Source organism: Glaciibacter sp. 2TAF33 (assembly GCF_052114945.1).
Lineage (GTDB): Bacteria > Actinomycetota > Actinomycetes > Actinomycetales > Microbacteriaceae > Cryobacterium.
The window spans coordinates 169465-225559 of the sequence record NZ_JBFRFS010000008.1; the positions used below are offsets into that span (position 1 = coordinate 169465).

Annotated in this window: 55 protein-coding genes and 2 tRNA genes (2 of these 57 running past the window's edge); 26 read left to right on the forward strand and 31 right to left on the reverse strand. The window is 67.7% G+C overall.

Features of this window, described 5'->3' with window-relative positions:
• On the reverse strand, positions 1-2497 hold the 5' portion of the coding sequence (locus tag AB4Y94_RS10060) for an Rne/Rng family ribonuclease (protein WP_441727679.1). Its footprint begins 284 nt before the window's first position; the window shows 2497 of its 2781 coding nt (coding positions 1-2497); it begins with the start codon at positions 2495-2497; the stop codon falls past the left edge of the window.
• Positions 2498-2880: 383 nt separating this feature from the next.
• On the opposite strand from AB4Y94_RS10060, the gene AB4Y94_RS10065 reads away from it, so the two are divergent.
• A complete protein-coding gene (locus AB4Y94_RS10065; protein WP_441727680.1) occupies positions 2881-3480 on the forward strand; it encodes a vitamin K epoxide reductase family protein in 600 nt (199 codons plus the stop codon).
• A 93-nt stretch (positions 3481-3573) separates the two neighbouring features.
• On the opposite strand, the gene ndk is transcribed toward AB4Y94_RS10065, so the two are convergent.
• The 5 genes from ndk to AB4Y94_RS10090 all read right to left on the reverse strand — a co-directional run bounded on the left by ndk (position 3574) and on the right by AB4Y94_RS10090 (position 10145).
• Entirely contained in the window at positions 3574-3996 is a 423-nt protein-coding gene (gene ndk, locus AB4Y94_RS10070; protein WP_441727681.1) for a nucleoside-diphosphate kinase, read from the reverse strand.
• Positions 3993-4370 (reverse strand): DUF4233 domain-containing protein, encoded by a 378-nt coding sequence (locus tag AB4Y94_RS10075; protein ID WP_441727682.1) that lies wholly within the window; start codon positions 4368-4370, stop codon positions 3993-3995. Before AB4Y94_RS10075 ends, ndk begins: the two co-directional genes overlap by 4 nt.
• The gene (locus AB4Y94_RS10080) at positions 4367-5665 is read right to left on the reverse strand and encodes a bifunctional folylpolyglutamate synthase/dihydrofolate synthase (protein WP_441727785.1); all 1299 of its coding nucleotides are present in this window, start codon (positions 5663-5665) and stop codon (positions 4367-4369) included. Before AB4Y94_RS10080 ends, AB4Y94_RS10075 begins: the two co-directional genes overlap by 4 nt.
• 115 nt (positions 5666-5780) lie before the next feature.
• Positions 5781-9251: an isoleucine--tRNA ligase gene (ileS, locus tag AB4Y94_RS10085; RefSeq protein WP_441727683.1), complete on the reverse strand. Its 3471-nt coding sequence runs from the start codon at positions 9249-9251 to the stop codon at positions 5781-5783.
• A 240-nt stretch (positions 9252-9491) separates the two neighbouring features.
• The gene (locus AB4Y94_RS10090) at positions 9492-10145 is read right to left on the reverse strand and encodes a TetR/AcrR family transcriptional regulator (protein ID WP_441727684.1); all 654 of its coding nucleotides are present in this window, start codon (positions 10143-10145) and stop codon (positions 9492-9494) included.
• 103 nt (positions 10146-10248) lie between these two features.
• Between AB4Y94_RS10090 and AB4Y94_RS10095 the strand changes: the two genes are divergently transcribed.
• The 4 genes from AB4Y94_RS10095 to AB4Y94_RS10110 are packed head-to-tail and all read left to right on the forward strand — an operon-like array spanning position 10249 to position 15556.
• Positions 10249-11901, forward strand: a complete 1653-nt coding sequence (locus AB4Y94_RS10095; RefSeq protein WP_441727685.1) for an ABC transporter substrate-binding protein — start codon at positions 10249-10251, stop codon at positions 11899-11901.
• Between the two features lie 40 nt (positions 11902-11941).
• Positions 11942-12880, forward strand: coding sequence for an ABC transporter permease (locus AB4Y94_RS10100; RefSeq protein WP_441727686.1), 939 nt, complete (start codon positions 11942-11944; stop codon positions 12878-12880).
• 28 nt (positions 12881-12908) lie between these two features.
• Positions 12909-13772, forward strand: coding sequence for an ABC transporter permease (locus tag AB4Y94_RS10105; RefSeq protein ID WP_441727687.1), 864 nt, complete (start codon positions 12909-12911; stop codon positions 13770-13772).
• Positions 13769-15556 carry a dipeptide ABC transporter ATP-binding protein gene (locus tag AB4Y94_RS10110; protein ID WP_441727688.1) on the forward strand — a complete coding sequence of 596 codons (1788 nt, stop codon included), beginning with the start codon at positions 13769-13771 and terminating at the stop codon, positions 15554-15556. Before AB4Y94_RS10105 ends, AB4Y94_RS10110 begins: the two co-directional genes overlap by 4 nt.
• Before the next feature lie 25 nt (positions 15557-15581).
• Here the strand turns inward: AB4Y94_RS10110 and AB4Y94_RS10115 are convergent, their stop codons facing one another.
• Positions 15582-17117: an MDR family MFS transporter gene (locus tag AB4Y94_RS10115; protein WP_441727689.1), complete on the reverse strand. Its 1536-nt coding sequence runs from the start codon at positions 17115-17117 to the stop codon at positions 15582-15584.
• A 197-nt stretch (positions 17118-17314) separates the two neighbouring features.
• Between AB4Y94_RS10115 and valS the strand changes: the two genes are divergently transcribed.
• The 3 genes from valS to AB4Y94_RS10130 are packed head-to-tail and all read left to right on the forward strand — an operon-like array spanning position 17315 to position 20629.
• Positions 17315-19900, forward strand: a complete 2586-nt coding sequence (gene valS / locus AB4Y94_RS10120; protein ID WP_441727690.1) for a valine--tRNA ligase — start codon at positions 17315-17317, stop codon at positions 19898-19900.
• A 9-nt stretch (positions 19901-19909) separates the two neighbouring features.
• A complete protein-coding gene (locus tag AB4Y94_RS10125) occupies positions 19910-20356 on the forward strand; it encodes a GNAT family N-acetyltransferase (RefSeq protein ID WP_441727691.1) in 447 nt (148 codons plus the stop codon).
• Positions 20357-20362: 6 nt separating this feature from the next.
• Positions 20363-20629, forward strand: coding sequence for a hypothetical protein (locus AB4Y94_RS10130; RefSeq protein ID WP_441727692.1), 267 nt, complete (start codon positions 20363-20365; stop codon positions 20627-20629).
• Here the strand turns inward: AB4Y94_RS10130 and AB4Y94_RS10135 are convergent.
• From AB4Y94_RS10135 to AB4Y94_RS10150, 4 genes are all read right to left on the reverse strand, one after another.
• Entirely contained in the window at positions 20626-21522 is an 897-nt protein-coding gene (locus AB4Y94_RS10135; protein WP_441727693.1) for a methyltransferase domain-containing protein, read from the reverse strand. The two genes, AB4Y94_RS10130 and AB4Y94_RS10135, sit on opposite strands and share 4 nt — an antisense overlap.
• 94 nt (positions 21523-21616) lie before the next feature.
• Entirely contained in the window at positions 21617-22897 is a 1281-nt protein-coding gene (clpX, locus tag AB4Y94_RS10140) for an ATP-dependent Clp protease ATP-binding subunit ClpX (RefSeq protein WP_441727694.1), read from the reverse strand.
• Positions 22898-23027: 130 nt separating this feature from the next.
• Positions 23028-23699, reverse strand: coding sequence for an ATP-dependent Clp protease proteolytic subunit (locus AB4Y94_RS10145; protein WP_441727695.1), 672 nt, complete (start codon positions 23697-23699; stop codon positions 23028-23030).
• A 16-nt stretch (positions 23700-23715) separates the two neighbouring features.
• Positions 23716-24327, reverse strand: a complete 612-nt coding sequence (locus AB4Y94_RS10150) for an ATP-dependent Clp protease proteolytic subunit (protein ID WP_441727696.1) — start codon at positions 24325-24327, stop codon at positions 23716-23718.
• Positions 24328-24544: 217 nt separating this feature from the next.
• Between AB4Y94_RS10150 and AB4Y94_RS10155 the strand changes: the two genes are divergently transcribed.
• Entirely contained in the window at positions 24545-24907 is a 363-nt protein-coding gene (locus AB4Y94_RS10155) for a hypothetical protein (protein WP_441727697.1), read from the forward strand.
• A 507-nt stretch (positions 24908-25414) separates the two neighbouring features.
• Here AB4Y94_RS10155 and tig read toward each other — a convergent pair.
• Together tig and AB4Y94_RS10165 are read right to left on the reverse strand one after the other, a co-directional pair.
• Positions 25415-26830: a trigger factor gene (gene tig / locus AB4Y94_RS10160; protein ID WP_441727698.1), complete on the reverse strand. Its 1416-nt coding sequence runs from the start codon at positions 26828-26830 to the stop codon at positions 25415-25417.
• Positions 26831-26869: 39 nt separating this feature from the next.
• A tRNA-Pro gene (locus AB4Y94_RS10165) sits at positions 26870-26946 on the reverse strand.
• Between the two features lie 306 nt (positions 26947-27252).
• Here AB4Y94_RS10165 and AB4Y94_RS10170 point away from each other — a divergent pair.
• Positions 27253-27326 (forward strand) — tRNA-Gly (locus AB4Y94_RS10170).
• A 6-nt stretch (positions 27327-27332) separates the two neighbouring features.
• Here the strand turns inward: AB4Y94_RS10170 and AB4Y94_RS10175 are convergent.
• Genes AB4Y94_RS10175 through AB4Y94_RS10185 form a run of 3 tightly spaced genes read right to left on the reverse strand, consistent with a single transcriptional unit; the run spans position 27333 to position 28738 of the window.
• Entirely contained in the window at positions 27333-27947 is a 615-nt protein-coding gene (locus AB4Y94_RS10175) for a YdeI/OmpD-associated family protein (protein WP_441727699.1), read from the reverse strand.
• A 6-nt stretch (positions 27948-27953) separates the two neighbouring features.
• Positions 27954-28394, reverse strand: a complete 441-nt coding sequence (locus AB4Y94_RS10180) for a YdeI/OmpD-associated family protein (protein ID WP_441727700.1) — start codon at positions 28392-28394, stop codon at positions 27954-27956.
• The gene (locus AB4Y94_RS10185; protein ID WP_441727701.1) at positions 28391-28738 is read right to left on the reverse strand and encodes an iron chaperone; all 348 of its coding nucleotides are present in this window, start codon (positions 28736-28738) and stop codon (positions 28391-28393) included. The genes AB4Y94_RS10180 and AB4Y94_RS10185 overlap by 4 nt, the downstream gene beginning before the upstream one ends.
• Before the next feature lie 114 nt (positions 28739-28852).
• On the opposite strand from AB4Y94_RS10185, the gene AB4Y94_RS10190 reads away from it, so the two are divergent.
• Positions 28853-29551 carry a hypothetical protein gene (locus AB4Y94_RS10190; RefSeq protein WP_441727702.1) on the forward strand — a complete coding sequence of 233 codons (699 nt, stop codon included), beginning with the start codon at positions 28853-28855 and terminating at the stop codon, positions 29549-29551.
• 3 nt (positions 29552-29554) lie between these two features.
• Here AB4Y94_RS10190 and AB4Y94_RS10195 read toward each other — a convergent pair whose 3' ends face one another.
• The 8 genes from AB4Y94_RS10195 to AB4Y94_RS10230 all read right to left on the reverse strand — a co-directional run bounded on the left by AB4Y94_RS10195 (position 29555) and on the right by AB4Y94_RS10230 (position 36616).
• The gene (locus tag AB4Y94_RS10195; protein ID WP_441727703.1) at positions 29555-30253 is read right to left on the reverse strand and encodes a response regulator; all 699 of its coding nucleotides are present in this window, start codon (positions 30251-30253) and stop codon (positions 29555-29557) included.
• Positions 30254-30257: 4 nt separating this feature from the next.
• Complete coding sequence (locus AB4Y94_RS10200) at positions 30258-31673, reverse strand: sensor histidine kinase (protein ID WP_441727704.1); 1416 nt, start codon at positions 31671-31673, stop codon at positions 30258-30260.
• 106 nt (positions 31674-31779) lie between these two features.
• Complete coding sequence (locus AB4Y94_RS10205; RefSeq protein WP_441727705.1) at positions 31780-33297, reverse strand: amidohydrolase; 1518 nt, start codon at positions 33295-33297, stop codon at positions 31780-31782.
• A 10-nt stretch (positions 33298-33307) separates the two neighbouring features.
• Positions 33308-33955, reverse strand: coding sequence for an FMN-binding negative transcriptional regulator (locus tag AB4Y94_RS10210; protein ID WP_441727706.1), 648 nt, complete (start codon positions 33953-33955; stop codon positions 33308-33310).
• A gap of 54 nt (positions 33956-34009) precedes the next feature.
• On the reverse strand, positions 34010-35014 hold the full coding sequence (locus AB4Y94_RS10215; protein ID WP_441727707.1) for an Fpg/Nei family DNA glycosylase: 1005 nt from the start codon (positions 35012-35014) through the stop codon (positions 34010-34012).
• A 2-nt stretch (positions 35015-35016) separates the two neighbouring features.
• On the reverse strand, positions 35017-35505 hold the full coding sequence (locus AB4Y94_RS10220) for a ribose-5-phosphate isomerase (protein WP_441727708.1): 489 nt from the start codon (positions 35503-35505) through the stop codon (positions 35017-35019).
• 55 nt (positions 35506-35560) lie between these two features.
• Positions 35561-36163, reverse strand: coding sequence for a mycothiol-dependent nitroreductase Rv2466c family protein (locus tag AB4Y94_RS10225; RefSeq protein ID WP_441727709.1), 603 nt, complete (start codon positions 36161-36163; stop codon positions 35561-35563).
• 9 nt (positions 36164-36172) lie between these two features.
• Positions 36173-36616 (reverse strand): SRPBCC family protein, encoded by a 444-nt coding sequence (locus tag AB4Y94_RS10230; RefSeq protein WP_441727710.1) that lies wholly within the window; start codon positions 36614-36616, stop codon positions 36173-36175.
• Positions 36617-36733: 117 nt separating this feature from the next.
• Here AB4Y94_RS10230 and AB4Y94_RS10235 point away from each other — a divergent pair, with 117 nt between their 5' ends.
• The 4 genes from AB4Y94_RS10235 to AB4Y94_RS10250 all read left to right on the forward strand — a co-directional run bounded on the left by AB4Y94_RS10235 (position 36734) and on the right by AB4Y94_RS10250 (position 40170).
• Positions 36734-38251, forward strand: a complete 1518-nt coding sequence (locus tag AB4Y94_RS10235) for an SDR family NAD(P)-dependent oxidoreductase (RefSeq protein WP_441727711.1) — start codon at positions 36734-36736, stop codon at positions 38249-38251.
• Between the two features lie 144 nt (positions 38252-38395).
• Entirely contained in the window at positions 38396-38623 is a 228-nt protein-coding gene (locus AB4Y94_RS10240) for a hypothetical protein (RefSeq protein ID WP_441727712.1), read from the forward strand.
• An 81-nt stretch (positions 38624-38704) separates the two neighbouring features.
• Positions 38705-39778, forward strand: coding sequence for an alkene reductase (locus AB4Y94_RS10245; protein ID WP_441727713.1), 1074 nt, complete (start codon positions 38705-38707; stop codon positions 39776-39778).
• Between the two features lie 137 nt (positions 39779-39915).
• Entirely contained in the window at positions 39916-40170 is a 255-nt protein-coding gene (locus AB4Y94_RS10250) for a DUF2809 domain-containing protein (RefSeq protein ID WP_441727786.1), read from the forward strand.
• Here the strand turns inward: AB4Y94_RS10250 and AB4Y94_RS10255 are convergent.
• Entirely contained in the window at positions 40064-41773 is a 1710-nt protein-coding gene (locus AB4Y94_RS10255; protein WP_441727714.1) for a DUF222 domain-containing protein, read from the reverse strand. The two genes, AB4Y94_RS10250 and AB4Y94_RS10255, sit on opposite strands and share 107 nt — an antisense overlap.
• A 265-nt stretch (positions 41774-42038) precedes the next feature.
• On the opposite strand from AB4Y94_RS10255, the gene holA reads away from it, so the two are divergent.
• The gene (gene holA, locus AB4Y94_RS10260; RefSeq protein WP_441727715.1) at positions 42039-43076 is read left to right on the forward strand and encodes a DNA polymerase III subunit delta; all 1038 of its coding nucleotides are present in this window, start codon (positions 42039-42041) and stop codon (positions 43074-43076) included.
• Between the two features lie 39 nt (positions 43077-43115).
• On the opposite strand, the gene AB4Y94_RS10265 is transcribed toward holA, so the two are convergent.
• The 3 genes from AB4Y94_RS10265 to AB4Y94_RS10275 all read right to left on the reverse strand — a co-directional run bounded on the left by AB4Y94_RS10265 (position 43116) and on the right by AB4Y94_RS10275 (position 44785).
• Entirely contained in the window at positions 43116-43559 is a 444-nt protein-coding gene (locus tag AB4Y94_RS10265; protein WP_441727716.1) for a hypothetical protein, read from the reverse strand.
• 84 nt (positions 43560-43643) lie between these two features.
• Complete coding sequence (gene rpsT, locus AB4Y94_RS10270; protein ID WP_441727717.1) at positions 43644-43907, reverse strand: 30S ribosomal protein S20; 264 nt, start codon at positions 43905-43907, stop codon at positions 43644-43646.
• A gap of 119 nt (positions 43908-44026) precedes the next feature.
• Positions 44027-44785 (reverse strand): alpha/beta fold hydrolase, encoded by a 759-nt coding sequence (locus AB4Y94_RS10275; RefSeq protein WP_441727718.1) that lies wholly within the window; start codon positions 44783-44785, stop codon positions 44027-44029.
• A gap of 73 nt (positions 44786-44858) precedes the next feature.
• Here AB4Y94_RS10275 and lepA point away from each other — a divergent pair, with 73 nt between their 5' ends.
• From lepA to hemW, 3 genes are read left to right on the forward strand one after another with little or no spacing between them, the layout of a single operon-like run.
• A complete protein-coding gene (gene lepA, locus AB4Y94_RS10280) occupies positions 44859-46709 on the forward strand; it encodes a translation elongation factor 4 (RefSeq protein ID WP_441727719.1) in 1851 nt (616 codons plus the stop codon).
• A 4-nt stretch (positions 46710-46713) separates the two neighbouring features.
• Positions 46714-47361, forward strand: a complete 648-nt coding sequence (locus tag AB4Y94_RS10285; protein WP_441727720.1) for a DUF1990 family protein — start codon at positions 46714-46716, stop codon at positions 47359-47361.
• Positions 47362-47366: 5 nt separating this feature from the next.
• Positions 47367-48593: a radical SAM family heme chaperone HemW gene (gene hemW, locus AB4Y94_RS10290; protein ID WP_441727721.1), complete on the forward strand. Its 1227-nt coding sequence runs from the start codon at positions 47367-47369 to the stop codon at positions 48591-48593.
• Between the two features lie 282 nt (positions 48594-48875).
• On the opposite strand, the gene AB4Y94_RS10295 is transcribed toward hemW, so the two are convergent.
• From AB4Y94_RS10295 to AB4Y94_RS10305, 3 genes are all read right to left on the reverse strand, one after another.
• Positions 48876-49352, reverse strand: coding sequence for a hypothetical protein (locus tag AB4Y94_RS10295; protein ID WP_441727722.1), 477 nt, complete (start codon positions 49350-49352; stop codon positions 48876-48878).
• 542 nt (positions 49353-49894) lie between these two features.
• The gene (locus AB4Y94_RS10300) at positions 49895-50275 is read right to left on the reverse strand and encodes a DUF4870 domain-containing protein (RefSeq protein ID WP_441727723.1); all 381 of its coding nucleotides are present in this window, start codon (positions 50273-50275) and stop codon (positions 49895-49897) included.
• Positions 50276-50350: 75 nt separating this feature from the next.
• Entirely contained in the window at positions 50351-50791 is a 441-nt protein-coding gene (locus AB4Y94_RS10305) for a DUF4870 domain-containing protein (RefSeq protein ID WP_441727724.1), read from the reverse strand.
• Positions 50792-50961: 170 nt separating this feature from the next.
• Between AB4Y94_RS10305 and hrcA the strand changes: the two genes are divergently transcribed.
• The 7 genes from hrcA to AB4Y94_RS10340 all read left to right on the forward strand — a co-directional run.
• Entirely contained in the window at positions 50962-51984 is a 1023-nt protein-coding gene (gene hrcA / locus AB4Y94_RS10310; protein WP_441727725.1) for a heat-inducible transcriptional repressor HrcA, read from the forward strand.
• A 62-nt stretch (positions 51985-52046) separates the two neighbouring features.
• Positions 52047-53153 carry a molecular chaperone DnaJ gene (dnaJ, locus tag AB4Y94_RS10315; RefSeq protein ID WP_441727726.1) on the forward strand — a complete coding sequence of 369 codons (1107 nt, stop codon included), beginning with the start codon at positions 52047-52049 and terminating at the stop codon, positions 53151-53153.
• 3 nt (positions 53154-53156) lie between these two features.
• Positions 53157-53942, forward strand: coding sequence for a 16S rRNA (uracil(1498)-N(3))-methyltransferase (locus AB4Y94_RS10320; protein WP_441727727.1), 786 nt, complete (start codon positions 53157-53159; stop codon positions 53940-53942).
• A 68-nt stretch (positions 53943-54010) separates the two neighbouring features.
• A complete protein-coding gene (locus AB4Y94_RS10325; protein ID WP_441727728.1) occupies positions 54011-54373 on the forward strand; it encodes an HIT domain-containing protein in 363 nt (120 codons plus the stop codon).
• A gap of 64 nt (positions 54374-54437) precedes the next feature.
• Entirely contained in the window at positions 54438-55454 is a 1017-nt protein-coding gene (locus tag AB4Y94_RS10330; RefSeq protein WP_441727787.1) for a PhoH family protein, read from the forward strand.
• Positions 55451-55918, forward strand: coding sequence for an rRNA maturation RNase YbeY (gene ybeY, locus AB4Y94_RS10335; RefSeq protein ID WP_441727729.1), 468 nt, complete (start codon positions 55451-55453; stop codon positions 55916-55918). The genes AB4Y94_RS10330 and ybeY overlap by 4 nt, the downstream gene beginning before the upstream one ends.
• A protein-coding gene (locus AB4Y94_RS10340; RefSeq protein WP_441727730.1) for a hemolysin family protein crosses the window boundary here: on the forward strand, positions 55915-56095 show its 5' portion. The gene runs 1139 nt beyond the window's last position; the window shows 181 of its 1320 coding nt (coding positions 1-181); it begins with the start codon at positions 55915-55917; its stop codon lies off the right edge, out of view. Before ybeY ends, AB4Y94_RS10340 begins: the two co-directional genes overlap by 4 nt.

The window sequence follows — 56095 nt, forward strand, 5'->3', positions numbered from 1 at the left end:
CAGACGGGTTGGCCGCTTCAGCCGTGTCGGCCGCGACGTCGGCGCTCGTCGCGGTGGCGGCGTCCGCTTTGGTCTCACGCTGGGTCGCCCCGCGCTGCGAAGCCTCGCGGCGTGAGGGGTCGCGGCGCGACTGCCCGCGCTCGGCCTGGGCACGACGCCCCTGCCGGCGGCCCGGCTGCTCGCTGTCGGCGGGTGCGGCCTGGGACTGGTCGGCGGCGGCGTCATCCGCCGTTGCGGCCGCGGCACGCGCGCGGTTTCCGTTGTCGGAGCGTCCCCGGCCGGCGCCCGACCGTGCCGCGCTGTTGTCGCCGGCGGCATTTTGCTCCGCAGCGCCCTGGTAGGTACCGTTCTGGTCGGCAGCGTTCGTGGCGGCATCCGCCGTCTCGGCGGGGCTGTTTCCGGCGGTGCTGTTTCCGGCGGCGCTGTCTCCAGCCGGCGTCGCACCGTTCTGGCGGACGACCGCGACCGAGCCGGTCGGCGTGTGCAGCGTGCTGGCCGCGATCAAGGCGAGGGCGTGCTTGGCGTCCTCGGTGATCCCGTGCGTCCCGGTGCCGGACTTGGCGGCATCCGCCGGCCCGGAACTGCCGTTGCCGCCGTTGCCGGACCGGCCGCTGCGCGAGCGACGCTCCGGCGCCGGCTGGGGCGACTGGCGGTGCTTGATCACGGGGTCGTGGTGCACGATGATGCCGCGGCCGGCGCAGACCTCACAGTTCTCGCTGAACGATTCGAGGAGGCCCAGGCCGAGCTTCTTGCGAGTCATCTGCACGAGTCCGAGCGAGGTGACCTCGGCGACCTGGTGCTTGGTGCGGTCCCGGCTGAGGCATTCGATGAGTCGTCGCAACACGAGGTCGCGGTTGGACTCGAGCACCATGTCGATGAAGTCCACCACGATGATGCCGCCGATGTCGCGGAGGCGCAGCTGGCGCACGATCTCTTCGGCGGCCTCGAGGTTGTTCTTGGTGACGGTCTCTTCGAGGTTTCCGCCTGAGCCGACGAACTTGCCGGTGTTGACGTCGACCACGGTCATGGCCTCGGTGCGGTCGATCACCAGCGAGCCGCCGGAAGGCAGCCAGACCTTGCGGTCCAGCGCCTTCTCGATCTGCTCGGAGATGCGGTACTCGTCGAACGCGTCGCGCTCGCCCTCGTACCGTTCGATCCGCTCGACGAGGTCGGGGGCGACCTGGCGCAGGTAGCTCTCGATGATCTCGCGCGAATCCTCGCCGGAGACGACCATCTTCTGGAAGTCCTCGTTGAAGACGTCGCGAACGATTTTGATCAGCAGGTCCGGCTCGCTGTGCAGCAGGGCCGGGGCCTGGACCGACTCAACCTGCTTGGCGATGGAGGCCCACTGTGCGGTCAGGCGGCTGACATCGAGGCCCAGTTGTTCATCCGTCGCGCCTTCAGCGGCTGTACGCACGATCACGCCGGCGTTGTCGGGAAGGACTTCCTTGAGGATCTTCTTCAGGCGTGCCCGCTCGGTGTCTGGCAGCTTGCGGCTGATCCCGTTCATCGAACCGTTCGGCACGTAGACGAGGTAGCGGCCGGGCAGCGACACCTGGCTGGTGAGGCGGGCTCCCTTGTGGCCGACCGGGTCCTTGCTCACCTGGACGAGGACCTTGTCGCCGGGCTTCAGCGCCAGTTCAATGCGGCGGGCCTGGTTGGCGGTCGTGGAATTCTCGGCGGCCGCATCCCAGTCGACCTCGCCGGAGTACAGGACGGCGTTTCGGCCGCGTCCGATGTCGACGAAGGCGGCTTCCATGCTCGGGAGCACGTTCTGCACCCGGCCGAGATAGACGTTGCCGATCAACGACGCATCCTGGTTCTTGGCGACGTAGTGCTCGACGAGCACGCCGTCCTCGAGGACGCCGATCTGGATCTTGTTGTGCTTGGCACGAACCACCATGACCCGGTCAACGGACTCACGACGGGCGAGGAACTCGGCCTCGGTGATGACGGGGCGACGGCGACCGGCGTCGCGGCCGTCACGACGCCGCTGCTTCTTGGCTTCGAGACGGGTCGAACCCTTGATGCGCTGGGGCTCCGTGATGAGTTCAGGCTCGCGGGGCGTGCGCACCTTGACCACGGTGTTGGCCGGGTCGTCGGACCCGCCACGGTTTTCCTCACCCGAGCGGCGGCGCGCGCGGCGACGGATGCTCGACGGCTCGTCGTCATCGTCGTCGTGGCGGTCGTCGCGCTGCGTGCCCTGCCGCGGCGGGAGCGGCAGGATCTCCGGCGCCTGGAAGATCAGCGACGTCGTCGGACGACGGATCGCCTTGACTTCGGGCTGCGGTTCCGCCGCCTGGGTTGCGGTCTCGGTAGCAGCAGGCTCAGCCGTTGCCGTGGATTTCACCGGCTCCGGAGCGGCCTGGGTCCCGGCCGGCTCGACCACCGAAGGTGCATCGACCGGCGCCGCGGCTTTCGGCGCGTCGGCTTTCGGCGCGTCGGCCTTCGGTGCGTCGACCGGCGTCGCGGCGTGCCGCGAAACGGGATGTTCCACGGGCGGGGCAGGCTGTTGGGCCGCCGGCGGCGGCGTCACCTTGCGGACGGTCTTGCGAGTGCCGAAAAGGCCCTTGCGCTTTTTGTTTTCGTTGTCTTCCACCATTACTGGTGCACTCCCTGGCCGGTTTGGGTAGCCGCGCTGCCCATCCGGGTACTCTCTCGTGCGGGGTTACGCCTGCGCGTTACCTCACAAATCCTTCAATGAACGCAACCGGCTCTTGGCTCTGGCTGCTAATACCTTTGGTCGTGGGACCAATGAATCTGGGCGTTGACCGCCCATTAAGCCTTCTGGCGTCGGTCTGGGCGCGGCCCAGACGACTTGTTTGATTATCGCACGCATTGCACAGGAACGTGTGACGGGGCGCGTGTCATAATCCGAGGGTGTCCGAGACCCAGCTTCAGAGACGCCCGACCGGGCTCGCCGTTTTCCTGACCATTGCCGGCGCTATCGGCTTTGCCGCGGCGTTCGCGCTGACGCTGGACAAATTCGCCCTGCTGGAGAACCCCGACGCGCAACTCTCCTGCAATTTCAGCGTGCTCATCGGCTGCAGCACGAACCTGTCGTCCCCGCAGGGGGCCGTCTTCGGGTTCCCGAACCCGCTGATCGGAATCGCCGCCTGGTCGGCGGTGATCACCATCGGGGTCGCGGTCCTGTCCGGCGCACGGTTCGCACGCTGGTTCTGGATCGGCCTGAACGTGGGCGTGACCGGTGCGCTGGCCCTGGTGATCTGGCTCATCGGCCAGAGCATCTTCGTGCTCGACGTCCTCTGCCCCTGGTGCATGGTGACCTGGGCGGTGACGATTCCAAGCTTCCTGGCGGTGACCCTCTACAACCTGAGGGAGGGATATATTCCGTCGTCGGCATCCGTTCGCCGGTTCGCCGCAGGGGCCTATTCGTGGCTCGTGGTGATCACGCTGGCCTGCTATCTGGTGGTCGCCGTGATCGCCCAGCTGCAGATGGACTTCCTCCACCGCCTCTGACACCCTCCCCTCTCACGCGAAAACGCACTTGTTGGGGTTATGAGCGACTCATAACCCCAACAAGTGCAGGTTCGGCGAAGGGGAAGTGCGGGTTTAGTCGAACCAGAGGGCCAGCTCGCGGGCTGCGGACTCGGGCGAGTCCGAGCCGTGCACGAGGTTCTGCTGCACCTTGAGTCCCCAGTCCCGGGCGAAGTCGCCGCGGATGGTGCCCGGCGCGGCGGTGGTCGGGTCGGTGGTGCCGGCGAGCGACCGGAAGCCCTCGATCACCCGGTCGCCGGCAACCCGGAACGCGACGATCGGCCCGCTCTCCATGAACTCGACCAGCGGTTCGTAGAACGGCTTGCCCTGGTGTTCCTCATAGTGCTTGGCCAGCAGCGACCGCTCGGCCTGGATCAGCTTGACGTCGACGAGCGAGTAGCCCTTCGCCTCGATACGGCGCAGGATCTCGCCGGTGAGGTTGCGGGCGACGCCGTCTGGCTTGACGAGGACGAGGGTTTCTTCGATCTGGGTGGTCATGCGATCTCCTTCTGTCGATCTATTCGGGTGCCGCTGATCATGCAGTACGTCCACAGCGCGGCGAAGATGAGGCCAACAACGAACAGGGCCGGGTTGAAGATCCCGGAAAGGATGATGACCGCCTGCACGGCCCAGCCCACCAGATAGGCGAATGGGAAACGCAGCAGGGCGATCGTGGCCACCATCACGAGGCACAGTGCGGCGCCGCCTCCGAGCGCGACAGTCGGCGGCAGCGACCCCAGGCCGAACAGCACCAGCGCGCCGAGGAACACCACCACGAGCTCGAAGCCGAGCACGATCGACGCGAGTGACCGCTTCAGCGAACGGGGCCTGGCGGCAGCGGATGCCCCGGGGTCGACGGCGGGATCGCTCACGAGCTCATCCACTCCCCCGCGTCAGCCAGCGCGATGGCTTCGCCGACCAGGGTGATCGACCCGGTGACGATCACGGCGCGACGCGGCGCTGCTCCGGCCCATTCCCGGGCCGCGTCCAGTGCCGCGGCGAGGTCGCCGAAGCGGCGCGTCTTCGCTTCGCCGGCCCATTCCTCGACCCGGTCGGCGAGGTCGTCGACCGCCAGCGAACGCTCGGAGTGCGACTGGGTGACGTAGAACCGTTCCACCCCGGCGTCGAGCGCCGCGATGATGCCCTGGGCATCCTTGTCGGCCAGGATGCCGACCACCGCGACGATCTCGTCGAAGTCGAAGTAGGTGCCGAGCGCTTCGGCCAGTGCCGCGGCGCCGTGCGGATTGTGGGCGGCGTCGACGAGCACGCTCGGTTCCACCCCGATGAGCTGCAGGCGCCCGGGTGAGGTGGCGGTGCCCAGGCCCTCGGCAAGGAGGTCGCCGACCAGCATCTGGCTGCCGCCGCCGAGGAACGATTCCACGGCGGCGATCGCCAGCGCCGCGTTCTGCGCCTGGTGTGTGCCGTACATCGGCAGGAACAGGTCCTCGTAGGTGCCGGCCAGTCCACGCACCGAGATGAGCTGCCCGCCGACGGCGACGGTACTGCTGATCAGCCCGAACTCCTCCCCTTCGCTGGCGAGCGTCGATTCGGTGAGCTCGGCCGCGCGCTCCAGTTCCGCCTGCGCCTCCCCGGTCTGGGCAGCCGTGACAACGGATGCGGCTGGTTTGATGATCCCGGACTTGGTGCGGGCGATCTCGGCGATGGTTCCGCCGAGGCGCTTCGTGTGGTCCAGGGCGATAGGGGTGAAGACGGCGACCTGGCCGTCCGCCACATTGGTCGAGTCCCACTCGCCGCCCATGCCGACTTCGATGATGGCGACGTCGACCGGGGCGTCGGCGAACGAGGCGAACGCGAGCACTGTCAGCGCCTCGAAGAAGGTGAGCGGCTCATTGCCGCCGGCGAGGAGTTCCGCGTCGACCATCTGCAGGTAGGGCTGGATGTCATCCCAATTGGCGGCGAGTGCCTCGTCGCCGATGGGCTGGCCGTCGATCATGATGCGTTCGTTCAGGCGCACCAGGTGCGGGCTGGTGAGGAGGCCGGTCCGGAGACCGTAGGCGCGGAGGATGCTCTCTGCGATCCGGCTGGTGCTGGTCTTGCCGTTGGTCCCCGTGATGTGGATGATCGGGTACGCGGTTTGCGGGTCGCCGAGCAGGTCCACCGCGCGGCGCGTGGGCTCCAGGCGGGGCTGCGGCGCCATCTCCCCCATCCGGCCGAGCAAAGCCTGGTAGACCGCCTCGCCGGCTTCCCGGAATTCGCTCTCGTCCGGCTGGTTGGGCTGGGACCCACCGTTGTCGGACGGCGGCTGGTCAGACGGCGGTTTGCTAGACATTCACGAGTCCGTTCTCTCTGGCGACGGCGACGAGGAAGGAGCCCTGGTTGGCGTACTGGTTGGCGTCGATGCGCACGTAGTGCTCCACCGGTGAACCGGCGAGGCTTTCCAGCCACTCCGACGGCAGCGTGCCGGTGGCCGGGCGGGCGTGTACGCCGAACCGGGTGGCGAGCGTTTCTGCGGCGATGTCGACCTGTGCGACGGACTTGACAGCCCCGGCATCCGCTTCGTTTTCGAAGACCAGGTCGAGCCTGATCCGGTCGCTCACGGCGAAACCGGCCGATTTGCGGGTGTCCTGCACGGCGCGGATGACGTCGCGGGCGAAGCCCTCCGCGGCCAGGCTCGGCGTTGTCACCGTGTCGAGCAGTACGAAGCCGCCGCCGCCGAGAAGGGCCAGCGCGGTCCCGCCCTCACCCGGCGTGCCGGCTGTGGCGAGTTCGAGTTCGTACTCTCCGGGCACCAGTTCGATGCCGCCGGCGGTGACGACGCCGTCGCTCTCGCTCCAGTCGCCGTTCCGGGCGGCCTTGATCACCTGTTGCACACCCTTGCCCAGCCGGGGTCCGGCCGCGCGTGCGTTCACGGTGAGCCGCGAGGTGATGCCGTAGGCGGCGGCGCTGTCGTCGGCGAGTTCGACCAGGGTGACCTGCTTGAGGTTGAGCTCGTCACGCAGGATGGCGTCGAACGGGGCAAGCGCCGCGGTGTTGCCCGTGACGACGGTGAGCCCGGCCAGCGGCAGGCGCACGCGCAGGCCGGCCTGCTTGCGCAGCGAGAGCACGGTCGACGAGATCTGGCGCACCTGGTCCATCGCCCGCACGAGCTCAGGGTCCGCGGGGAACGCCGTGGCGTCCGGCCAGTCGGTGAGGTGCACGCTGCGGCCGCCGGTCAGGCCCTGCCAGATGCGCTCGGCAACGAGCGGCAGCAGCGGGGCGGCAACCCTGGTCACCGTTTCGAGAACCGTGTAGAGCGTGTCGAAGGCCTCAGTTCCGGTGCGGATGCCCGATCCGTCGTCGCCGACACCGGTCCAGAACCGGTCCCGGGAACGGCGCACGTACCAGTTGGTGAGCACATCGGCGAAGTCGCGGAGCTTCGCTGCGGCGAGGGTGCTGTCGAGCTGCTCCAGGTCCGCGGCCACGTCCTCGACCAGGTCGCGGGTCTTGGCCAGCAGGTAGCGGTCGAGCACGTCGGTGGAGTCGGTGCGCCACTGGGCGTCGTAGCCGGTGCCGCTATCCCCCGCGGCAGACCCCGCTGAGCCTGTCGAAGCGTTGGCGTACAACGAGAAGAAGTACCAGGTACTCCAGAGCGGCAGCATCACCTGGCGCACCCCTTCCCGGATGCCCTCCTCGGTCACGACCAGGTTGCCTCCGCGCAGCACCGGGGAGCTCATCAGGAACCAGCGCATCGCGTCGGAGCCGTCACGGTCGAAGACTTCGTTGACGTCCGGATAGTTGCGCAGCGATTTCGACATCTTCTGGCCATCGCTGCCGAGCACGATGCCGTGGCTGACCACATTCTTGAACGCCGGGCGGTCGAACAGCGCGGTGGAGAGCACGTGCAGGGTGTAGAACCAGCCGCGGGTCTGCCCGATGTACTCGACGATGAAATCCGACGGGTTATGGGTGTCGAACCAGTCCGCGTTCTCGAACGGGTAGTGCACCTGGGCGAACGGCATCGACCCGGAGTCGAACCACACGTCGAGCACATCCTCGATCCTCCGCATGGTGGACTGCCCGGTGGGGTCGTCGGGGTTCGGGCGGGTGAGTTCGTCGATGTACGGCCGGTGCAGGTCGGTCGGGCGCACGCCGAAGTCGGCCTCGAGTTCGTCGAGCGACCCGTAGACGTCGATCCGCGGGTAGTCGGGGTTGTCGCTCTTCCACACCGGGATCGGGGATCCCCAGTACCGGTTGCGGCTGATCGACCAGTCTCGGGCGTTGCCGATCCATTTGCCGAACTGGCCGTCCTTGACGTTGTCCGGCACCCAGTTGATGTCCTGGTTCAGTTCGACCATGCGGTCGCGGAAGTCGGTGACGCGCACGAACCAGCTCGACACCGCCTTGTAGATCAGCGGGTTGCGGCAGCGCCAGCAGTGCGGGTACGAGTGCTCGTAGCTGGCCTGTCGCAGCAGGCGGCCCTCGGACTTCAAGAGAAGGGTGAGCGGCTTGTTGGCGTCAGACCAGAGCAGCCCCTCGGCGTCCGGCACGCTCGCGTTGAATTTGCCGCCGTCATCGAGGGAGATGATCACCGGGATCCCATTGGCCTCGCAGATCCGCTGGTCTTCCTCGCCGTATGCGGGCGCCTGGTGCACGATTCCGGTGCCGTCCTCGGTGGTGACGTAGTCGGCGACGAGGATGGTCCACGCGTTGTGGGTTCCCCAGGCCTCCACGTCGGCGTAGTAGTCGAACAGGCGGTCGTAAGCGACACCCTCGAGCTCGCTGCCGCTGACAGTACGTGTCACTGCCGATTTTGCGTCCTCTGCGCTGTCGTAGCCGAGATCTTTGGCGTAGTTGCCGACCAGGTCGATCGCCAGCAGGTATTCGGCGCCGAGCACCTCGGTGGCCTGGTCTGGACGAGCTCGACCACCGGTGGTCGAGCTCGTCGAGACCTCCTCACGCAGCACCGTGGCATCCGGCGTCCCGTGCGGCCCGGCCGGCACGACCGCGTAGGTGATGTTCGGGCCGACGGCCAGCGCCAGGTTGGTCGGCAGGGTCCACGGGGTCGTGGTCCAGGCCAGCGCGCGCACGGCAGTGAGGCCCAGGCTCTCGGCCTTGGCGCCGACGAGGGGGAACGTCACAGTGACCGTCTGGTCCTGGCGCATCTTGTAGACGTCGTCGTCCATCCGCAGCTCGTGGTTCGACAGCGGCGTCTGGTCGCGCCAGCAGTACGGCAGCACCCGGTAGCCCTCGTAGGCGAGCCCCTTGTCGTGGAGCTGTTTGAAGCCCCAGATCACCGACTCCATGAAGTTGATGTCGAGGGTTTTGTATCCGTGGTCGAAGTCGACCCAGCGGGCCTGGCGGGTGACGTACTCCTGCCATTCGTGGGTGTACCGGAGCACGGCGTCGCGGGCGGCCTTGTTGAAGGCCGCGATCCCCATCTTCTCGATCTCGCTCTTGTCGGTGATGCCCAGCTGGCGCTCGGCCTCGAGCTCGGCCGGCAGCCCGTGGGTGTCCCAGCCGAAACGGCGGTGCACCTGCTTGCCACGCATGGTCTGGAACCGCGGGAACAGGTCCTTGGCGTAGCCGGTGAGGAGGTGGCCGTAGTGCGGCAGGCCGTTCGCGAACGGCGGGCCGTCATAGAAGACCCATTCCGGGGCATCCGCTCGGTTGTCGATCGACGCCTGGAAGGTGTCGTCGTCCTTCCAGAACGCGAGGACCTCGGTTTCGATCGCCGGGAAGTCAGGCGACGGAACCACTCCGGCCTGCTGCGGGGAGTCCGGATTCTGGGGCCTGGTGCCGTGGGGGTAAGTCATGGTTCTCCTGGACGGGTGGGTTGCTGCGACACAGCCCGGTTCCACGAGGACGTACGGATCCCTCCGCCGCGGTACCACCTCGCTTGCTGCCCCTGGTCCGTTCGGAACACGGGCAACCGCTTCTTCCACAGGCTGTGACGGGCCAACCCGTTCGGTTCTACCAGGCACGCACCGAGAGGCGCCCGCCGTTCTTCCGAAGACTCACCGGTGATGGCCGGATCACTGTCGTTGCCCTTGATTCTACACGGCGGGTTCGAACCCGGTGGCGAGCGCGGCCCGGTATCCGTCGCAGAGCGGGGTGATCGCCGCATCCACCCAGGGCGCCAGGTTGCCCCGGTTCACCCCGGCGCCGGCCCAGCTGATGGTGGCGGATGCCGCGGCGGCGAGCACCGCGGTCGCGAAGCTGCGGCAGAGCACACTGTCGGCCTCCGCGCCGATCCGGTCGGCCACGCCGGTGCAGATCAGATGCGCCTGGTCGTTGAAGCGTGACAGGGCGGATGCCGCGAGTTCCCCGGACGTGCCCATCAACTCGTGTTGGGTGAGGGCCCACGGCACCCGGGCCGGCCCGAACTCCGCGGCGATGCTGAGGATCGCCACGCGTACGGCATCCGTGGCTGATCGCTCCGCGTACACCCGGATCCCGCTCTCCAGGGCCTGCGGCAGCCGGCCCAGGCTCTCATCGATCTCCGCCCAGAGGAGGTCGCTCTTGGTCTGGAAGTAGTTGAAAAACGTGTTGCGGCTCACCCCGGCCCGGTGCGCGATCTGCTCGATCGTGGTGCGCGCGTACGTCTGCTCGAGGAAGAGCTCTGAGGCGGCCTCCTGCAGCATCTGCCTCGACGAGCCACGCGGGCGCCCCACCCGGTGCCCCGCGCCGGCGACTCCAGTGCTGCTCACGACACCCCTCCTGAAGCTCTACGATGGAACGGCCCACTCGTTTATGGGCTCAGTCCAAGAATTGCACACCCGGCTTCTGCGTGCCGGATGGGAGAGAGATCTGATGCACACCAGTAGTTCATCCCGGCGGCGCGGTGCAGTGATCCTGGCCGGCCTCGGCACGGCGGCGCTCCTCCTCAGCGGTTGCACACCCAGCAGCCCTTCCAGCACGGGCGACAAGCCGGTCAAAGACGGCACCTTGACCTACGCTTCCGGCGATGCCGAGCCCACCTGCCTCGACCCACACGTCGGCGGCAACTATCCGCAGGCGTTGATCAGCAGCCAGTTCCTGGAGCCGCTGGTCTCCCGCGACAAGGCCGGCGCCATCATTCCCTGGCTCGCGCGCTCGTGGACCCAGTCCGCCGATGGCCTGTCGTGGGACTTCACCCTTCGCGACGACGTGAAGTTCACCGACGGCACCCCGTTCGACGCGGCGGCGGTGCAGGCGAACGTCGCGCACATCCAGGACCCGGCGACCGCGTCGTCGACCGGGTACCTGGCGCTGCGAAAAGTCACCAGCACCGAGGCCGTCGGGTCGCATGAGGTGCGCCTCACCCTGTCGGTTCCCGACAGCGCCCTGCTGGAATCGCTCTCACAGCCCTGGGTGGCGATGGAGTCACCCGCGGCACTCAAACGCAGCCAGGACGAGAATTGCGCCTCCCCTGTCGGCACGGGCCCTTTCACCGTCGCCAGCTGGGTCAAGCAGGACTCGGTCACCCTGAAGAGGAACGACGCGTACACCGCGGGCCCGGCCGACTCGGCCCACACCGGCGCGGCGTACCTGAAGAGCATCATCTGGAAGTTCATCCCGGAGTCAGCCTCCCGATACGCAGCGCTCCAATCCGGCGAGGTCGATGTGATCGACAATGCCCAGCCCGACACCATCGTGCAGGCGGGGAAGAGCGACTCCATCCAGCACCTCGACGCGCCCCGCCCCGGGGCGTCGAACCGCATCGAGCTGAACTCCGGTAAGGCGCCATTCAACGACGAGTTGGTTCGCGAAGCGTTCATCCGCTCCGCAAATGTGGACGACGCGGTGAACAGCCTCTTCTTCGGCACCACCCACCGGTCGTACTCGGCACTCTCCAGTGTCGAATCGCTCGGCGACTCGCGGCCGGACCTGTTCGACTATGACCCGAAGGCCGCCGATGCGCTGCTCGACGAAGCGGGCTGGACCGCGCGCGACGCCGCGGGCTACCGCGTGAGGGACGGCGTGCGCCTGAGCGTCGAGTTCCCCGTGAGCACCAACCAGTCGATCCCCGCCGAACAGTCGCTGTTCGAGCAGATCCAGGCCACCGCGAAGAAAACCGGCTTCGACGTGAAGCTGGCACCCATGGACCTCTCCAGCTGGTACACGGCCCTCGCCAAAAACCAGTACGACGCGGTGAGCGCGCCGTACACCAAGGTCGGCCCCGACGTGCTGCGCATCCTGTACCACTCCGACGGAATCACACCGGCGCCGAGCGGCTACTTCGCGAACCTCGCGCAGGTCCACCTGCCGCAGCTCGACGCACTGCTGACGGAGGCTGCCGAGACGTCGTCGGCCGACCAGCGCGCCGCGCTGTACCGGAAGGCACAGGACACGCTGCTCGAGGGGTTCTACATCCTGCCGCTCTACGACCAGCAGAACCACTACCTGCTGGGCTCGTCGGTGCACGGGTTGCGCGCGCTGCCGACCGTGTCGACGCCCTCGTTCTACGACGCCTGGGTGAGCTGACAGGACCCGGCGGGGTCACCGCGCGAGTGAAGGACAGCTGATGAGGGGACGCGTCGCCAGGATGGTGGCGATCAAGGTGGCGGGCGCTGTCTTCGTGCTCTGGGCGGTTGCAACGCTCACCTTCTTCGCTGTGCGGCTGATACCCGGAGACCCCGCCCAGGCCATTCTCGGCGGGCCCGGGTCCCAGGCCTCGGCCGGGGCCCTGGCCGCGGTGCGAGCGGAGTACGGGCTCGACCAGCCACTGTTCATCCAGTACCTGCAGCAGCTCGGCCGGCTCGCCACCGGTGACCTCGGCCGGTCATACGCCCTCAACATGGACGTCGCACCGCTGGTCCTGGCCCAGCTCGGGGGCACCCTCACCCTGGCCGTCCTCGCGCTTGTGGTGGCGTGGCTGCTTGCGCTGGCACTGGCCACCTGGTCGACCCGCGCCGGTCGCGTCGGCTGGATGATCGGCTCGGGCCTGGAGATCGTCGCGGCGGCGCTGCCGCACTTCTGGCTGGCCACGGCCCTGATCGTGCTGTTCAGCAGCTGGCTCGGCGTCCTGCCCCCGATCAGCACTCCCGGCGTGGCGGGGCTGGTGCTGCCGGTGATCACCCTCGCCATCCCGCTGGCTGGTTTCCTCGGCCAGGTGATGCGCGAGTCGCTTCTTACCGCGCTCGAATCCCCCTTCGTCCTCTCGGCGCGGGCTCGCGGCGAGAGTGAACGCGGGGTGCGGTGGATCCACGTGCTCCGGCACGCGGCTCTCCCGGCGGTCAGCCTCTCCGGGTGGGCATTCGGCTCGCTGATCAGCGGCGCGGTGGTGGTCGAGACCATCTTCGCCCGGCCAGGGCTCGGCCGCACCCTGTTGAACGCGGTCACCGTGCGGGACGTGCCGGTCGTCATCGGTGTGGTGCTGATCGTCGCCGTGGCCTACATCCTGGTGACCCTCGCCACCGACCTCGCCAGCCGCAGCATCGACCCGAGGCTGCGCAGCGCATGAGCGAGGCAGCGCATGAGTGAGGCAGCGCATGAGTGAGCTCGAGGTCCAGGCGGCCTTCGGCCGACGATCCCTGCCCGGGCCGCCCCGCGGCAGGCGACCGGGCGTCGTCGAAGTGCTCGCCGCCGCGGTCGCCGTGTTCCTGGTGGTGTCCGCCCTGATCCCGGGGCTGGTGGCGCCGGCGGACCCGCTCGGCATCGACCCGCTGTCGGCATTCCAGGGTCCGTCGGGTGCGCACTGGTTCGGAACCGACGAATCCGGGCGCGACATCTTCACCCGGGTCATCCACGGCACCGGCTCCTCGCTCCTGATCGGCGTCCTCGCCACCACCATCGGCCTGGGCCTCGGTATTCTGCTCGGCACCATGGCCGGCATGCTCGGCCCGGTCGTCGACTTCGGGGTGAACCGACTACTCGAGGTGCTGTTCGCGTTCCCCGGGCTGCTGCTGGCGCTGGTGTTCATCCTGATCTTCGGCCCTGGAGTCGCGACCGCCACGGTCGCGGTCGGTCTGTCCACGGCGCCCGGCTACGCCCGCATCATCCGCGCCCAACTGGTCTCGGTGCGCCGCTCGGCCTTCGTCGAAGCCGCAACCGTCCTCGGCCGCACCCGCTGGCAGGTCCTCAGCCGGCACATCCTCCCCAACACCCTCGCACCGTTGTTCGTCCTCGGCACGCTCGGCGTCGGCCAGGCCATCGTCTGGGCCGCCGCGCTCAGCTACCTGGGCCTCGGCGCGCAGCCGCCGGCCGCCGAGTGGGGTGCCATGCTCGCGGCCGGGCGCACCTACATCACCACCGGCTGGTGGATGAGCTTCTTCCCCGGCCTCTTCATCGTGCTCACCGCGGTCACCGCCACTGCCCTCGGCCGCAGCATCGAACGACGGAAGAACCACGCATGACCGGGGCAACGGCATCCGCTCTCGGCCCGGACCCTGCGCCGGTCGCGGTGGTGCGGAACCTGCGCGTGGGTTTCGGGCCGCGCCCGGGCGTGGACCCGGTCATCGACGGGGTGTCATTCGAGGTGCGGCCCGGCGAGTGCCTGGCGATCGTCGGTGAGTCAGGCTCGGGCAAGAGCGTGACGGCGCGGAGCCTGCTCGGCCTGGTCGGTGGAAGATCCTGGTTGCAGGCCGATGAACTCGCCATCAACGGTGCATCCATGCTCGATTCGTCGGGACGAGGGCTCGCCGACCCGGCCTGGCGCCCCCGCCGCGGCCGCGACGTGGGGCTGGTCCTGCAGGACGCCCTCGTCTCGCTCGACCCGCTCCGGCCGATCGGCCGGGAGATCGCCGACTCGCTCCGGCTGCACACCCGGATGAACGCGCCGGCGCGCCGGGAGGAGGTGGCCGGCCTGCTGCGCTCGGTCGGGCTGCCGGGTACGGACGACGAGATCGGGCAGCGGATGCGCCGGCGCTCCGGAGAGCTCTCCGGCGGGCAGCGCCAACGCGCCCTGATCGCAGCGGCGATCGCGCTTGACCCGCCGCTGCTGGTCGCCGACGAACCGACGACGGCGCTGGATGTGACGGTGCAGGCTCAGATCCTGGATTTGCTGGAAAGCCTGAAGCAGCGCGGGACGGGGATTCTGCTGGTCAGCCACGACCTGGCTGTCGTGGCGAGGATCGCAGACCACATCGCGGTGATGAGCGACGGCGTGATCATCGAGCGGGGGCCGGGCGCACAGGTGCTCAGCGCGGCGATTCACCCGGTCACCCAGCGGATGCTCACCGCCGTGCCGGTGGACCGGCCGCGCGGCACGCGGCTCACGCCGGCCGAGCCGGCCAGCACCGCGCCCGCGAACGCGCCGGGGTCAACCTCGCTGCACGCGCCGGTGCCCGACCCTCTGTTCCCTCCGCTTTCCATATCGGTGCGCGCAGAACAGCCGCGTCTGCCGCATCTGCCGCACCGAGGGGTCGTGCTCGAGGCGAGCGGCCTCACCAAGGCCTTCACGCGACCGGGAGGGTCCCCTGTGCTCGCCGTGGACGACGTGTCGTTCCAGCTCGAGCGCGGCACCACACTCGGGCTGGTCGGCGAATCAGGTTCTGGCAAGACCACCATCGCGCGCCTCGCGCTCGGCCTGGCCGTTCCGGACGGCGGCGAGGTGCGGGTTCTGGGCGAGGCATTCAGTGCGGTGGCGGAGCCGGAACGCCGGCGACTGCGTCCGCACATCGGCGCGATCTACCAGGATGCGCTCAGCTCCTTCGACCCACGCCTCACGGTGGGCGACGTGCTGCGCGACGCGGCGGGTGGCGGCCGCCGCGCCGGGAACCGGGCCGCGGCATCCGCTGCCGACGCACGCGCCAGGCAGCTGCTCGACTGGGTGGGGCTTTCCGCTTCGCTGCTCACCCGGCGGCCGTTGTCGTTGTCGGGCGGGCAGCGGCAGCGGGTGGGCATCGCGCGGGCGCTGGCGTCGACCCCGCAGGTGCTCGTCTGCGACGAGCCGGTGTCGGCGCTGGACGTCACGATCCAGGCCCAGGTGCTCGACCTGCTCGACGAGCTGCAGCGGGAGCTCGCGCTCAGCCTGCTGTTCATCTCGCATGACCTCGGCGTGATCCAGCACGTGAGCGACCGGGTCGCCGTGATGCAAGGCGGCCGTATCGTCGAGCAGGGCGACACGAGCGCGATCTTCGCCGCGCCGGACCATCAGTACACCCGCCAGTTGCTCGGGGCCGTTCCGCGGCTGGTCTGAGTGCTGCGCGGTGACGCAGCGCTAGTTAGCGGGCCGCGATTGAGTCCGTGTCGACCACCGGTGCGCCCTCGGCGGTGTCACCCACGCGGGCGCGCACGTCATCGGGGTGTTCCACCGGCTTGCGCACGAAGAACGCCGCGCCGACCGCCAGCAGCGAGACGATCGCACCGGCCAGGAACGCCGCGCGCACCCCGCCGGCCACCGCGGGTGCGGCAGCCGCCCCTCCGGCCGCGAGGACGGCCGCCCGGGTGGACATGATCGTGATGAACAGGGCGGTGCCCGCCGCCCCGGCCACCTGCTGGACCGTGCCGAGGATCGCGCTCCCGTGGGAGTAAAGGTGCGGGCGCACGGCGCCGAGGGCAGAGGTGAACAGGGGCGTGAACACCAGGGCGAGGCCGGCGCTGAGGGTGAGGTGCGCGCCGAGCAGCATGAACGGCGACGTGTTCTCGGTGACCATGGTCAGCATCCACAACACCGCGCTCACGATGATCGACCCGGGCACCAGCAGCACCGCCGCGCCGAACCTGTCGTAGAGCCGTCCGACGACTGGTGCGAGCAGCCCCATCAACAGGCCGCCGGGCAGGAGCAGCAATCCGATCTGCACCGGCTCCAGCCCCAGCACCTGCTGCATGTAGATCGGAAGCAGGATGATGGTGCCGAACAGCGCGACCATCATCACGGCCATCATGGCGATCGAAACCGTGAACACGGGACTCCGGAAGGTGCGGAGGTCCAGCAGCGCACGGTCCGTGCGCTGGAGGAGCAGCTGCCTCACAACGAACGCGGTGAGTGCAATCGTGCCCACCCCGAGTGCGATCCACATCGGCGCCTGCGCGAGGGCGGCATCCGTACCGGGCTCCACGCTCGCCCCGATCTGGGTGAGGCCGTAGATCAGGCCGCCGAACCCGAACGCGCTCAGCACGACGGAGAGTACGTCGATCGGAACCCGTCGGGGCTCTGTGACGTTCTGCACCCGACGGATGCCGACCAGCAGCATCACGAGTGCGATCGGCAGGACAAGCCAGAACATCCAGCGCCAGGACAGCGTATTCAGGATCAGCCCCGAGATCGTCGGGCCGATGGCCGGCGCCACCGAGATGACGATGGACACGTTGCCCATCGTCTTCCCACGTTCAGCAGCAGGCACCAGCGTCATAAGGGTGGTCATCAGGAGCGGCATCATGATGGCGGTACCGGATGCCTGCACCACCCGGGCCACCAGCAGCACCTCGAAACCCGGGGCCAGTGCGGCGATCAGGGTTCCGGCGGAGAACAGGGACATCGCCGCGATGAAGACGGGCCGGGTGTTGAACCGCTGCAGCAGGAACCCGGTGATCGGGATCACCACCGCCATCGTCAGCATGAACGCCGTGGTCAGCCACTGCGCGGCCCTGGCATCGATCCGAAGGTCGATCATCAACTCGCGGAGGGCGACGCTCATGATGGTCTCGTTGAGGATGACCACGAAGGCGGCGGCCAGCAGCAGCCAGATGACACGGCGGTTGCGGGGACCGTGGTCGACCACGCCCTGGTGGTCCGCGGCACTCGAGATTTCGGTCACAGTGGGCTCCTGCCGGTGGGTAATGCGAAACGTCAGCAGGTCAGGAAACCAGCTCGCCCGCCTTTGTATTCCCGGTCGGGCGAACCGGCCCATCCGGCCGCTCTCACCAGCACCCAGCGTCAACCGGTAAGTTGGACTCCGGAATACTTGAGGCACCTCACCACCGACACGGTGCCGCACATACGAACCGGAGAGTCATGCCTGCCCCAGATCGAGTCCCAGACAAGCCCGCCCTCGAAGGGCTGGAAGCCAAATGGGAGACCGTCTGGGACGGCCAGGAGACCTATCGGTTCGACCGCGAGTCAGCGACCCGCGACGAAATCTACTCGATCGACACTCCGCCGCCGACGGCGTCCGGTTCGCTCCACATCGGCCACGTCTTCTCATACACCCACACCGACGTCGTCGCCCGGTTCCAGCGGATGCGTGGACGGAAGGTGTTCTACCCGATGGGCTGGGACGACAACGGCCTGCCCACCGAACGTCGCGTGCAGAACTACTACGGCGTGCGCTGCGACCCGTCGCTGGCCTATGTCGCCGACTTCGAACCGCCGCACCAGGGCGGCGAAGGCAAGAGCATCAAGGCAGCCGACCAGAAGCCGGTCAGCCGACGCAACTTCATTGAGCTGTGCGAACGTCTCACCCACGAAGACGAGAAGCAGTTCGAGGCCCTCTGGCGCACCCTGGGCCTCAGCGTCGACTGGACCCAGACCTACCGCACCATCGGCCCTGAGGCCCTGTTCACGTCGCAGCTCGCCTTCCTCGGCAACATCGAGCGCGGCGAGGCCTACCAGGCGATGGCTCCGACGCTCTGGGACATCACGTTCCGCACCGCGGTGGCGCAGGCCGAGCTCGAGGACAAGGAGCAGCCCGCCGCCTACCACCGCGTCTCGTTCCACCGGCCGGACGGCGAAACGATCGAGATTGAGACGACCCGCCCCGAGCTGTTGCCGGCCTGCGTCGCGCTGGTGGCGCATCCGGACGACGAACGCTACCAGGGCCTCTTCGGAACCACGGTGCGCACCCCGCTGTTCGACGTCGAGGTGCCGATTCTCGCCCACCACCTCGCCCAGAAGGACAAGGGCAGCGGCATCGCGATGATCTGCACCTTCGGCGATGTGACCGACGTGGTGTGGTGGCGGGAGCTCGACCTGCCGAACCGCACCATCATCGGCAAGGACGGCCGCATCATCGCCGAGGCTCCCGACGTCATCACCTCGGAGTCCGGGATCGAGGCGTACGCCCAGCTGGCGGGCAAGACCGTGTTCTCCGCCAAGCAGGCCGTGGCCCAGCTGCTCGCCGCCAGCGGCGACCTCATCGGCGAGCCGAAACAGATCGTGCACCCGGTGAAGTTCTTCGAGAAGGGCGACAAGCCGCTCGAGATCGTCTCCACCCGGCAGTGGTACATCCGCAACGGCGCCCGCGACGAGAAACTGCGCGGCCGGCTGCTGGAGCACGGAGCCGACCTGCAGTGGCACCCGGAGTTCATGAAGGTGCGGTACGAGAACTGGGTCAACGGCCTCACCGGCGACTGGCTGGTCTCCCGCCAGCGCTTCTTCGGCGTGCCGTTGCCGGTCTGGTACCCGCTCGACTCGGAGGGGAACGCGGTGTTCGACCAGCCGATCGTCGCCACCCGCGAGATCCTTCCGGTCGACCCGTCATCGGATGCCGCACCCGGCTACACCGAGGACCAGCGCGGCCAGGCACTCGGCTTCATCGGAGAAGTCGATGTGATGGACACCTGGGCCACCTCCTCCCTCACCCCGCAGCTGGCCGGCGGCTGGGAGCGGGATCCCGCACTGTTCGACCTGGTGTACCCGTACTCGCTGCGTCCGCAGGGGCAGGACATCATCCGCACCTGGCTGTTCTCCACCCTGCTCCGCTCCGAGCTTGAGCACGGCGTGTCACCGTGGCAGCACGCCGCCCTGTCCGGCTTCATCGTCGACCCCGACCGTAAGAAGATGTCGAAGTCCAAGGGCAATGTGGTCACCCCTGCCGACATGCTCGAGCAGCACGGCTCTGATGCGGTGCGCTACTGGGCTGCCTCGTCGCGCCTCGGCACCGATGCGGCATTCGACCCCCAGAACCCGACCCAGATCAAGATCGGCCGGCGCCTGGCGATCAAGATCCTGAACGCCTCGAAGTTCATCCTCGGCTTCGCGGGTGAAGCGGATGCCGCGGTGACGGTGCCCGTCGACGCCAGCATGCTGGCGCGCCTCGCATCCGTTGTCGACCAGGCCACCAGCGCCTTCGAGAACTACGACCACGCCCGGGCGCTTGAACTGACCGAGAGCTTCTTCTGGACGTTCTGCGACGACTACCTAGAACTGGTCAAGGAACGCGCCTATGGAGAAGCCGGTCCCGAGCAGGCATCCGCTGTGGCCGCCCTGAAGCTGGCCCTGGCCACCCTCCTGCGATTGTTCGCGCCCTTTGTTCCGTTCGCGACCGAGGAAGCCTGGTCCTGGTCGAACGATGGCTCGGTGCACCGTGCGGCGTGGCCGGTTCCCGGGGACCTCGCGGCGGCCCGCCCGGGCGACCCACTGCTGCTCGAGTTGGCCAGCCGCGCCCTCACCGGGATCCGGCGCGCGAAGACCGATGCCAAAGCATCCCAGAAGTCGGCCGTCACATCTGCTGTAATTAGCGGAACGACGGACGAGGTGACCCTGCTCGCGCAGGCCGCCTCCGACCTGAAAGCAGTTGGCCGCATCAGCGAACTTGAGTTTGTCGACGGAGACGAACTGAAGGTTACTGGCATCGTGCTCGACACGGTTCCTGAGAGTTAGGAGAAACGCATGACTGTACAGGTACGACCACTTGGTGACAAGGACTTCTTCGCCTGGCTGGGGCTCTGGGAGGGTTACAGCGAGTTCTACGAGAGCGACCTCACCGATGAGAAGGCGCTGCAGGTGTGGAGCTGGATCATCGACAAGAACCACGACCTCGACGGCGCAGTCGCGTTGAACGACGACGGCGAGATGATCGGGTTCGCGCTGTACCGCGAGTTCCCCCGCACGCTCAGCGGCGACCGCGGCTTGTTCCTGGACGACCTGTTCGTCGCGCCGGACTCCCGGAGCACCGGTGCCGGTCGCGCCCTGATCGATTTCGTCAAGGACTACGCCAAACAGCACAAGCTGAAGCAGATCCAGCTTGTCACCGCCGCGGACAACGAGACGGCGCAGCACCTGTACGACGAGATTGGCACCCGCACCGAGTGGGTCACCTACGAGATCGAAGTCTAGGTCCCGATGCAGCTCGGAACACGCTGGCCCATCGGCGGTGAGCTGCCGCCGAATCTGCCCCACGTGGTGCAGGTTGCGGTGCACGCCGTCGAGGAGGAACTCGACGCCGTCGGCGAAGACACCGGTGCCTGGCGCTGGACACTGACCTGGCTGGAGGGCAAGCCGGTCATCGAACTCGACGACGGCACCGTCATCCGCTACAACGCGGGCGAAGACAGCGCCACCATCACGCAGCCCTCCGTCGTCATCGACGACGAGGACGACTGGATCTAAGTCCGGTCGGTAGTCGAGCCTGTCGCGGTGCTCGAGCCTGCCGAGACCCGCGCGATGATCTCGCCGTGCGGCATGCCGAACCAGCCGTCGGGGTTCTTGGCCCAGGCGCGCCACGCCGCGGCGATCGCCCGCAGATCGGCCAGGTCGGCCACGCCGGCCTCGATGGCGTGCGCGGCGAAGCTCGACTCCAGGGCCCGCACCGCCCAGGATTCGCCCCACCACTCCCGTTCGGCGTCGGAGGCGAAGCACCAGATCGAGGCGCTGGAGACGATGTCGGTGAACCCGGCCAGGCGAGCCCAGGCTTTCAAGGCGCGACCGGCGTCGGGGTCTCCCCCGTTCCAGTAGTGCACGTCGCGGTACACGGTCATCCATGCTTCCAGGCCCGGCGACCGCGGATACCAGGTCACTCCCCCATAGTCCACGTCGCGGGCGGCGAACACCCCGCCGGGCTTCAGCACGCGGCGCACCTCCCGCATCGCGGCGACGGGGTTGGCGACATGCTGGAGCACCTGGTGGGCGTGCACGACGTCGAATGAGTGGTCCGGATAGTCCAGGGTGTAGAGGTCGCCGACCTGGAAGACGGCGTTGTGCACTCCCTCGTCGAACGCGAGGCCGGTGGCCTGCTCGATGATCTCAGCGGATGCGTCGATCCCCACGACCTGCCCCGGCGCCAGGCGTCTGGCCAGGTCGACGGTGATCGTTCCCGGGCCGCATCCCACGTCGAGCAGGCTGAGCCCCGGGCGCAGGTGCGGCACGAGATACGCCGACGAGTTCTCCACCGTGCGCCAGGTGTGTGAGCGCAGCACGCTCTCGTGATGACCGTGGGTGTACGCCTCGCGTGGCGCCACCTCCGGGCCCTCCGGGGACTCTCCGAAGTCAGAAACAGGATTCATGCTCAGAGCCTACGACCGCCCCACCCCCGCGAACCCGCACTTGTTGGGGTTATCCGCGCCTCATAAACCCAACTACTGCGGGTTCGGCGAGGGGTTAGGCCGACTTCTCCTCGCGACGCGCCTTGTGGGGGACGATCGTCGGCGCGGCGTTGTCGAGCACGGCCTCGCGGGTGACGACCACCCGGGCGACCTCGGTGCTCGAGGGCACTTCGAACATGATCGGTCCGAGCACTTCTTCCATGATGGCGCGGAGACCCCTGGCGCCGGTCTTGCGGAGCACCGCAAGGTCGGCGATCGCCTCCAGGGCCGCCCGGTCAAAGTCGAGTTCGACGCCGTCGAGCTCGAACATCCGCTGGTACTGTCGCACCAGGGCGTTCTTGGGGACCGTGAGGATCTGCATCAGCGCCACCTGGTCGAGCTGGGTGACGGTGGTGACGACCGGGAGACGGCCGATGAATTCGGGGATCAGCCCGAATTTGTGCAGGTCTTCCGGCAGCACCTCACCGAACAGGTTGACGTCGTCGCCCTTGCTGTGAAGGGGTGCACCGAAGCCGATGCCCTTCTTACCGGCCCGCTGGGAGATGATCTCCTCCAGCCCGGCGAAGGCGCCGGCGACGATGAACAGCACGTTCGTGGTGTCGATCTGGATGAATTCCTGGTGCGGATGCTTGCGGCCGCCCTGCGGCGGGACCGAGGCGACCGTGCCCTCGAGGATCTTGAGCAGCGCCTGCTGCACGCCTTCACCGGAGACGTCCCTGGTGATCGACGGGTTCTCGGCCTTGCGGGCGATCTTGTCGATCTCGTCGATGTAGATGATTCCGGTTTCGGCCCGCTTGACGTCGTAGTCGGCAGCCTGGATCAACTTCAGGAGAATGTTCTCGACATCCTCACCGACGTACCCGGCCTCGGTGAGTGCCGTCGCATCCGCTACCGCGAAGGGAACGTTGAGGCGCTTGGCGAGCGTCTGCGCGAGGTAGGTCTTGCCGCAGCCGGTCGGGCCGATCAGCAGGATGTTCGACTTCGCGATCTCCACGTCGTCGTGCATCGCGTCGGCGTCGCGGAGCGTCCCGCGGGCGCGAACCCGCTTGTAGTGGTTGTAGACGGCAACGGCCAGGGCGCGCTTGGCGGCTTCCTGCCCGATGACGTATTCCTCGAGGAAACCGAAGATCTCCTTCGGCTTCGGGAGGTCGAAATCCCCGGAACCTTCGACTTCGCCGGCTTCGGCGAGTCGCTCCTCGATGATCTCGTTGCACAGTTCGACGCATTCGTCGCAGATGTACACACCGGGGCCGGCAATGAGCTGCTGCACCTGCTTTTGGCTCTTCCCGCAGAAGGAGCACTTGAGCAGGTCGGCGCTTTCGCCTATTCGGGCCATCGGTCAGCCTCCTCCATCGGTGTCTTATTGAGCCTAGCCTGTGAGAGTGACAGATGCTCGCAGGCCCGGCACAATGTGAAACGGCGCGCCGCGCAGGTGGCGGCGCGCCGTTGCCGAACGGCCCGGTGCTCTATTTGACCAGCACCGGAACGTTCTTGCGCGACGTGAGGACCTGGTCGATCAGGCCGTACTCGAGCGCTTCGGACGCGCCGAGGATCTTGTCGCGGTCGATGTCCCGGTGAACCTGCTCCGGTGTGCGGTTGGAGTGGTGGGAGAGCGTCTCCTCGAGCCACACGCGCATGCGCTGGATCTCGGCGGCCTGGATCTCGATGTCCGAAGCCTGCCCGCCGCCCTGGCCGCCGACCGACGGCTGGTGGATCAGGATGCGGGCGTTCGGGAGGGCGAGGCGCTTGCCCTCTGTTCCGCCGGCCAGCAGGACAGCGGCCGCTGACGCGGCCTGGCCCAGGCACACCGTCTGGATGTGCGGACGGATGTACTGCATGGTGTCGTAGATCGCCGTCATCGCGGTGAACGAACCACCCGGGGAGTTGATGTACATGACGATGTCACGGTCGGGGTCCTGGCTCTCTAGCACCAGCAGCTGCGCCATGACGTCGTCAGCGGATGCGTCGTCGATCTGCACGCCGAGGAAGATGATGCGGTCCTCGAACAGCTTGGCGTACGGGTCCTGGCGCTTGTAGCCGTATGCCGTTCGCTCTTCGAACGTCGGCAGGATGTAACGGGCTTCGGCGGGGCGAGCGACGCCGCCCGCGGCCGGGAGGCCGAAATTGTTGAATTCCATGTTCGTGCTCTCGTCCCTACTTCTTGTTCACTGCGTCGGTTACGGATTCGTCGGTGCCGCCACCGCCGACCACTTCGGAGGCGAACTCGCGCAGGTGGTCCACGAAGCCGTACTCAAGGGCTTCCTGGGCGGTGAACCAGTTGTCGCGGTCGTTGTCGATGAGAATCTGTTCGACGCTCTTGCCGGTCTGCTCCGCGGTGAGTTCAGCCATCCGCTTCTTCATGTCGAGGATGACCTTGGCCTGGGTCTGGATGTCGGCGGCCGTGCCGCCGAAGCCGCCGGACGGCTGGTGCAGCAGCACTCGCGCGTTCGGGGTGATGTAGCGCTTGCCCTTGGTGCCCGAGGAGAGCAGGAACTGCCCCATCGAGGCGGCCAGGCCGATGCCGACGGTGACGATGTCGTTCGGCACGAATTTCATCGTGTCGTAGATCGCCATGCCGGCGGTGATCGACCCACCGGGCGAGTTCACGTACAGGTAGATGTCCCGCTTCGAGTCCTCTGCGGCGAGCAGGAGGATCTTCGCGCAGATCTCGTTCGAGTTGTCGTCACGGACCTCTGAGCCGAGCCAGATGATGCGGTCCTTCAGCAGTCGGTCAAAAACACCGGGAGTGGGTGTCTGTTCGGCCATGTCGCGCTCCGTTTCAGTTATCGTTCGAATTGAATCTATAGGAGCCAACGCGGCAGAACTGCTCTGTTCGCCCTCGGCAGATTGCGCGGCGCGCCCGACCCACGCGCGTCGGCATTCGCCAGAGGATGCGTCCTCCACAGGGCCGCACGGGCTCGGTTTGTCCCCCGATCGCAGTGATTGCTGCCACGACACGGCGGCACGAACCCACAATCGTCGGATGCAACGCATACTCAGCCAGGACATGGCACGATTCGGGTACCTCGCCCGGCGAGCACAGCTCTACGACCTCGGCTACTCCGAACGTGACCTGAGGCGAGGGCTCGACGGCCGCCGGTTGTGGCCGATAGGGCGGAGTCGGGTGGCGCATCCCGGTGCCGACGGTCGCGCGACTCGAGCAGTGGCTCTCGGCGGTCGCCTGGCTGCCGGTTCTGCCCCGGCCAGCTATGGGGTGTGGGTCACGCGTCCCGACGGCCTTTGGGTCGCCGTTCCGCAGGACGCGAGCCGGGTCCCGCCCTTGGGACCGGGCGAACACCGGCTGCGGCCGCGGGAGCATTTTCCGCACACCTCCGACCGGCAATAGCGCATGTCGCTGCGGGACTCGCTCGCGCATTTCGCACGACTGGCGTCGCCCGATGACGTGGTGGCTTCGATCGACAGCGCACTCAACGCGGGACTTGTGCGGTCCCGGCAGCTGGACGACGTCTTCGGTGTGCTGCCCCGGCGACTCCGCCGACTGCGGGCGCGCATCAACGGCCAGGCGGACTCGGGCCTTGATACCCTGCTTCGGCTGGCCGCCGAGCTCGATGGCGGCCGACGGCACGATGACGAGCTCTCGCGCGACGAAGACGCCCGCCGTGACGCGGAGCTCATCCTCCTCGGCTTTCGCCGGCAGCGCTTTCGCTCGTCCCAGGTGCCCGCGCCGGATATTCGCGGCACCGGAAACCGGACGGAACCCGCTCAGACACGCAAACTGTCCGGTTTCGAACGACGGATGCCGATTCTGGCCGGTTTTCGTGGCGCCAGGCCGCAGAAGGGCCGGGCGTCTCCGACGCCCGGCCCTTCTTCGGCTGGTGACAACCGGGTGATGCTACTTCTTGGCTGCGGCCTTCTTCTTCGGCTTGGCCCCGGCTTCGGGCGCCTCGTCGGCCGGTGCGGCGGCGTCGTCGGCAGCGTCCGTCGCCGACGCGTCAGCGGCATCCGCTTCAGCAGCCTCGCCGTCGGCTGCGTCGGGGACGGCAACGAACTCGGTGAGGTCGATCGTGGCGCCGTTGGAGTCGACGATCTCGGCCTTGCCGAGGACGATGGCGAGCGCCTTGTTGCGGGCGACCTCGGCGACCATCGACGGGATCTGTCCGTTGCTGGAGAGCGCCTGCACGAACTCGCTGGGGTCCATGCCGTACTGGCTGGCGCCCTGGATCAGGTACTGGGTGAGCTCATCCTGGCTCACCTGCACCTTCTCGGCCTCGGCGATGGTGTCGAGCAGGATCTGCTGGCGGAACGTCTTCTCGCTGGACTCGGTGACCTCGGCGCGGTGTACGTCGTCTTCGAGGCGGTTCTCGCCCTCGAGGTGACGGTGCACCTCGTCTTCGATGATCGCGGCCGGAATCGGAACCTCGACCGACTCGAGGAGTTTCTCGATCAGCTGGTCGCGGGCCTGGCTGCCCTGGCCGAAGGTCTTGGACCGCTCGACCTGCGTCTTCAGGCTGGCCTTCAGCTCGTCGATGGTGTCGAATTCGCTGGAGATCTGTGCGAAGTCGTCGTCGGCGGTGGGAAGCTCGCGCTCCTTGACGGCCAGGACGGTCACGGTGATCTCGGCGGTCTCGCCCTCGTGGTCGCCACCGAGGAGGTTGGAGTTGAAGACGGTGGTCTCACCGGCGGTGAGCGAGTCGAGGGCTTCGTCGATGCCCTCGATCAGTTCGCCGGAACCGAGCTCGTAGGAAATTCCGTTGGCGGTGTCGACCTCGACGCCGGTGATTGCTGCGACCAGGTCGATCTGCACGAAGTCGCCCGTCTTGGCGGGACGGTCGACGGTGATGAGCGTGCCGAAGCGGCTGCGCAGGTTGTCGAGTTCCTCGGTGACTTCCTCGTCGCTGACCTCGACGGCGTCGACGGTGAGCTTCAGTCCCTCGTAGGCGGGGATTTCGATCTCGGGGCGCACGTCAACCTCGATCGAGAGCAGCAGGTCTCCGGAGAAGTCCTTGTCGCTGGGCCATTCGACGATGTCAGCCTCGGGGCGACCGAGCGGGCGGAGCTTGTACTCGTCAACGGCCGAACGGTAGAAGCCGTCGAGTCCCTCGTTGACGGCGTGCTCGAGCACGGCCGACTTGCCGACGCGCTGGTCGATGATGGGCGGCGGAACCTTGCCCTTGCGGAAGCCGGGGATGTTCATTTCCTCGGCGATGTGGCTGTAGGCGTGGGTGATGCTGGGCTTGAGCTCCTCGGGTGTCACCGCAATGGTGAGCTTGGCGCGCGTGGGGCTCAGCTTTTCGACCGTGGACTTCACGTGGGGACTCTCCTGTATCTGGAACGATGTTCTGGGTGATGGTCGGGGCGACAGGATTCGAACCTGCGACCTCTCGGTCCCAAACCGAGCGCTCTACCAAGCTGAGCTACGCCCCGGATTGCCATCTTGCTCAACCCGCTGGGGCCACCCTCTTGGCGCGCGAACGAACTCACGACAGGCGGATTGACCTCGGTCAGTCTAATGCACCTCGACCGGCGCGGAATGCAGGTTGGCTGGCAGCAGCTGGCCCGAAACCTGTACTACGATATTCGAGTGCCTCCGGGGAACCGGCGGACACGGGGATGTGGCTCTATGGTAGAGCCTCGGTCTTCCAAACTGATGGAGCTGTCCCCACGATCCGAAACGCTTTACGGATCGGCCAACAACTGAATACGAAATCCCGGCGGAAACCCGTCGGATTCGGGGCTGTAGCTTAGTGGTAAAGCCTCTGTCTTCCAAACAGATGATGCGAGTTCGATTCTCGTCAGCCCCTCCAACCTGATCACGCGGGTTCGATTCCCGTCATCCCCTCCGTACCGGCCGGATGTCCAGCCGCAGCCTCCAGTGCGAGCACCGCCTCCTGGAGGCGTGAAGCCCGAACCTCGGGTGTTCTCGCCTTCACGATCCGCAGTATCACCGTGTAGCGTTCGGTGCGCCCCAGGCTGCCGAAGGCGCGCTGCGCTTCCTGGTTACCGGCGAGAGCCGCCTCGAGGTCGGGTGGAACGGTGGCGTTCCGTTGCGATTCGTAGGCGGATGCCCACCGGCCGTCCGCCTGCGCGGCTGTGACTTCGCGAAGGCCCGGCTCACGCATCCGTCCCGCTTCGATCAGCGCATCGACCCTGTCGACGTTGATCCTCGACCAGGAGCCGCCCGGCCGCCGACGCGAGTACCTCTGCAGGTAGCGGGTCGCATCCAGTGGTTTGCGCTGGCTGTCGATCCAGCCGAAACACAGCGCCACATCGAGCGCCTCGCCGATCGTGACCGAAGCCCGGCCGGAGTTCTTCTTTGCGATTATCAGCCAGGCGCCGGCCGATGACTCGTGGTGGTCGGCCAGCCAGGACTCCCACTCGGCGGCATCGCTGAATTCCAGGATGTCACCGCCGCCCGGCAGGTCCATCCTCGGCTACTCCCCCCGCAGCGTCGTGAGTGCCTTGTCGATCCGTCGCTGGCGGGTATCCGCGGTCTTCGCTCCGATGATGTCCAGGGTGAACCGGCTTTGAGCGCTGTAGGAGAGCCTGTCGAACGCAGCTTTGGCGGCGCCATCCGCGGCCAGGGCGTCGGCGAAGTCCGCCGGAACCTCCGCCTGGCGCGGCGCGGAGTCGACCTCGAGTGTGACCTCGACCTCTTCGTCGCCGGTGAGGCCGGATGCCTGCCGGTGCGCAGCACTCAGCGAGATCATGTACTCGCCTCGATACGGCGCAACGGTGTTGCGGTAGCTGTAGTCCCCGATCGTCACGACGACCGGCACCCGTTTGCCCGCACTGAAGCCGGCGACCACGTCGTCGGGAACCGGGATTCCGGAGTTGTTGCCGAGCAGCCGGAGGCGGGTCGTGAACGTGGTCATGACCGCTGTTCCCACGTCGCGGCCACGGCGCGCTCGATGACGGGGTACGGCACCGGCTCGGCCAGCGGGAACGTCAGGGTTCCCTTGTCGCCGCGATACCGGGCCAGGTCGCCCTCAAGCTCGCCCTCCATGGTCGGTATCGCGTAGATGGCCACATGCCGCTTCCAGCCGGCGAAGTGGATCCGGGCTTGACCTATCGACACCGTCGGCATGCCGTAACTGATCGACTCCGCAGCGCCAGGGGCGGCGCCGCTCACTGTTCTGCGCACCTCCTGCAGCACGGCCTGGACGTCCTCCGGGAAGGTTGCGATGTATTCGTCGACGGATGCGGGGGTTCTGTTCATGACCTCCACCTCTCGGGTTTGGCACGAGTGTAATGCCCGACAGGCCCGGCAACCAGTGCGAAAAGAGCCACCGGCACCCTAGTCAGGGCCGCCGGCCAGGAGCACAATTGAACAATGACGGACCCTCCGGTCCCCTCACCCGACGATCCCGAGTCGGTTTCCCCGTCGGTGCGCGCCCAATTGCTCGCGACCGAGCACTGGAGCCTGCTGGCGTCGCGCAGCACCACCCAGGCCGAAGTGCTCACCCGCATCAGCATCTTCCTCACCCTCACGTCCGCTGGCCTGGTCAGCCTCGCGCTGGCCGGCCAAGCCATGCACTTCGATGGGATGTTCCCGCTGCTGGCGATCATCGTGGTGGCCATCGTGTTCCTGGTGGGCGTACTCACCCAGATCCGGGTGGTCAATGTCGGATTCGAGGACTTGTCGTATGTGCTGGCCATGAACCGGCTGCGCGCCGCCTATGCCGAGCTCGACCCCGGCATCGTGCCGTACCTGATGAGCTCGCGATTCGACGACCGGCCCGGAAGCCAGCACACCTACTTCATGCTGGCCGAACGGTCTGGCGCCAACCACGTTGCCGGCAGCAGCATGGTGCTGATCATCACGGTCAACGCGACCCTCGCCGGCCTGTTCGTCGCCGGGATCGCCGCGGCCCTTGCGGTTCCGGGTTGGATCGCACTGGTGGTCGGACTCGTCGCCGGGGCGATCTACCTGGTTGTCTCGGTGGTCAGGGGCGGCCGACGATTCAGCCGCGTCTGGACCACCTACTCACCCGGGTTCCCCTCCCCGGCCCCGCACAAGCGGCCCCGCTAGCCGCTAGTGCTGCAGGAACGCCAGGACGGCGAGAACCCGTCGGTGGTCGGTGCCGGAGTCCTCCAGCTGCAGTTTCTGGAAGATCGCGGTCACGTTCTTCTCCACCGCGCCGACGCCGATCACCAGGGCCTTCGCGATGCCGGTGTTGGTGCGGCCCTCGGCCATCAGTCCGAGCACCTCGCGCTCCCGCGGGGTGAGGGCCGCGAGCGGGTCCGTGCGGCGCGCCAGCAGTTCCCGCACCACCTGCGGGTCCAGCACCGTGCCCCCGGCGCTGATCCTGTCGATCGCGTCCTTGAATTCGTCCAGTGAGGCGACCCGGTCCTTGAGCAGGTACCCCATCCCGCCCTCCCGCACAGTGCCGCCGGCGCCTCGCCCACCGGCGCCGCCGGCAGAGAGCAGCTCGTGCGCGTACGTGCCCTCGACGTACTGGCTGAGCAGCAGGATCCCCATGCCAGGGATGCGGCGGCGCAGCTCGATCGCCGCCCGCACTCCCTCGTCGCGGAACGTCGGCGGCATCCTCACGTCGAGCACTGCGAGGTCCGGCCGCACCTGTTCCACCTCGGCCAGCAGCGCGTCGGCGTCACCGTATGCCGCTGCCGTTTCGAAACCGGCCTCACCGAAGAGCCGGATCAGCCCCTCGCGCAGCAACACCGAATCTTCGGCGAGTACCAGCCTGAGCGGAGTGGGGGTGTCCTCTGTCACCCACTCAGGATAGGGGGATCGAGCTCTCCGCCGTGTCGGTCAGCGGGATGTGCGCGCCGATGGCAGTAGGGCCGCCGACCGGGCTGTCGATGCTGAGGATGCCGCGGAGGCCCCGCAGCCGCTCGTCCAGGCCGCGCAGTCCGTGGCCGTCGGCGAAGACCGCGCCGCCAACGCCGTTGTCGATGACCCAGATATCCAGCCAGGTGGTGTCGCCGTCCGGTACCCGGCGGAGGGCCGCATGCAAGCGGATGCCGGTGGCCCTGGCGTGCTTGGCGGCGTTCGTCAGCAGTTCGGACGCGACGAAATAGGCACTTCGTTCGATCTCGGAGGGCAGCCGCAGCTCGGGGTCGAGGTTCATCTCCAGCTGCACCGGAACGGTGCTGCGGGCGGCCAGGGATTCGAGCCCGGTCACCAGCCCGCGGTCTTGCAGGATCGGTGGCACCAGCCCGCGGGAAAGGGCACGCAGCTCTTCCAGGGTGTCGTGGGCCTGGCCACGGGCTTCAGTCAGGAGCATCCGGGCGGCGCCGGGATCTGAATCGAGTTTGCGTTCGGCGCTGGCGAGGTCCATCTGCAGGCGCACCAGGCGTTGCTGCGGACCGTCGTGGATGTCGCGTTCGAGCCGGCGGAGGGACTGGTCCTCTGCGGCGACGGCGGCGCCCCGTGACGCGGAGAGGTCGGCAACCTCGCGTTGCAGCGCCTCGGAGCGCCACGCACTGAGCATCCCCCGAGCCACCGCGTAGTGCAGCACGGTGAACCCCCGGGTGATGAACGGCAGGGTCACCAGGAACAGCGCGCCGACCGCGAACTCGAGCACGCTCTCCCCCAGGTACGGGTCGATGGTGAACGAGTTTCCGGGGAACGTCCAGTCGAGGATGACCTGGTGCAGCCAGAGGTTCTGCTCATCGGTGGGCAGGAACCTGCCCCAGAACCAGGACGTCACGCCTCCCAGCCCGACCGACAGCCACACCACGGTGACGACCCAGCTGACCACCCCGAGGATGAAGTTGACCACCATGCCGTGGAGCAGGTACAGCCAGTAGTGGCCGTTCACGAGGGGGCCGAGGATCGCGCGAAGCGCGGTGTTCGGTTCGCCCTTCGGCTCCCACTGCGGCTGGCGGATCTCCGGTTGGCCGGCCCAGCGCAGGCGCACCACCTCGAGCATGCCGAACCCGCGCGCGATGTACAGGCTGACCACGATGATGAACAGGCCCACGAAGATCGCGATCATGCCGACGCCGGTGAAGAAGACCGCGCTGAGAACGGAAATCGCGGCCACCACGATCGGCAGGGTGAGGAGCAGGAAGCCGAGTTCCCGCGGAACCCTCGCCCACAGCGAGCCGTAGCCGGCTCGGCGTGCGGTAACGGGTTCGTGGCTCATGGTGTCCAGCGTGGCAGATGCCGGGGCAGTTTCAGTGGTCATATCCCCACTCTGGCCGGGCTGCTCCCGGCGGGGCAGAGGGCAGGCAACCAAAACGGTGCGGGGGAAAACCCCCGCACCGTGCAGGTGGGCGCGCGCGCTGACCGCGCTACAACGCGTTGTGGGTGAACCGGCCGGCGATCAGCGTGGCGGCCACCGGCATCCGCCGCAGGTCGTCAACGGATGCCGTGAACGGGTCGATTTCGACGACCGCCAGGTCTGCCACGTCGCCCACGGCAACGGTGTGTCGTCCGCGCGCCGACGCGGCCAGCGCCGCCTGGCGGGAGATCGCCTGCTCGGGGTGCCACGGCTCCCGACCGGCCCGGCTGCGCCCGACCGCGGCGGCCATGGTCACCCACGGGTCCAGCGGAGCGACCGGTGCGTCGGAGCCGAGCGCCAGGTGCACCCCCGCGTTCAGCAGGCTCGCCAGCACGAACGCGCGATCGGTGCGGCCGGCCCAGAAACGATCGGCGACGTCACGGTCATCCATGGCGTGCTCCGGCTGAACGCTGGCCACCACGCCGAGGCGGGCGAATCGTGGGATGTCGGACGGCGCGAGCAACTGGGCGTGCTCGATACTGCCAGGCCCCGCGAGTTCTTCACCGGCGCTGCGTTCTTCACCGGTGTTGAGTTCTTCAAATGCGTCCAGCGCCAGCGCGTTCGCGTGGTCGCCGATCGCATGCACCGCCGGCCGGATGCCGGCCGAGACGGCCGTGCGGAGGTGCGCGAGCAATGCCTCCGGCGGTACGTTCAGCACTCCGCGCGAGCCGGGTTGCCCTTCGAGGCCGGGGTACTCGTCGAAGCAGTATGCGGTGCGGGTGTTCAGCGACCCGTCGGTGATCACCTTGTACGGCCCGACGGTGAGAAGCCCTCCGGTGCCGGGGATCAGGTCCCCGGTGCGCAACCCCGCACCCACGGCGCGGGAGAGGTCGGCGGTGTAGATCCCGAATTCCACGCGCAGGGAGTCGGTTCCTGACGCCATCCGGCGCTGCCAGTGCTCCAGGTTCCAGGTCATCTCCAGGTCGACGACCCCCACCACACCGCGCGCTGCCGCGGCGTGCGCGGCTTCATCGGCCCACGCATCCATCACGGCGTCGTCCACGGTGTCGATGGCGCGTTGCACCGCGAAACAGTCGTCCTCGCGCAGCAGCCCGGTGGGGTGGTCGGCGAACCCGTGCCGGGCGAGTGCCGCCGAGTTCAGCCAGCAGCAGTGCAGGTCGCCGCTGACCAGGACCACCGGTACCGATCCGGAGACGGCGTCCAGCACACCGCGACCGGGCGCATCCGGCCACAGGCCGTCACGGAATCCGAAACCGACCAGGGACTCCCCCGACCCGCCGGCGGTGAGCCGGTGGCCGACCAGCGTTGCGGCTGCCGCGGCGGATGCCGCGGAGCTGACGTCGAGGCGACGGCTGGTCTGTGCCCACTGGCTGAAGTGAACATGGTTGTCCCAGAGTCCCGGGATCACCCAGCGCCCTGCGAGGTCGAGTGTCGTCGCGCCGCTCGAACGCCCGGCGCGTTCATCGGGGTCGATGTAGCCGATGCGCCGCACCCGGCCGGCACCAAGCTCGAGGTCGAGCAGATCGTCGCTGCCCGGCAGGCGGGCGTTGTGCAGAAACAGGCTCATGCCGCCAGCCTCACCGGTTGAGGCGGTCATGCACGCGACGCATTTCGGCAGCCAGGGTCGGGCTGGCGTACGGGCCGTCGCCCTCCAGCTCGGTGAGGATTCGTTCGACCGTCCCGGCCGGCTTGTTCTGGCTCATCTTGTTCTTGGCGACGAATCGGTTGACCTTCAAGCGGAAGCCGACCGTCCCGGTGACGATCCGGGCGGCGTACTCGGCGTTCTCCACGGTGCCGTTCATCCGGCGCGGCTCCGGCAGCCGGTCCTCGAAGTGGTCGACGAGCCGCTCGAGCACGCCGAGGTTCTCCTCGTCGGTCAACAGCTCCGGGGTGCCGTAGAGGTGCGCGACGACGAAGTTCCAGGTGGGCACCGCCGGCCTGGCGTCGTACCAGCCCGGAGAAATGTAGCCGTGCGGGCCCTGCACGATCACCAGCAGTTCGTGTCGGCCCAGTTCGTGCAGCTGCTCATCCGGCCGGCCGACGTGGCTGAGCAGGACCAGCTCATCGCTCGCACTCTCGGCCGACTCGTCCAGGATCACCGGATAGTGGGAGGCGACGAGATCGCCGCCTGCCGTGTGGCTGACCATCGTCACCCACGGGTTCTCCCGCACCAGCCGTTTGATCTCCGCCAGCTCGCCCAACACGAAGCTCGGATTCTGTCTCATTCGTCCCTCGATCTCAGCTGTGCAGGGGCACGCCACCGGCGGCCGGGTGGGTGACTACTTCTGGCAGAACGGGCACCAGTACAACTTGCGGGCGCCCATTTCTTCCAATGCGATGTGGGTGCCGCAGACCCGGCACGGCAGGCCCTCCCGCTTGTACACCCAATGTCGGTCCGCCCGGTTGGCCATCGCCAGCTTGTAGGCGTCATCGTCGAGGTCGTCCATGGTCATCATCTGCCCGGTCGCGACGCCGATCTTCAGCAGGTGTCCCCAGTCCTTCCAGAGATGCCGAACGGAGTCCTCGGCGAGCGACTTTCCGGGTGAGTGGGGATTGATCCGCGACCGGAACAGCAGTTCAGCGCGGTAGACGTTGCCGATTCCCGCGACCACGCCCTGGTCCATCAGCAGCAAGCCGACCGGGGTGGGCTTCTTCAGCACCGTGGTGGTGAAACGGTCTTCGGCCTCCGGTGACTGGTCGAGGATGGGATCGGGTCCGAGTTTCGCGATCACCGCATCGACCTGGGCGGGGTCGAGCACCTCACACGCGGTCGGTCCGCGGAGGTCTGCGGAAACGGCATCCGTCAACAATCGCAGCCGCACCTGGCCCACCGGCTGGGGCGGGAAGGTATCGAGTTGGTCGATCTCCTTCTCCTGCTCGGCCATTCGCAGCCGGGTGCGCCGCGGGGCGCCGATCGAGTGCATCGAGTTCTCGCCGGCGGCATCGAAAATAGGCGTGTCGAGGGATGCCTCGTCGAGAGTGGTGCCGCGCTGGTTGGTCTGGCCCATCCGGCCGTTGGCGGATGCGATCGTGGCGTCCATCAGGATGTCGCCGGCGAAGTCCCACGCCCCGTACATTCCGAGGTGAACGCGGAGCCAGAGGTGGTTGTCGAACTCGAGGAACATCTGCTTGCCGACGGACTTCGCGTCGGTCATCACGTGTCCGTCGAGTTGGGCGGCGCCGGCGGCGAAACGACCCTGCGGCGAGCTGACCGCAACCTGCTTGCCCACGAAGTTGCGGGCGAACTGCCGGGTGATGCGGTGGACGGAGTGACCCTCAGGCATGGTTAGTGACGGATGCCTTTCCCCGCGATGTCGCCGGTCGTCTCGTATTCGGCCAGTTGCGCGATGCGTCGCGCGTGCCGCTCCTCGTTGGAGAACGGTTCGGCGATGAACGCGTCGATGAACGCCGTCGCATCCTCGACCGTGTGCTGGCGGGCGCCGATCGAGATGACGTTCGCGTCATTGTGCTGGCGAGCCAGTTGCGCGGTGCTGATGTTCCAGACCAGCGCGGCCCTGGCGCCCTGCACCTTGTTCGCGGCGATCTGCTCGCCGTTGCCGGAGCCGCCGAAGACGACGCCCAGCGCCGGAATCCCCTCGGCCTGGTCGTCGACGACAGCCTGCGCGGCATTGATGCAGAACGCCGGATAGTCGTCGAGAGCGTCGTACTCGGCCGGGCCGTGGTCGACGACGTCGTGTCCGGCGTTCGTCAAGTGCTCGATCAGGAAGCGGCTGAAATCCAGACCCGCGTGGTCGGTGGCGATGTGGATACGCATGACAGCAGTCTATTGACGCGACCACGCCGGATGGTGCCGGGCGACCGGCTGTGGCTCAGTCGAAGATCGGTCCCCGGGTGCGGGTGCGCTTGATCTCGAAGAACCCGTCGTATGCGGCCGCTGCGACGACGCCATCCCAGAGGGCGAGCGCCTGGGCGCCCTTCGGGGCCGGGGAGATGACCGGGCCGAAGAAGGCCACGCCGCCCACGGCGATGACCGGCGTGCCGACATCCTGGCCGACCCGGTTGATTCCCTCGAAGTGGCTCGCCCGCATCTGCGGGTCATATTCCGTGCTGTCGGCATACGCGGCCAAGTCAGCGGGAAGGCCCACTTCGGCGAGCGCCGCGGGGATGACCTCGTCGGGGTCGATGCTGGCGCCGGGGTGGATCCGGGTGCCGAGCGCGTCGTAGAGCGGCTTGACGATCTGCGCGCCGTGCAGCTCCTTGGCCGCTGCCACCAGCCGGGTGTACTTGAGGGCCCGAGGGAAGAAGGCCTTGTAGTCGTCGCTGACGTCCTTGTCCTCGTTGAGGACGGCGAGGCTCATCACGTTCCAAGTCACGTCGAGGTCGCGGTGTTCGGCAACCTCGTCCACCCACCGGGAGGTCATCCACGCCCATGGGCAGGAGGGATCGAACCAGAACTCAACGGAATCAGCCATTGCCCCAGCCTATGCTGCCGGCGGGGTGCCGCTCTCAACCAGCTCCCGCAGCGACTCCAGCATCGGTTGCCACATGCTCTCAGAGTGTGCCGCGGCGGCTTGATCGGGATTGTTGTCCTGGGTGAGCGTCACGGTGGTCCGGCCGCCCTCTTCGGCCAGTGTGTAAGTGAGCGTGTGGTAGTTCTCCGGCGCGTCGGGCTGTCCGCCCAGCGGACTGAAGTGGGTCGAGCGCATCCGCTTCTCCGGTTCGAAGTCCAGGATGGTGCCCTTGTCTTCATACGGCTTGCCTTCCCATTCGCCGCGGTAGCGGATCGATGTTCCCGGTTCCCACGTCGTGATCACCTCGGTGCCGAACATGTACTGCCGGATCAGGCCTGGGTCGGTGAGCGCTTTCCAGACGCGGCTCGCCGGGGCGGCGATCGTGGTTTGGGCTCGCGCGATGAAATCGTTCACGGCGTCTCCTCGAAATGTACGCCAGGCGTTCGCCTGCCGTCTTGTTCGGACAGTACCGCCGTTCGCGGCCGGACGGGCGTAGGGCGTTCTCCAATCCGCCCGCCATAGAATTCTCGGATGACCTCGGAGACCCTTTCCCCTTCTGAATTGTCGACGACCCCCGTGATGTCGGGCATCGATCCGCACGACCTCGAGGTCACCCTCCGCGTTCTCGCCTCGCTCAGCGAGATCGACCCTGATCATCCCGACTTCACCACCGTGCGCCAGGCGACCGCCAAGATGTTCAAGTCGGTCAAGACCGTGCGCCGGGCGGAGAAACGCCAGGCGATCGCCGAATACGACCGCACCGTGATCGCGGCGACCGCGACCGGAGCGCCCACCCGCATCGACGACGAGACGCGGGGCGCCCAGCTCACCCGCGGAGTCGACGCGCCAACGGCCGGCGAGCTCCTGGTTCCCCGCGCCTGCTACATCTGCAAACAGAAGTACACCCTCGTCGACGCGTTCTACCACCAGCTGTGCCCGAGTTGCGCTGCTCTGAGCCACGAGAAACGCGACGCACGCACTGACCTCACCGGCAAGCGGGCGCTGCTCACCGGAGGTCGTGCCAAGATCGGCATGTACATCGCCCTGCGTCTGCTCCGTGACGGCGCGCACACCACCATCACGACGCGGTTCCCTCGCGACGCCGTGCGCCGGTTCGCGGCAATGCCGGACTCCGGCGACTGGCTGCACCGCCTGCGCATCGTCGGCATCGACCTGCGCGACCCCGCCCAGGTCATCGGCCTCGCCGACTCGGTCGCCGCCCAGGGACCGCTGGACATCCTGATCAACAACGCGGCCCAGACCGTTCGCCGCTCCCCCGGCTCGTATTCACCGCTGGTCGAAGCAGAGCAGTCGCCGTTGCCGTCGCTGCCCGCCGGCCAGATGCCCGAGATCGTGACGTTCGGGCACACCAGTGACGCGCATCCGCTTGCCCTGGCTGCCTCGGTGGCCAGCCATCCGATCCTGGCCGCAGCGGCTATCGCGAAATCCGGAGCGCTCACGGCCGACGACCTGACCAACCTGGCGCTGGCGCCGGGTTCGTCCTCGCTCGCGCACCTCGCCGCAGGGACCGCGATCGACGCCGGCGGGCTGGTGCCCGACCTGCACCACGTCAATAGCTGGACCGCGAACGTCGAAGACGTCGACCCGCTGGAGATGCTGGAAGTGCAGTTGTGCAACACAACCGCGCCGTTCCTGCTGGTGAGCCGGCTGCGTGCCTCGATGAAGGCATCCGCTGCCCGACGCACTTACGTGGTGAACGTGTCAGCAATGGAGGGCGTGTTCGGCCGCGGGTACAAGGGCCCCGGACATCCCCACACGAACATGGCCAAGGCGGCGCTCAACATGCTGACGCGCACCAGCGCCAAGGAGATGCTGTCCGACGGCATCCTGATGACCAGCGTCGACACCGGCTGGATCACCGACGAGCGCCCGCACCCGACCAAGGTGCGCCTGGCCGAAGAGGGCTTCCATGCACCGCTGGACCTGGTCGACGGGGCGGCACGGGTGTACGACCCGATCGTGCGCGGCGAAGCGGGCGAGGACCTTCACGGCGTCTTCCTCAAGGACTACAAGCCTGCCGGCTGGTGATCGCCCCAGCGATGGTGCCCGCCGCGTCGGCGGCCGGGCAGGGACGCGCCGGGTCGCGCCAGAGCGCGATGGATTCCCTTCCTCGGGACGGATCGCGAAGCGTATCGTTGGAAGCGCAGCACTGGTCTCATCGAGAGGAGGGCTGTGATGCACATCGCATCGGAGCTGCCACCCATCGAATTGTGGTGGCCTCACCTGGATATTCCGGCCAAGCAATGGCTGGTGACACACATGGAGGAGTCGCTTCCCGCGCGGATCCTCAGCGAGATCTGCACGATCTGCAACGTCGACGGTCTGCCAGCGGATGCCAAGGTCGTGCTTTCTGCCGCCGACCGTGGCTATATTGCGACGCAAGTGGAACCGGTCGACTGAGTTCGGAATACCCGGGGCACCTCGTCGCGTTGTCATGAGGGTTCCGTCGGTGGCGGCGCACCCACCTCGGAAGGCCTCTTGATGAACTTGTTCGCGCCCATTTCGCTCGGCGACCTGCACCTGCCCAACCGGGTGGTCATGGCGCCTCTCACCCGGCTGCGCTCCGACGGAACCGGGGTGCCGGGGAACCTCATCGCCGAGCACTATGCGCAGCGAGCCAGCATGGGCCTGATCATCACGGAGGGCACCTACCTCAGCGCGGAGTCTCGTACCTATGCCGGGCAGCCCGGCATCCTGGGTGACGACCAGGTGGACGGCTGGCGGGGTGTCGCCGAAGCCGTTCACTCGCACGGTGGCCGGATCGTGATGCAGCTGATGCATGGCGGGCGAGTCTCACACACCGCTATCAGCGGAACCGGCCGCACCGTCGCTCCGAGTGCCATCGCGATCGCTGGTGAGGTTCGGACGCCCACCGGCAAGGCGCCCTTTCAGATCCCGCATGCCCTTACACCCGCCGATCTCGCGATGGTCAGGGAAGAGTTTGTGACCGCCGCACGGAATGCGATCGCTGCCGGGCTGGACGGAGTCGAGATCCATGGGGCAAACGGTTACCTGCTGCACCAATTCCTGTCCTCGGCGTCGAATCAACGTGAAGACGAGTTCGGCGGGTCACCGGAGAACCGCGCGAGGTTCCTCATCGACGTCGTCCGGGCTGTCGCGGACGAGATCGGCGGCGGCCGGGTCGGTCTTCGCATTTCCCCCATGCACAACATCCAGGATGTGCTCGAGACGGATCTCGCCGACGTCGCGTCGACCTACGACGCCCTTGCCGACGGCATTGCGCCGCTCGGTCTCGCCTACCTGAGCGTGCTCCACAACGAACCGGCCGGTGCCCTCGTTCAGGGCATTCGTAGTCGCTTCGGCGGAAAGATCATCGTCAACAGCGGCTTCTCCACCGTCACGACGCGTGAGGAAGCGATCGAACTGGTCGAGGGGGCACACGCCGATGCTGTGGCCATCGGCCGCCCGGCGATCGCGAATCCCGACCTCATCGAGCGCTGGGAGACCGAGGAGCAGGAGAACGAGCCCATCTCCGCGACGTTCTATGCCGCGGGCGCCAGGGGCTACACGGACTACCCGCGATTGAGCGCATAGCGCCGGCGGGGCACGCTATCGGCGGTCGCGCGCGCATAGGCTGGCGGCATGACCCGGTTGCTGACTCCAGACGCCGGGTCAGGCTCGCCGCAGTTGCGGTGCCCGTTGTCGGGCTGGGCCTGGTGGTCCACTTCCTGATGGATGGTGCGGTCGCGGATTTCGCCGGGGACGCACTCTATGCGGTCGTGGTGTACCTGCTCACCGCCATCGTGGGTGTCCGGGTCAGATCACTCGTTGTGGCCGCGATCTCATTCGCGCTGTGTGCCGCGATCGAGGTTGCCCAGCTCACGGGCGTTCCCGCGTCACTCGCAGAGCTGTTCCCGGTGTCGCGGTTGATTCTCGGGGCGACCACGCGATTCGCGCACCACATGCCACCTCAGGCGGACCGCTGACCGGCCGATGAGCGATTGATCCCGCCCCGCCGCTGACTGGGTCAGACTGGCGGCCAAACGTTACGAGATTCAGAATTGTGCTGCTTGGTCGAGCGGATCGGGTGGCGCGCTGGTCGCCTCTGGTGTGGCTCGCGGTGGCGGCGGGTGGGGCATGGTGGTGGCCGGGTAGGTGGTGTAGGTCTTCCCGGTCGGGGAGGTCCAGTCGAGGATCCCGTCGCCGGCGGAACGAGGGCGCCGTCGCGGCCAGACGCCGGGCGGTGTCCGCGTCGATCGGCCCGTACCCGTCGAGGGTGCCGGGTTCGTCGCTGTGGCCCAGGAGCGTCATCACCGGCACCGTCACGATCACCGTCGGCCGGATCCCCCAATTGGGTCCCTTCCGCTTGGCCATCCTTCGGTCCCGCCGCGACAACCGTCGGGCGTCGGGTGCCGGGTCGGCCTGGTCCGAGCCGAGCACCCGCCACCCCGACCCGCCGGGAAGCTGCCCGTTGACCGGGTGCCCGTCGTGGGTGTGCCCGTCGTGTACCGGCCCGTCGTGGGTGTGCCCGTCGACCGCCTGGCCGTCTGACGCGTCACCCTCGGGGCGCTGGCCATCCAGGACCTGTCCGTCGAGGAGGAGGTCGGACGCGACGTCGGCGCGGATCTGCGGCAGGGTGCGGGTCTCCCCGTCCAGCTGCTGCAACGATTTCGCGATCGTGGTGACCCGGTTGAACAACGCCTGCGCCCGGTCCGCGGGGAGATACGCGGTGACCCACGCCATCCCGTCCGCGGCCGGATCAAAACCCAGGTAACGTTCCTCCCTGGCCGTCCGGGACCGCACCTGGATCGACTCCGGATGCAGATACTCCCGCGCCCTCACGGCGACCTTCCGGAACTTCCCCGCCGGCAGCAACGCCGCCTCCGGCAGGACCGCCTCCTCAAACCCCGCCCGCGCCGACACCGGCAGGGTCCGGGCCTGGCTGATGATGACCTGCGCGTGCCGGTAACTGATCCGCGCGCTCCCCAACGCCTCCAACGTCCCCGGCAACTCACCCASCARCATCCGGCTCTCGTCCACCAACCGGCCCGCCATCGCATCCGACAGGTGCTCCCGAGCCCCGACCTCCGACACGAACGCCCGCATCACCCACTCCAACCGTCTCGACGCGGACATCCGGTCATCCAGCAACACGAACTCGTCCGAGGACAACGCCCACACCCGGGCCGCCTCCACCGTGCGGGCCCGCCGCGCCGCCCGCATCATCAACACCGCATCGTCCTCGGTGAGCTCATCCAACAACCCCGCCAGACGCGGCGAATACTCCGACACGAACGCGTCACCCTCCGGGGGATCACCGGCCTCGGCGGCACCGAACGGGTCCGGCGGCGCCTCGAACCCCGGATCCTCACCCTCCCCGACCCCCACCACGGTCAGCCACTCCTCAAACCCGGCSCCGAACCACTCCGCCGCCGGATCCACCGGCACCCCCCTGGCCCACGGCGCCTCGGCCCACACCGCCCCGGCCCACCCCGCCCGGGCCCACACTGCCCCCGCCACGGCCATGCCGGCGACAGMSTCACCGGCGACCGTACGGTCCGGCGTGGCCTGCGGGGTCCGGGTGTTCATACTTCCACCCTAGGAAGCACCACTGACATTTCCTCAGACCCTGTGGATAACTCCCCCGTGACACCAAACGTGACACCACATAGGCGCGCAACCAACCAGGCCGTTCGGCAATCCTGCGCGGTCCAGGTATCCATACATCCACCCTACGAACCACCACTGACATTTCCTCACGGACCCGCCAGTCCGGGCCGCCGTAGCCCCCGCCGACCGGACCGGAAGCGTCAGTGGCCACGGCTAGGCTTGATTGAGCACCGAAAGGAACCGTGTGGCCACTCGACCCGCCAGATCAGCCGCCCCCGGCAAGGGCAAGACGGCGGTGGCGATCCCGCAACTCCTCTGGAACCAGGTGCGTCCCGCCCCGATCGTGTTGGTCTCCGGCACCGAAACGTTCCTCGCCGAGCGGGCGATCCGCCAGCTCCGCGACTTCCTGCGGCTCGAAGACCCCAGCCTTGAGGTCAGCGACATCCAGGCGGACAGCTACGCGCCGGGCGAACTGCTCACGTTGGCGAGCCCCTCGCTTTTCGGTGAGCCACGGATGATCAGGGTGGCCTCGGTCGAGAAAGCCAGCGACGGCCTCCTGGTCGAGATGCTCGATTATCTGCAGAATCCCGCCGACGACACCACGGTGGTCCTGCGCCATGGCGGGGGAGTCCGCGGCAAGAAGCTGCTCGACGCCGTCCGCGGTGGGCAGGGCGGTGCCATCGAGGTCGTCTGCACCGAACTGAAGAAGGACACCGAGAAGTACGAGTTCGCCTCCACTGAATTCAGCGTGGCCGGCAAACGGGTCACACCCAGCGCGCTGCGCTCCCTGGTCGCGGCGTTCTCCGACGACCTGGCGGAACTCTCGGCGGCCTGCCAGCAGCTCATCTCCGACGCCACCGCCGAGATCACCGAAACGACCGTCGACCGCTACTACGGCGGCCGCATCGAGACCAACGCGTTCCGGGTGGCCGACGCGGCCATCGCCGGGCGGCACGGGGAAGCGCTCATCACCCTCCGCCACGCCCTGTCCTCCGGCGCCGACCCGGTGCCGATCGTCGCCGCGTTCGCCAGCAAGGTGCGCACCATGGCGAAGCTGTTCGGCGCGCGCGGCGGATCCGGGCAGCTGGCCGCGCAATTCGGCCTCGCGCCGTGGCAGGTCGAACGAGCCCAGCGTGACCTGCGCGGCTGGAGCGACGCCGGCCTGGCACGCTGCATCGAGGCCCTGGCCGAAACGGATGCCGACGTCAAGGGCGGCGGACGCGACCCGGTGTTCTCCCTCGAACGGCTGATCGGAATCATCGCCCGGCGGGGCGAAGCCTGAAGCACCGACCCAGGCCCGCACCCGGCGACCCAGGTGCGGCTACCTTGCCGTCGACGCGATCGTCACCGACGCCCGGTGCAGGTACAGCCAGACACCATCGGCGAACCGGGCGTTGCCGCATTCATCAGCGCTCACCTTGACCGGCACGATGTCCGAGCTGCCGTCGAGATCGCCGGTGAAGGCCGTGCCCTCGAACGTGCCGGCGAGCGACGGGCAGTAACCCAGTTGCACCCGCCCCTCAAGCTCGGAGAACTGCACCCACACCGTCTGAGATGCGCTCGGCGGGAACAGCGTGAGACCGATCATGATCGCGACAGCGAGAACAGCGGCGACGAAGAGTGCCGCCAGGACCGTCAGAAAGCGGATGCCGCGCCGGGCCGTTCTGCTCGCTCCCGGCCCGGCAGAGACGAACGGCGCGGTGTCCGCGCCGTTTCCGCCCACCGCGTCCTGGGATGGTGCGTTTCCTGTCGAATCATGGGTCACGAGCCACATTCTAGGGGGTAAACGCAATTGCACCCCGGGCCAATGTGACCCGGGGTGCAATCGTGAAACTGTGAAGCAAACGAACTAGCTCAGCGCGGAAACAGCCTTCGCGATGGCCGACTTCTTGTTCGCAGCCTGGTTCTTGTGCACGACGCCCTTGCTGACTGCCTTGTCGAGCTTCTTCGACGCGATGGCCAGGCTGGCGACAGCCTTGTCCTTGTCGCCGGCGGCAACGGCGGTGCGGGTAGCGCGGATGGCCGACTTGAATTCGCTCTTGACCGCCTTGTTGCGCTCCTGCGACTTCTTGTTGGTGCCGATTCGCTTGATCTGCGACTTGATATTTGCCACGTTTGTACGCTTTCGTTCGAGAAATGGTTTGGACAGGCCGCTCAGCGAGAGAGGGCGCTTCACGGCGAAAATCGTGCGGGGTGGGACCCGACACGCAAGCCAAGAGACAACGATACCAGCTAAACGTCCAGCCCGACAATCGCGCTCGTCCTCGGCGAGGCGGCGAGTTCGGCCGCGACCCTCCGCAGCACACGGGTGAACCGCTCCGGTTGGGCCAGGCTCACCAGGTGCGGCGCCCGGGGAACCACGATCAACCTGCCGTCCCGGCACGCCGCCAGGAAACGCCGCTCATCAAGCCTGAAGTGGTCGAAGCGCCCGTTCACCAGCCACACCGGTCCGGGGTATCCATTCAGGTCCGCCAGCGGATCGAGGCGTCCGGTGGCCCGCAGGCCGGGATCCATGACGTCGAGGGCGACTCCACCCGCCACCGCGTCCAGTGCCCCTTCCGCCGGGAGCAGCCGGCGGACCATCTGCATGTGCAGCCACAGGCCCCGGTCGGGGAGTCGATGGATCAGCCGGGCGAGTCCACGGTACGCCTCCAGGGCCGGCCCGTGCGGCTGGGCCGAACATCCCGCGGCGACCAGGCCGGCGACCCGCTCCGGGTGGCGGGCGGCATACGCGATCGCGTAATACCCGCCGAGCGACAGCCCAACCAGGATCACCGGGCGACCCAGCTCCCGAACCCCGTCATCGATCGCGGCCAGCGCGGATTCGACGGTGAACGGCTCGGCCAGCCGGGTGCCGTGACCGGGCAGGTCCACCGCGAGCACCTCGTATCCGTCGGCCCGCAAGGCCCTGACCTGGTGGCGCCACATCGACGAGGAGGTGCGGATGCCGTGCACCAGCAGCAACGGGGGGTCGCCCCTGTCAGCGGTCATACGGCCAGCGTAACCGCCGGCCCGCCGGTCCGCGGTGGGCCACCGGCCGCTGGCATGGGAGAATTGACGCATCATGTCACCGAGAGCCCTCCGCGCGCTTGAACCGGCCGCCACCCCGCCTGCGTTCATCCGTAACTTCTGCATCATCGCCCACATCGACCACGGCAAGTCGACCCTTGCCGACCGGATGCTGCAGATCACCGGCGTGGTCGACGACCGGTCGATGCGTGCCCAGTACCTCGACCGTATGGACATCGAACGCGAACGCGGCATCACCATCAAGAGCCAGGCAGTGCGGATGCCGTGGGAGCTCGACGGCCAGACATACGCGCTGAACATGATCGACACCCCCGGCCACGTCGACTTCACCTACGAGGTGTCCCGGAGCCTCGCCGCCTGCGAGGGCGCCATCCTCCTGGTCGACGCCGCGCAGGGCATCGAGGCGCAGACCCTGGCGAACCTCTACCTCGCCCTCGAGAACGACCTCACCATCATCCCGGTGCTGAACAAGATCGACCTGCCCGCAGCCGACCCGGAGAAGTACGCGAAGGAGCTGGCCAGCCTGATCGGCGGCAGCCCCGACGACGTGCTGCGGGTCTCCGGCAAGACCGGCATCGGCGTCAGCGAGCTCCTCGACCGCGCCACCCAGCTCATCCCCGCCCCGGTCGGCGACCCGAACGCGCCCACCCGGGCCATGATCTTCGACTCCGTCTACGACAGCTACCGCGGTGTCGTCACCTATGTGCGGATGATCGACGGCTCGTTGAAGCCGCGCGAGAAGATCCAGATGATGTCGACCCGGGCCACCCATGAGATCCTCGAGATCGGGGTGAGCTCCCCGGAGCCGACCGAGAGCAAGGGCCTCGGCGTCGGAGAGGTCGGCTACCTGATCACGGGCGTGAAGGACGTGCGCCAGTCGAAGGTCGGCGACACCGTCACCACCGCGTCGAAGCCCGCCACCGATGCGTTGCCGGGCTACACCGAGCCCAAGCCGATGGTGTTCTCGGGTTTGTACCCGATCGACGGCAGCGACTTCCCGATCCTCCGCGAGGCGCTGGACAAGCTCAAGCTCTCCGACGCGTCGCTCGTGTACGAACCGGAGACATCCGTCGCCCTCGGTTTCGGCTTCCGCTGCGGCTTCCTGGGCCTGCTGCACCTCGAAATCATCACCGAGCGCCTGGAGCGGGAGTTCGACCTCGACCTGATCGCGACGGCGCCGAGCGTGCCGTACGAGGTCACCACCGATGACAAGAAGACGGTCACCGTCACCAACCCCAGCGAGTTCCCGAACGGGAAGATCGCGTCGGTCGAGGAGCCCGTCGTCAAGGCGGCCATCCTCGCTCCCAAGGACTATGTCGGGGTGATCATGGAACTCTGCCAGAGCCGCCGCGGGATCCTCCTCGGCATGGAATACCTCGGCGAGGACCGGGTCGAGATCCGCTACACGATGCCGCTCGGCGAGATCGTGTTCGACTTCTTCGACAACCTGAAGAGCCGTACCGCCGGGTACGCCTCACTCGACTACGAGCCGGTCGGCTCCCAGGAAGCGGACCTGGTCAAGGTCGACATCCTGTTGCAGGGCGAGCAGGTCGACGCGTTCAGCGCAATCGTGCACCGCGACAAGGCTTACGCTTACGGCACCCTGATGACCGGCCGGCTGCGCGAGCTGATTCCGCGGCAGCAGTTCGAGGTGCCGATCCAGGCCGCCATCGGCGCGCGCATCATCGCCCGGGAGAGCATCAGGGCGATGCGCAAGGACGTCCTGGCCAAGTGTTACGGCGGCGACATCAGCCGCAAGCGCAAGCTCCTCGAGAAGCAGAAAGAGGGCAAGAAGCGCATGAAGATGGTCGGCCGCGTCGAGGTGCCGCAGGAGGCGTTCATCGCCGCCCTCAGCGGCGACACCGAGAAGAAGGAAAAGAAGTAAGCGGATGCGACGCGCCACCTTCACCGACGCCGCTGTCACGTACGCGGCCATCGGCGGCACCCTGGCACCTGACCTGCTGCAGTACCCGCCGAAGGGCCACCGGCCGCTGGAACGGTCGGTGAAACTCGGCAGCGGACGGGAACGGTTCGAGATCGCGTCCAAGTCGCTGATGACGTGGGGGGTGCAACGGGGGAGCGGCATCGAGGTGACCGATCCGGAGACCGGCACCGGCGAGCAGTACAGCGGCATCGTCTACACCGACGGGGGAACCCCGGCAGCCGAGCAGCGGCATCCGGTGAACGAGGCGACGTTCGCAGAGGACGGCACCCCGTACATCACAAATGGGATGACAGCGGTCCTGAAGGTGCCGTTCGGGCCGTTCACCGTCACTGCTCCGGTGCGGGTGGTCTACGTCATCGACGAAGCCGCCCGGATCGGATTCGCCTACGGAACGATGAAGGGCCACCCGGAAAGCGGCGAGGAGTCGTGGATCGTGGAACACCGGGACGATGACTCGGTCTGGTTCACCATCCGCGCGTTCGCCCGCCCGAGCACCTGGTACTACCGTCTGGCGTGGCCGGTGCTCAGCCTGCAGCAGGCCAAGTTCACCAAGCGCTACCTGCGCGCCCTGCACCCCGCCGGAGGGGCGTAACCGCGATGCCCAGCGCCCTCCCGCTCGGCGACCCCGCACCACCGGACGGGCTGCTTCCGGCCAGCACATCCGTCGGCGCCGCCGAACGCGACTTCGGCGTCTACCTGCACGTGCCGTTCTGCCGGGTGCGCTGCGGTTACTGCGACTTCAACACCTACACCGCCACCGAACTCCGCGGTGCCAGGCAGAGCGACTACGCCGGCCAGGCTGTCCTCGAGATCCAGGCCGGCGGTCGGATCCTGACCGACTCCGGCCTGGCCGCGCGTCCCGCCTCCACCGTCTTCTTCGGCGGCGGAACCCCCACCCTGCTTCCCGCCGAGAACCTGGTCCGGATGCTCGACGCCGTGCGTGGCACCTGGGGGCTCGCGCCGGGCGCTGAGGTCACCACGGAGGCGAACCCCGACTCCGTCGACGCCGCCTACCTCGCCGAGCTCGCCGGTGCCGGCTTCACCCGGGTGTCGTTCGGGATGCAGTCCGCGGTGCCGCGCGTTCTCGCCACCCTCGAACGCACCCACGACCCGGCGCGGATTCCGCTGGTCGTGCAGTGGGCGCGGGACGCCGGACTCGATGTCAGCCTCGACCTGATCTACGGCACGCCGGGGGAGACCCTGGAGGACTGGCGCACCAGCCTGGAGCACGTCATCGCCCAGCGCCCCGACCACGTCAGCGCCTATTCGCTGATCGTGGAGGACGGCACCAAGCTCGCCCGCCAGATCCGGCGCGGCGAGGTGGCGGCGGTCGACGAGGACCACCAGGCCGACCTCTACGAACTGGCCGACGAGCTGCTCGGCGCGGCCGGTTACGGCTGGTATGAGGTGAGCAACTGGGCAACGGATGCGGCGCATCGGTCCCGGCACAACCTCGCCTACTGGACCAGCCAGGATTGGTGGGGCGTCGGGCCGGGCGCGCACAGCCACGTCGGCGGCGTGCGCTGGTGGAACGTCAAACATCCGGCCGCGTACGCCGACCGGGTGCTGGCAGGAGTGTCCCCGGCCGCCGGGCGGGAGACCCTCGACGCCGCCACCCGGGAGACCGAGCGGGTGCTGCTGCGCAGCCGGATCCGTGACGGCATCCCCGTCGCCTCGCTCACCCCGCGGGGCCGGACCGAGGTGGCCGGGTTGATCGCCGACGAGCTCGTCGACGCCCGGGATGCGCTGGCCGGCACGATCCGGCTGACCCTGCGCGGGCGCTTGCTCGCCGACGCCGTGGTACGCCGCCTGCTCGCCGACTGACCAGCCCGCCCCGTACGCGTCACCCTGCGCGTCGGCCGCCCCGCGCGTCGCCCGGCCGCGTCGCCCGCACTACGTACCTCACCCCGGCGCTGCCCCGTTCGTGCTGGCTCCCGTCAGCGGAATTCGCGGAGTCCTTGCCATCCCTGGGAGCGAAGGCGGCGTTCAACACGCGCAACGAGTTCCTCCGGGGCCTTCAGATCGGCGTTGGTGTATTGCAGGACCTTCCAGTCATAGTCCTCGAGCCGCGCCAACCGGGTGATGTCGTAACGCCATTGGCGCTTGTCAGTGCGGTGATGATCGCCCTTGGTATTCGAGCAGCAGCTTGTAGTCGGGGTATACCAGGTCCCCGCGGGCGAGGAAGCGTCCGGCAGGGTCGAATATCTCGCGGTTGCATTCCGGCTCGGGGAGCTCTGAGAGGACGATGATGACGCGCAGGATCGACTCGCGTGGCGACTCAGACCGAGTCCGAAACAACGGCAGTGCCGCCCGGACCAGCGCCCGGCCGCGGCGACCCGGGTACGCGGCCGCGGCATCCGTCAATTCGGTAATCGTGGCATACGGATGCCTCCAGTGGACCAGGTAGTCGCCGACCGCCACGAGCTCGAGCAGGGACAGGTGCGCAGAGAGGTCCAGCCAGGTGCGCACGGGCCCAGTGAGCTGGATTCCGCCCAGGGACCCGACGTCGTTCTGCAGGATCACGAGCCGGTGCCCCGTCACCCCGCGGATGTCCACCGCGGGTTGGCGCTGCAACAGCGACATGCAGCGGCCGCGGTGACTGCAGCCGCAGCGGGACCGGCAGCCGCAAGAGTTGCGCTGCTGTGGCGTGGCTGAAAAAGGCTGTCGGTGGGAGCCGAAGCTGGAGCGCTCGACAGAGCGACTCGGTATCGACGCTGGTCGTGGCGGCGCGAACGCCCCAGAACGGGCGCGCGAGGTCGGCGCCGCTGAGCCGTGAACGGCCGAGGCCGGAGCGCGTCGCTGCGTTGAAAAGGAAGGGGCGACCGGTGTGGTCGTCGGGGAGGGGTATCCGCGGAGCCATGCGACGAGAGTGCCTGCTGTGCGCCCGTGCCGCTGGAATTCTCCACGGTCTGGCATCCGCAGTCCGCACGCGGGTGTGAGGAACGTATAACGCACGCTCATTCGCGGAACGAAGGTGCGTTATACGTACCTGATCGGGACGAAGGCGGCGGGGAGGCCAGCAGGTGACACGCCGCGCATACGGTGGGAAGGTCGTGTCGCCGCCCCTTGCGGATCAATTGGGTTGATCCGAAGGGGCGGGGCCCGAGCTGTCGACTAGCGCCGGCTCAGCTGACGAACTTGATCGCCAGCGGATAGGTGTATGCCTCACCCTTGTTCGCCGCGAGGGCTGCGATGATGCCGAAGACGATCGAGGCGATCCACACCAGGAACAGGATGAAGATCCCGATCAGCACCACGATCAGGATGCTTCCGACGATGTAGCCGATCAGCAGGGTGATCTGGAAGTTCAGCGCCGTGGCGGTGTGTGCGCGGATGAACGGCCCGCGGTCCTTGAGCACCAGGTAGCCGATGAGTGCCGGCAGGAAACCGAACAGGATTCCGCCGATGTGGATCAGCGTCGCCCACAGCTTCTCGTCCGACGGGTTCATCGCGGTCGGCGCCTGGTACGGGTTTGCGTTCTGGGGCGGGGGAGGTGCGTCGGACATTCAGACTCCTTCATCGGGCGCTCTTGCGAGCGCTGGCTCGGATGGGTGACGGGACGAGGACAGAGTAGCGGGAAACTACTTGATCAGGCGGAGGGCGAACGGGTAACGGTAATGTTCGCCGTCCTTCGCCTTCATGAAGCCGAGGATGGAGAAGATCACACCGACCACCCACAGCACCCAGACCAGCAGCGAGAACACCCCACCGATTCCGAAGGTGACCAGGGCCAGGAAGATCCCGATGATGTTGATCGCGACGTAGCCGATGACCAGCGTGATCTGGAAATTCAGCGCCTCCTTGGCCTCGACCTCGGTGAACCGTCCGCGGTCCTTGAACACCAGCCAGATGATGAGCGACGGCAGGAAGGACAGGATCCCGCCGAGGTGCGCGAACGAGGCCCACTGGCGGTCATCCGCCTCGGTGAGCGGAGGCGCTGCGACCGGCGCCTGAGGCTGGTACGGCTGCTGCGGTTGCTGGCCCATGCCCGGGTCCTGCGGCCCCGGTTGCGAATCGCTCATGATGGTCCCTTTCAGACGGTGGTGGTAGTCCGTTGCCTTACTTCGGTACATGCATAACGTAACCCTCCGAATCATCCGTTAGCAATGAGAACACGGCTAGAACTCGCGATATGATTAGCACTCAATGAGCCTGAGTGCTAACGACTGGTGGGTGGAAGGAGGCGGTCGTCATGGTGTCGGATCGAAGCCTTGAAGTACTGCGCGTCATCGTGCAGGACTACGTCGCCTCCCGGGAACCGGTGGGCTCGAAGTCCATCGTCGAACGGCACTCGTTCGGAGTGTCTGCAGCCACCATCCGCAACGACATGGCGCTCCTCGAAGAAGAGGAGCTGATCGCCGCCCCGCACACCTCGTCCGGCCGCATCCCCACCGACAAGGGCTACCGGATCTTCGTCGACCACCTCGCCGACCTCCGCCCGCTCACCCCGGCGCAGCGCCAGGCCATCGAAACCTTCCTCGGCCAGTCCACCGACCTCGACGAGGTGCTCGCCCGCAGCGTCAGGCTGCTGTCACAGCTCACCCACCAGGTGGCACTGGTGCAATACCCCTCACTGTCGCGCGCCCGGGTGCGCCACATCGAACTGGTGCAGCTCACCGAGACCCGGGTGCTGTCGGTGCTGATCACCGACTCCGGCCGGATCGAGCAGCGCGTCGTCGACCTGCCGCACCCGGTCGACGAGGAGGCGCTGGGCGACATTCGGGCCCGGCTGAACGTGTCCATCGGCGGCACGACCATGGCGGAAGCTGCCACCGCGCTGCAGCACGCCGGTGGCCTTGTCCCGCCACGGCTCTCCGAGGTGGCCGGACTGATCGGTTCGGCACTGATCGAACAGGTCGGGGCCAACCGCCAGGACAAGCTGGTCATGGCCGGCGCCGCCAACCTGGTGCGCACCGAAGAGGACTTCACCGGAAGCATCTACCCGGTGCTGGAGGCGATCGAGGAACAGGTGGTGCTGTTGCGCCTGTTCGACGAGATGGCCATCGACCAACACGGGGTCTCGGTGAGCATCGGACGTGAGAACGCCTCGTTCGGGCTGGGAGAGACATCCGTTCTGACCAGCGGATACACCCAGGCCGGCGGCGACAAGGCCCGGCTCGGTGTGCTGGGTCCGACCCGCATGGACTATTCCAACAACATGGCGGCCGTTCGCGCGGTCGCCCGGTACCTGTCACGCTTGCTTGGCGAGAATTGACCTTCTCCCGAATTCGGAACACACACAAAGCACCATCCAGATAGCACTGAGGAGAGCCGCTTTTGGCTGACCATTACGAAGTACTCGGCGTTTCGCGCGACGCCTCGATCGACGAGATCAAGAAGGCGTACCGCCGGCTGGCTCGCGAACTGCACCCCGACGTGAACCCCAGCGCCGACGCGTCAGAGCGGTTCAAGACCGTCACTCACGCCTATGACGTGCTCAGCAACCCGACCCAGCGCCAGCAGTACGACCTCGGCGGCCAGGGCGGCGGAGGATTCGACGGCGGCAACTTCGGCAACTTCGGCGACATCTTCGAGACCTTCTTCGGCGGTGGCGGCGGCTCCAGCCGCGGCCCCCGGTCGCGCCGGGAGCGCGGCCAGGACGCGCTGATCCGGGTGGAGGTGGACCTCGACGAGGTCATCTTCGGCACCCACCGCGAGATGGAGGTCGACACGGCCATCGTCTGCGAGACCTGCAACGGCACCTGCTGCCAGCCGGGCACCGGACCGGTCACCTGCGACATCTGCCACGGCACCGGCAGTATCCAGCGCGCCGTGCGCTCCCTGCTCGGCAACGTGATGACGTCGAGCCCCTGCGGCACCTGCCGCGGCTACGGCACCATCATCGCCACCCCGTGCGTCACCTGCCAGGGCCAGGGCCGCATCCGCGCCCGCCGCACCGTTCCGGTGGACATCCCCGCCGGCGTCGACACCGGCCTCCGGCTCCAGATGCCGGGCAGCGGCGAAGCCGGCCCGGCCGGCGGCCCGAACGGCGACCTCTACCTTGAGATCAAGGTGCGCCACCACGACGTGTTCAGCCGCAACGGCGACGACCTCCTCGCCACGCTGGAAGTGGCGATGACGGATGCGATCCTCGGCACCACGGCGACGCTGCACGCGCTCGACGGCGACGTCGAGGTCGACCTGCGGCCCGGCACCCAGAGCTCCGAGATCATCACGGTCAAGGACCGCGGGGTCACCAAGCTCCGCGGCTCCGGTCGCGGCGACCTCAAGATCGGCGTGCAGGTGGTCACCCCGTCCCGCCTCGACCATAAGGAACGCGACCTGATCCAGCAGTTCGCCGACCGGCACAAGGCACCGGAGCCCACACTCGGCCACTTCCAGCAGGGCCTGTTCGCCAAACTCCGCGACCGCTTCCTCGGTTAGCGAATGGCGCACTTCTTCCTCGACGAGTCCCTGCGCCCAGAGGACTGCGCTCCCGGCGCCGTCGTCAGCGTCGGCGGGAGCGAGGCCAAGCACGCGGTCACCGTCAGCCGGATCCGTCCGGGCGAGCAGCTCCAGTTGGGGAACGGGGCCGGGCTGATGCTCCGCGGCACCGTGGTGTCGGCGGCGGCCGCCGAGTTGACGCTGGAGGTCGCCGAGGCGACGGTCACAGCGGCGCCGAGCCCGCGCATCCGCCTGGTGCAGGCCCTCGCCAAGGGAGACCGTGACGAGCTCGCGATCCAGGCGGCCACCGAACTCGGGGTCGACGGGGTGATCCCGTGGGCTGCGGCCCGTTCGGTGTCGCGCTGGGAAGGCGCGAAAGTCGCCAAGGGCCGGGAACGCTGGGCGAGCATCGTGCGCGAGGCCACCAAGCAGTCGATCCGGCCGTGGCTTCCCGAGGTCTCCGAACTGGCCAGCACGAAGCAACTCGCTTCGCTGGCCGGTTCGACGCGGATGCTGCTGCTCGAGCCCACGGCATCGGCCCGCCTCACCGAGGTGGCCGGGCTTCGCGCGGCCGGCAATGCTGGCAGCACACGTACCGACAGCGGCACCGACAGCGGCACCGACATCATCCTGGTGGTCGGTCCGGAGGGCGGCATTGCGCCCTCAGAACTGGCGTTGCTCGACCAGGCCGGGGCCGTCGCCGTGCGCCTCGGTGAGACCGTGCTCCGCACCTCGACGGCGGGTCCGGCAGCGCTGGCCATCCTGAACCAGGCCCTCGGCCGCTGGTAGGGCGTCCAAGCGCGACCCCGCAGAAGCGCGACCCCGCTTAAGATCGCGACCCCGCTTAAGATAGAGACATGTCTTCCACCGGCTCCGCCCCGTCCATCTTCAGCCGCATCGCCCGGCGTGAGGTCCCGGCGACCATCGTGGCTGAGACCGACCGCATCATCGCGTTCAACGACGTGGCCCCGAAGGCGCCGGTGCACGTGGTGGTCACCACCAAGAGCGAGGACTACCGCAACGTGGCCGAACTCGCCGCCGGCGACCCCGGCCTGCTGGCCGAACTGGTCGACGTGGCCAGGCAGGTCGCCGACGAGTTGACCAACGGCCAGTTCCGCCTGGTCTTCAACACCGGCGAGGACGCCGGCCAGACCGTTTTCCATGTGCACGCCCATGTGCTCGGCGGGCGTCTGGGGGAGGGCACACTTGGCTCAGAGTGACCCGCCGTTCGAGAACGCGAATGAACCGCACAGCGAGACGAAACTACACGTCGACGGCATCGCCATGGTGCGGCTCCTCGGACCGCAGGACCGATTCCTGACCACCATCGAAAAGCAGTACCCGGCCGTGAACGTCCTCGTGCGCGGCAACGAAATCACCCTGGCCGGCACGGCAGCCGAAGTCGAGGCCGTGCGCCGACTGATCGAGGAGTTGCAATTGATGATCCGCAACGGGCAGGAACTCGGCGAGGCCGAGGTGACGACATCCGCTCGGATGCTGGGCATCGACAGCACGCAGAGTCCGTCGGAACTGCTCGGGCAGGCCATTCTCACGTCCCGGGGCAAGAGCATCCGCCCGAAGACCCTCGGCCAGAAGGAATACGTCGACGCGATCGACGAGAACACCATCGTGTTCGGGATCGGCCCGGCAGGAACCGGCAAGACCTACCTCGCCATGGCCAAGGCCGTGCAGGCGTTGCAGCGCAAGGAGGTCGAGCGGATCATCCTCACCCGCCCGGCGGTCGAGGCGGGGGAGCGGCTCGGCTTCCTCCCCGGCACCCTCACCGACAAGATCGACCCCTACCTGCGCCCGCTCTACGACGCCCTCAACGAGATGATGGACCCGGAGCTGGTGCCGAAGCTGCTCGCCGCCGGCACCATCGAGGTGGCCCCGCTGGCCTACATGCGCGGCCGCACCCTCAATTCCTCCTTCGTGGTGCTCGACGAAGCGCAGAACACCACGCCGGAGCAGATGAAGATGTTCCTGACCCGGCTCGGTTTCGGTTCCAAGATGGTCGTCACCGGTGACATCACCCAGGTGGACCTGCCCGCCGGCTCCAGCGGCCTGCGCCTGGTCACCCGGGTGCTCGACGACATCGACGACATCCACTTCTCCCGGCTCACCAGCGCCGACGTAGTCCGGCACTCGCTGGTCGGGCGCATCGTCGACGCGTACACCGAATATGACGCCCATAAGCAGGCCCAGCGCTACGAGAGCGAACAGGCCAGAGAATTCGCGAACCGGGCCGAGCGTCGCTCCGCTGTGCCCCGCGACCGCTTCCCGAAACGGAGACCCAGTTGAGCATCGAGATCAACAACGAGTCGACCATCCCGGTCGATGAGGCAACCATCCTGCGGCTCGCCGCCTTCGCGTTGGACGCCATGCACGTGCACGCCGACGCCGAACTGGCGATCGTGCTCGTGGACGAGGGCGCGATGGAGCAGCTGCACGTGCAGTGGATGGATGAGCCGGGCCCGACCGACGTCCTGAGCTTCCCCATGGATGAACTGCGTCCGGGCACCGAAGACGCCGAAACCCCGCCCGGCCTGCTCGGCGACATCGTGCTGTGCCCGCAGGTCGCGCAGGGCCAGGCGGAGACAGCAGGCCACAGCACCCTGGAGGAGCTGCTCCTCTTGACCACCCACGGCATCCTGCACCTGCTCGGCTTCGACCACGCCGAGCCGGATGAAGAGAAGGAGATGTTCGCCATCCAGCGCGACATCCTGGTGAGCTTCGCATTGCAGGAGAAGCGCAGCACCGCATGATCGTGGGCTGGTTCGTCGCGATAGCCGTGGTCCTGGTCGCGTTCGGCGGCCTGATGGCGGCGGTGGACGCGGCGATCACCGCCCAGTCCCGGGCCGATATCGCCGACCTCGCCGACCACTCCCGGGCCCGCACCTCCCTCCTCGCGATCTCCACAGACACCGGCGCGCACTTGAACG

Excerpts from the sequence above, each read along its gene's own strand:
- AB4Y94_RS10180 (WP_441727700.1), bottom strand. The coding sequence starts at position 28,394 with ATGACCACGTTCACGACCCGCCTCCGGCTGCTCGGCAACAACTCCGGA.
- AB4Y94_RS10150 (WP_441727696.1), bottom strand. The coding sequence starts at position 24,327 with ATGGCCGAACAGACACCCACTCCCGGTGTTTTTGACCGACTGCTGAAG.
- AB4Y94_RS10175 (WP_441727699.1), bottom strand. The coding sequence starts at position 27,947 with ATGGACCTGCCGGGCGGCGGTGACATCCTGGAATTCAGCGATGCCGCC.
- clpX (WP_441727694.1), bottom strand. The coding sequence starts at position 22,897 with ATGGCCCGAATAGGCGAAAGCGCCGACCTGCTCAAGTGCTCCTTCTGC.
- AB4Y94_RS10320 (WP_441727727.1), top strand. The coding sequence starts at position 53,157 with ATGGCGCACTTCTTCCTCGACGAGTCCCTGCGCCCAGAGGACTGCGCT.
- AB4Y94_RS10080 (WP_441727785.1), bottom strand. The coding sequence starts at position 5,665 with ATGGGGGAGATGGCGCCGCAGCCCCGCCTGGAGCCCACGCGCCGCGCG.
- AB4Y94_RS10330 (WP_441727787.1), top strand. The coding sequence starts at position 54,438 with ATGGTGCGGCTCCTCGGACCGCAGGACCGATTCCTGACCACCATCGAA.
- AB4Y94_RS10325 (WP_441727728.1), top strand. The coding sequence starts at position 54,011 with ATGTCTTCCACCGGCTCCGCCCCGTCCATCTTCAGCCGCATCGCCCGG.
- AB4Y94_RS10215 (WP_441727707.1), bottom strand. The coding sequence starts at position 35,014 with ATGCCTGAGGGTCACTCCGTCCACCGCATCACCCGGCAGTTCGCCCGC.
- AB4Y94_RS10225 (WP_441727709.1), bottom strand. The coding sequence starts at position 36,163 with ATGGCTGATTCCGTTGAGTTCTGGTTCGATCCCTCCTGCCCATGGGCG.
- AB4Y94_RS10245 (WP_441727713.1), top strand. The coding sequence starts at position 38,705 with ATGAACTTGTTCGCGCCCATTTCGCTCGGCGACCTGCACCTGCCCAAC.
- ndk (WP_441727681.1), bottom strand. The coding sequence starts at position 3,996 with ATGACCACCCAGATCGAAGAAACCCTCGTCCTCGTCAAGCCAGACGGC.
- AB4Y94_RS10220 (WP_441727708.1), bottom strand. The coding sequence starts at position 35,505 with ATGCGTATCCACATCGCCACCGACCACGCGGGTCTGGATTTCAGCCGC.
- valS (WP_441727690.1), top strand. The coding sequence starts at position 17,315 with ATGCCTGCCCCAGATCGAGTCCCAGACAAGCCCGCCCTCGAAGGGCTG.
- AB4Y94_RS10190 (WP_441727702.1), top strand. The coding sequence starts at position 28,853 with ATGACGGACCCTCCGGTCCCCTCACCCGACGATCCCGAGTCGGTTTCC.
- AB4Y94_RS10185 (WP_441727701.1), bottom strand. The coding sequence starts at position 28,738 with ATGAACAGAACCCCCGCATCCGTCGACGAATACATCGCAACCTTCCCG.
- lepA (WP_441727719.1), top strand. The coding sequence starts at position 44,859 with ATGTCACCGAGAGCCCTCCGCGCGCTTGAACCGGCCGCCACCCCGCCT.
- AB4Y94_RS10205 (WP_441727705.1), bottom strand. The coding sequence starts at position 33,297 with ATGAGCCTGTTTCTGCACAACGCCCGCCTGCCGGGCAGCGACGATCTG.
- ileS (WP_441727683.1), bottom strand. The coding sequence starts at position 9,251 with ATGACTTACCCCCACGGCACCAGGCCCCAGAATCCGGACTCCCCGCAG.
- AB4Y94_RS10200 (WP_441727704.1), bottom strand. The coding sequence starts at position 31,673 with ATGACCACTGAAACTGCCCCGGCATCTGCCACGCTGGACACCATGAGC.
- AB4Y94_RS10100 (WP_441727686.1), top strand. The coding sequence starts at position 11,942 with ATGAGGGGACGCGTCGCCAGGATGGTGGCGATCAAGGTGGCGGGCGCT.
- AB4Y94_RS10235 (WP_441727711.1), top strand. The coding sequence starts at position 36,734 with ATGACCTCGGAGACCCTTTCCCCTTCTGAATTGTCGACGACCCCCGTG.
- AB4Y94_RS10295 (WP_441727722.1), bottom strand. The coding sequence starts at position 49,352 with ATGTCGCTGTTGCAGCGCCAACCCGCGGTGGACATCCGCGGGGTGACG.
- AB4Y94_RS10145 (WP_441727695.1), bottom strand. The coding sequence starts at position 23,699 with ATGGAATTCAACAATTTCGGCCTCCCGGCCGCGGGCGGCGTCGCTCGC.
- AB4Y94_RS10135 (WP_441727693.1), bottom strand. The coding sequence starts at position 21,522 with ATGAATCCTGTTTCTGACTTCGGAGAGTCCCCGGAGGGCCCGGAGGTG.
- AB4Y94_RS10210 (WP_441727706.1), bottom strand. The coding sequence starts at position 33,955 with ATGAGACAGAATCCGAGCTTCGTGTTGGGCGAGCTGGCGGAGATCAAA.
- hemW (WP_441727721.1), top strand. The coding sequence starts at position 47,367 with ATGCCCAGCGCCCTCCCGCTCGGCGACCCCGCACCACCGGACGGGCTG.
- AB4Y94_RS10155 (WP_441727697.1), top strand. The coding sequence starts at position 24,545 with ATGCAACGCATACTCAGCCAGGACATGGCACGATTCGGGTACCTCGCC.
- AB4Y94_RS10250 (WP_441727786.1), top strand. The coding sequence starts at position 39,916 with ATGGATGGTGCGGTCGCGGATTTCGCCGGGGACGCACTCTATGCGGTC.
- AB4Y94_RS10285 (WP_441727720.1), top strand. The coding sequence starts at position 46,714 with ATGCGACGCGCCACCTTCACCGACGCCGCTGTCACGTACGCGGCCATC.
- AB4Y94_RS10305 (WP_441727724.1), bottom strand. The coding sequence starts at position 50,791 with ATGAGCGATTCGCAACCGGGGCCGCAGGACCCGGGCATGGGCCAGCAA.
- hrcA (WP_441727725.1), top strand. The coding sequence starts at position 50,962 with ATGGTGTCGGATCGAAGCCTTGAAGTACTGCGCGTCATCGTGCAGGAC.
- AB4Y94_RS10125 (WP_441727691.1), top strand. The coding sequence starts at position 19,910 with ATGACTGTACAGGTACGACCACTTGGTGACAAGGACTTCTTCGCCTGG.
- AB4Y94_RS10110 (WP_441727688.1), top strand. The coding sequence starts at position 13,769 with ATGACCGGGGCAACGGCATCCGCTCTCGGCCCGGACCCTGCGCCGGTC.
- AB4Y94_RS10095 (WP_441727685.1), top strand. The coding sequence starts at position 10,249 with ATGCACACCAGTAGTTCATCCCGGCGGCGCGGTGCAGTGATCCTGGCC.
- AB4Y94_RS10300 (WP_441727723.1), bottom strand. The coding sequence starts at position 50,275 with ATGTCCGACGCACCTCCCCCGCCCCAGAACGCAAACCCGTACCAGGCG.
- AB4Y94_RS10275 (WP_441727718.1), bottom strand. The coding sequence starts at position 44,785 with ATGACCGCTGACAGGGGCGACCCCCCGTTGCTGCTGGTGCACGGCATC.
- AB4Y94_RS10130 (WP_441727692.1), top strand. The coding sequence starts at position 20,363 with ATGCAGCTCGGAACACGCTGGCCCATCGGCGGTGAGCTGCCGCCGAAT.
- AB4Y94_RS10105 (WP_441727687.1), top strand. The coding sequence starts at position 12,909 with ATGAGTGAGCTCGAGGTCCAGGCGGCCTTCGGCCGACGATCCCTGCCC.